This is a genomic window from Lentzea sp. NPDC058436 (genome assembly GCF_042721515.1).
Lineage (GTDB): Bacteria > Actinomycetota > Actinomycetes > Mycobacteriales > Pseudonocardiaceae > Lentzea.
The window spans coordinates 1-47521 of record NZ_JBHXLF010000035.1; the positions used below are offsets into that span (position 1 = coordinate 1).

Here is a 47521-nt window from a genome sequence, read left to right on the forward strand (position 1 = left end):
AGCCACGCCCCCGTACTGGTTGTACGGGGGCGTGGGGGCGGCACCACGAGACGTCCTGCTGAGCGTGAATTGACCGCCAAGATTCCGCGTCGCAGCACTCGGTGAGCCGGGAAGTCTGGTCGGCACGAGTATTCGTGTACCTCGACCGCCCTGGGAGCCTCGTGTCTCGCAAGATCGCTGACTTCGCCCGTTACCTGCGCACGGAGACCGTGGGCGGCATGGTGCTGCTCGGAGCCACCGCCGTCGCGCTGCTGTGGGCCAACTCGCCGGTCTCGGGCGTCTACTTCGGACTGCGGGACCTGCACCTCGGCCCGTTGAGCGTCGGCGACTGGGCCAAGGACGGGTTGCTGGCGGTCTTCTTCTTCGTCGCCGGTCTTGAGCTGAAGCGCGAGCTCGTCGTCGGCGAGCTGTCGAACTTCAAGGCCGCGGTCCTGCCGATCGTCGCGGCGATCGGCGGGATGATCGTGCCCGCACTGGTGGCGCTGGGCATCGGCTGGGGGCAGCCGGGCATCGAGAAGGCGTGGGCGATTCCTGTCGCGACGGACATCGCGTTCGCGTTGGGCGTGCTGGCGCTGACGGCGTCGGGGCTGCCGTCGAGTCTGCGGGTGTTCCTGCTCAGCCTGGCCGTGGTGGACGACCTCGGGGCGATCGTCGTGATCGCGATCCTGTTCACCGCCCAGTTCAACCTGCTGGCGGCGGGCGCGGTCGTGCTGCTGCTGGCGCTGTACTGGTTCCTGCAGCACAAGCGGATCACGTCGCCGTGGCTCTACGTGCCGATCGCACTCGCCACCTGGTGGTTCATGCACGAGTCGGGCATCCACGCCACGATCGCCGGTGTCGCGCTGGCGTTGCTGACGCGGGTGAAGCGCGACCCGTACGAGGCCGAGGCGCCGGCCGTGCGGCTGGAGCACCGGCTGCAGCCGTGGTCCGCCGGGCTGGCCGTGCCGGTGTTCGCGCTGTTCGCGGCGGGTGTGCCGGTGGGCGCGGAGGCGTTCGGGAAGCTCTTCTCGGACAAGATCGCGATCGGCGTGATGGTGGGGCTCGTGGTCGGCAAGGTGATCGGGATCGTGGGTGCCTCGGCGCTCGCGGTGTGGTTCAAGGCGGCGGTCTGGCCGTCCGGGGCCGGGCCGCGCGACATCGTGGCGGTGGCGACGCTCGGGGGCGTCGGGTTCACCGTCAGCCTGCTGATCGCGGACCTCTCCCTCGAAACCCCGGAGACCGCGAAAGCCGCTGTGTTGTTCGCCTCGATGATCGCGTCGCTGCTCGCGGCGGTGTTGCTCATTCGTCGCAGCCGCGCACATGGCACGATGTCCGGGTGACCACCAGGGAGCACATCGCGTCGATTCCGCTGACCGCAGACGACCCCACCGCCGAGGCCTCGATCGGCGGACTCGTCCGCGACGCGACCGCGCACGTGTCGACCCTGGTCAGAGCAGAGGTCGAGCTCGCCAAGGGCGAGATCACCAAGGAGATCAAGAAGGGCGTCAAGGGCAGCGTCTTCTTCATCGTCGCACTGACGATCCTGTGCTTCAGCCTGTTCTTCCTGTTCATGGCCCTCGGGTTCGGCTTCGCCGAGTGGTTCGGCTGGGGCTACTGGGCGGGCTTCGGCCTGGTGTTCGCCGTGATGCTGCTGACCGCCGTCGCGTTCGCCTTCCTCGGCTACCGCAAGGTCAAGAAGATCAGGGCGCCCGAGAAGTCGATCGCGGCCGCGAAGGACACGGTCGCGGCCCTCACGCGCAGGGGCGACGACAACTGAGCCGCAAACCCGACCCGTCGGTGGTGCGGGTCGCGGGTCCCTGGACGCACCGCGACGTCTCGGCCAACGGCATCCGACTGCACGTCGCCGAGCTCGGCGACGGCCCTCTCGTGCTGCTGCTGCACGGGTTCCCCGAGTTCTGGTGGTCGTGGCGGCACCAGCTGACCGCGCTGGCCGAGGCCGGCTACCGCGCGGTGGCCGTCGACCTCCGCGGCTACGGCGACTCGGACAAACCCCCGCGCGGCTACGACGGATTCACCCTCGCGGGTGACATCGCGGGACTGGTCAAGGCGCTCGGCGCCCAACGCGCACACCTGGTGGGTCATGCGTGGGGCGGCTCCACGGCGTGGACGGTCGGCGCCCTGCACCCGCGCGTCGTCTCGTCGATCTCCGTGCTGTCCGCACCGCACCCGCTGGTGACGCGCCGGACGTTCCGCAGACATCCGCGGATGAACTCGCACGTGCTGCGCTTCCAGCTGCCGATCCACCCGGAACGCTGGCTGACCGGCGAGAACGGCCTGCAGGTCGCCAAGCTGCTGTCCGCGTGGTCGGGCCCGAAGTGGCGGACGGCGCCGGAGTTCGACGAGGTCATCCGCCGCTGCCGGCAGGCGATGACGGTGCCGGGCGTCGCCCACAGCGCGCTGGAGTACTACCGCTGGGCGGTGCGCTCGCAGATCCGCAGCGACGGCCGCCGGTTCGCCGAGGCCGTCGACAAGCAGATGCAGGTGCCGGTGCTGCAGATCCACGGCGCGCTGGACCCGATCGTGCCGGAGGCGGCTGCCCGCGACTCGCTGCCGTGGCTCGGGCCGGAGTCGGAGTTCCGCTACCTGCCGGAGGTGGGGCACTTCCCCAACCAGGAGGCGTCCCACACCACGAGCAGGCTGATCACCGAGTTCCTGCAGAAGCAGAGCTGAACGCGGCCCTCAGGGCACCGGCCGGGTCGTCCGGCAGGTCGACAGACCGCCAGGCGACGTAGCCGTCCGGCCTGATCAGCGACGCCCCCTTGGCGGACAGGCCGAAGATCTCCAACTGCTCGACCCGTTCGCAGCGGACGGCCAGGTCCGACGCGGCCTCCTCCCACTGCGGGTGGTCGGCGACGAGCACCCAGCCGCGTTGGAACAGGTCCAAGGTGGACTTGCCGGGCTCGATCCACGCGTGCGGGGCGCGCGTGCCCGGCTGACCGTTCCACTGCTCGGGGAGTTGAGCGGGCGGAAGCTCCGGCCCCGCGCCGATGACCGCCGCCGAGCGGTAGAGGACGCCGAAGTGCATCGCGTTGTTGTCGAACAGCGGTGCGTCGTCGGGCTCGCCGTCGCGGTTGTGGCCGTCGTTGCGCGCGAAGATCTGCTGGTGGCAGAGGGTGGCCACCGGGCGGCGTTCCTCGTCGTAGGTGTCCAACAGGGACGGACGTGACTCGCCGTTCAGCACGGCCGCCAGCTTCCACGCGAGGTTGTGCGCGTCCTCGATGCCGACGTTCGCCCCGAACCCGCCGCGGCTCGGCGGCAGCGTGTGCGCGGCGTCGCCCGCCAGGAAGATCCGGCCGTCCGAGAACCGGTCGGCGACCGACGCGCTGATCGTCCAGCGGCCCGTCGTGATGATCTCGATCTCCACGTCGTCGAGGCCGATGGCCTGGAGGATCTTCTGCCGCAGCTCGGGCTCGGTGTACTCCTGCTCGTCGAGCATCAGGACCCAGCGGCCGTCGCCGTAGGTGGTCAGGAAGCCGACGTCGTCGATCACGAACTGGCCGATGCCGTCCTTGAGGTACTCCTGCAACGACGCGCGGAACAACACGCTGCGGGACGTGTGCATGTAGCCGCGGCCGGTGCGGGTGATGCCGAGCTGCTCACGAACCGGGCTGCGGTGGCCGTCGGCGGCGACCAGGTAGTCCGCGCGGATCTCGTACGGCTCGCCGTCGCCCTGCACGATCGCCGTGACGCCCTCGTCGTCCTGCGCGAACTCCAGCATCCGCGTGCTCATGCGGATGTCCGCGCCCAGCTCACGGGCCTTGTCGCGCAGGATCGGCTCCATCCGGTCCTGCGCCACGCCGACGCCCGTGGCAGGTGAGTACTCGACGTCCGAGAGCTGCGCCGGCGGCGTCCAGAAGGTCTCGTCGTACTTCTTCCCGACCAGGCTCTCCGCCCGCACCCGCCGCACGCCGAAGCCCTTGGACATCCGGCTCTTCGGCAGCTCGTCCTCCAGGCCGACCGCCCGCAGCAGCTCGCCCACCCGAGCGTTGAAACCGACCGCCCGCGGGTGCGGTGAGCTGCCGGGATGCTTCTCCACCAAGATCACGTCCACCCCGCGCCACGCCAGGAACAGCGCGGCCGACGTCCCCGCCAGTCCCCCACCGACCACCAACACCGAAGTCTTCATCGCATCCTCCCGATACGCCGTATCACTCAATACACTGTATCGCGATGAGACGCTGTATTGTCCAGGCCGATGTCGAACGAACCCGTGTGGGACCGCCCAGAGCCTCCCGGCAAGCCGTCACCCACCCCGTTGAGCAGGGACCTGATCGTGGGAGCCGCGATCAGGCTCGCCGACGAGGGCGGGCTCGACGAGGTGTCGTTCCGCAAGGTCGCCGCCGCTCTCGGCGCCGGACCTATGCGCCTCTACGGCTACGTCGAGACCAAAGACGAGCTGCTCGACCTGATGGTCGACGAGGTCTACGGCGAGATCACTCTGCCCACCCCCGGCACCGAGTGGCGGGCGGCGCTGACGCGGATCGCCCACGGCATGCGCGCGGCCGCCAGGCGGCACCCGTGGTTCGTCGACCTGCTCGGCGGCAGGCCGCACCGGGGCCCGAACTCGCTGGCGCACATCGAGGCGACCCTCGCCACGCTCGACGGCAGGCCCGAGTTCCCGACCATCGACCACGTGCTCGGCGCGGTCGGCACGGTGATGGCGTTCGTCCACGGCGCTGTGCGCAACGAGATCGCCGAGGCCCGCGACGAGCAGGTCAGCGGCCTGACCGAGGAGCAGTGGCAGGCCGCGTCCGGGCCCTACATGCAGCGGATGCTCGCCACCGGGCGGTTCCCGAGGCTCGCCAGGGTCATGTTCGAGGCCGAGCACACCAACGCCGCGGCGTGGTTCGACACGGGTCTGACCTACGTCCTCGACGGGATCGCTACGAGGCACACCCCTGCGTAGACGCCCGCTTCGTCAGCGTCGGCGCCTTCTGCACCATCGACTGCACCTGCTGGGCCGTGAGCACGAAGCCCGTCTCCGGGTCGTCGACGGCGGCGCCGAACACCACGCCCATCACCCGGCCGTTCGGGTCGACCAGCGGGCCGCCCGAGTTGCCGGAGCGGACCTCGGCACGAACCGTGTAGACGTCGCGCGTGACCGTCTGGGCGTCGTAGATGTCCGGGCCGCGCAGCAGCGGGATGCGCTCGCGGACGCGGGCGGGCGAGGCCTTGTACGGGCCGTCGAGCGGGTAGCCGAGCACGATGCCGTCCTCACCCGGCTGCACCTCGTCGCTGCGGAACTGCAGCGGCGTGGCCTCCAGGTCCGGCACCGCGAGCACGGCGATGTCCGTGCGCGGGTCGTAGGAGACGACCGTCGCGTCGAACTGGCCGCGGCCGACCTCGACCGTCACCTCGTTCGTGCCGGCGACGACGTGCGCGTTCGTCATGACCCGCTCGGGCGCGATGACGAAACCGGTGCCTTCGAGCGCTCGCGAGCACGACGGCGCACGGCCGCGCACCTTGAGCACCGAGGCCTTCAACCGTTGCGCGACAGGTGACTCCGCGAGCTGGTTGTTCGGCGGCTCGACTTCCTTGAGCGGCGTGCGGTTGAACGGGTCCATCGCCTGCGGGAAGCCCGAGACGTCGAAGAGCTTCTGCAGGTCGCCGGACAGGACGCGGGCCGCCTGCGGCATGGTCTGGTCGACCTTGCCGAGGATCACCGACTGCTTGAGCGACGACGTGAGGTCCGGCAGGCCGACGACCGAGGTCAGCGGCAGCGCGATCATCCAGGCGACGATGAACACGACCAGGCCCTGCACGATCGCGCCCAGCGCGTTGTCCGCGCCGCGCAACGGCGACGCGTTGACCCGTGCCTTGATCGTCCGGCCTATGTAGACGCCGATGGTCTCGCCCAGCGCCACGAGCAGCACGACGATGCCGACCGCGAACACGACCTTGGTGACGACGTTCTCGAACTGGGACACCAGCAGCGGCGCGATCTGAGTGCCCAGGACCAGGCCGACGAGCACACCGACGAACGCGGGCAGCGCGACGACCATGCCTTGCCTGGCCCCGGACACCGCGGCGATCGCGGCAAGGCCCAGCACGAGCAGGTCAACCCAGTTCAACCCGAAAACCTCCGCCTCACTGTGTAGCGCGCAACGCTAGTTCAAGGTCACGCACATCGGTCGCATCCCACGGCTGTTCCCAGCCGCCGAGTGCGATCAGGCCGTTGATCAACCCCGCGGTGAAGCCCCACACGAGCATGCCCGGCGCGGAGAAGGCCGCGCTGACGTAACCCGCGGGGTGACGCACGCGGAACCTGTTGGCCGGGTCCGCGAGGTGCGCCACGGGCACCCGCGCGACCGCGGCGGTCTCCGCCGGGTCGACCGGGGCGACGGGGCTCGGCTGTTCCCAGTAGGCGAGCACGGGCGTGACCACGAACCCGGACACCGGCACGTACAGCTCCGGCAGCAGAGCCAGTGGTCTCACTCCTGCCTCAAGTACACCGGTCTCCTCGTAAGCCTCGCGTAATGCCGTGCCCACCGGCCCGTCGTCCGTGTCGTCCTGCGCGCCACCGGGGAACGCGACCTGCCCCGGATGCGAGCCGAGCGTGTCCGAACGGCGCAGCAGCAACACGTCCGGCCCGTGCTGCTCGGACTCTCCGAACAGCATGAGCACCGCCGCCTTGCGGTAGGTCCTCGTCGGAGTGCGCGGGTCCCGCATGAACGTTCGCCCGTCGATCTCCTCGGTGGCCTTGGCCAGCCGCTGCATCCAGTCGGGTGGCTCTGCCGCCTCCGTCATCGAACCGCCTTCTCCACCTGGTCCGGAGCGGTGAAGTACGGCGGATCGGTGATCTGCCGGACCTCACCGTCCGCTGATACGTAATACGTGGCGGGAAGCGTCTTCGGCGCCTTGACCTTCTTGCGCAGCTCGTCGGCGCCGTCGTGCACCGACGGCAGCCGCACCCCGAGCCGGGCGAGCAGCTCCAGGCCGTCCGCCTCCCTGCTCTCCACAAGAACTGGGACGACCGGCACGGCGCCTGGTTGCTTCGCGTAGGAATCCAGCACTGGCAGCTCCTCCTGGCACGGCTGGCACCAGGTCGCCCAGAAGTTGATCAGGAGCGGGCCCTTCAGCGCGAGGGCCGTCCGGGTGCCGTCGCCGAGGCACGTCACGCCGACGCCGTCCTGCGCCCCCGGCACGCACGACCGGAGCTGGGCCTGCGCGCGCAACGCGGCGACGTCCTGCGTAGGGCGGGAGGGCGTGGGCGGCGGCGCCGGCGACTCGTCACGGGGCCACAGCGCCACGACACCCGCGACGCCGAGGACGAGCACCACGACGAGCCAGCGCGTGCGGTTGTTCACGCTCCTAGCTTCTCACCGGCCCGCACTCGCTCGGCGAGCTCGATCAGGTGGGGCTTCTCCTCGCCCTTCACGAGCTTGGCCGCCTTGTCGGGGTCCTCGGGGCCGAGGCCGTACGACGGGCAGTCCTTCATCAGCAGGCAGGCACCGCAGGCAGGGGTCTTGGCGTGGCAGACGCGGCGGCCGTGGAAGACGATCCAGTGCGAGGCCATGGTCCAGTCGCGCTTCTCGATCAGCTCGCCGATGGCGTGCTCGACCTTGACGGCGTCCTCGAGATCGGTCCAGCCCCAGCGGCGCACGAGGCGGCCGAAGTGGGTGTCGACTGTGAGCCCGGGCACATCGAACGCGTTCCCGAGAACCACGTTGGCCGTCTTGCGTCCTACACCGGGGAGCTTGACCAGCTCCTCCATGCTGCCCGGCACCTCACCGTCGTGCTGCTCCACAAGAGCGGCACCGAGACCCATCAGAGACGTCGCCTTGTTCCGGAAGAAACCGGTGGGGCGGAGCATCTCTTCGAGTTCCGTCCGGTCGGCGCCGGCGTAGTCGGCGGCCGTCGGATACTTCGCGAAGAGGGCGGGAGTGACCTCGTTGACCTTCTTGTCGGTGCACTGCGCGGACAGGATGACCGCCACGACGAGCTCGAGCGGCGTGGTGAAGTCCAGCTCGCAGTGCGCGTCGGGGTAACCCTCGGCAAGCACGCGCACCATCCGGCGGGCCCTGCGGGTCAGGCCGAGCTTGGTTTCCGGTTTCTTGGTTGCGGGCACTGATCCAGAGTAGTCAACACGCCGGAACCGACCCCTAGATCCGCACTCGAATCCCTCATGCGCCACACTTCGGAGCATCATGACTGCCTGGCTTGTGATCGTCGTTCCGATCGTGATCATGTTCTTCGCGCTCTTCATGGAGCGCGTGGAAGCGAAGCTCCGGCACGTTGCCGTGCAGGAGAACGAGGTCGAGGAGTTCCTGGAGTCCGCCAGGCCTGAAGAGGTCAAGGCGCTCTACGGACACGGCATCGGTCGCGCACTCGACATGTTCCGCCTCCGTCGTCGTGGCCGCGGTGGTGCTCGCAAGCGCGTGCGCTGATGGCCCCGCGCTAGGCGGCACCCGAATGGCGTAGACTGGCTCGTTGGGCTCTGGATCGAGTCAGTCTTGTTCTGCCTAGTAAGACGGCGAGCCGAGCGGCGATCCACAAGAGAGCCCTTAGACTGCAACGCAGTGATCGGCGGCACGGCGCTGACTCCACCAAAGATGGTGGTAGGCGTGCCGTCGCGTCGATTAGGAGGGACGAGGTGGACGAGACCCTGGCGCGAGCGGGCATCTTCCAGGGGGTTGATCCAGCTGCCGCAGAGGCGCTGGTACAAACCCTGGAGACGGTGGAGTTCCCGCGTGGCCACGTGATCTTCGCGGAGGGTGAGCCGGGCGATCGCCTGTACATCATCCAGTCCGGCAAGGTGAAGATCGGCCGCAAGTCGCCGGACGGCCGCGAGAACCTGTTGGGGATCTTCGGACCCTCCGACATGTTCGGCGAACTGTCCATTTTCGATCCTGGCCCCCGCACGTCGACCGCGACGACGGTGACCGAGGTGCGTGCGGTGTCGATGGACCGCTCCGCTCTGCGGCAGTGGATCACCAACCGCCCGGAGATCGCCGAGCAGCTGCTGCGCGCGGTGGCGCGGAGGCTGCGCCGGACGAACAACATGCTGGCCGACCTGATCTTCACGGACGTGCCCGGCCGCGTCGCCAAGGCGTTGTTGCAGCTCGCGCAGCGCTTCGGCTCGCAGGAGGCCGGTCTGCTCCGCGTCACGCACGACCTGACGCAGGAGGAGATCGCCCAGTTCGTCGGCGCGTCCCGCGAGACCGTGAACAAGGCCCTGGCCGACTTCGCGCACCGCGGCTGGCTGCGGCTCGAAGGCAAGAGCGTGCTGATCCTGGACCCGGAGCGCCTCGCGCGCCGCGCCCGCTAGCTCGAACCCGGCGAGCCCTCCGCGGGCTCAGTTCTCACACAAAGGACCGGGCGCCACCCCCGACGTGGCGCACCGGTCCTTTGTGGTGCACGGCCCATCCCCCGACGAACCGTGCCTTCCATCCCTCTGGCCGCAGGCCCCGACCCTCGTGCCAGAGGTTGGTCTCGATCGGTGAGTCAACTTTCGCACGTCAGCACCCCGGCGACTCAAGCCCTTTCACCCTCAAGGACCTTGGGTGTGGCCGATTCGTTGCATGTTTCACCCGGTCATCCCATTCCCGTGACCCAATCGCAACCATGGTGACTCCGGGCACCTGATCTGGTACATCCGTACCAACTTTGGCATACTGGTACACATGTCCCACTCTGCTCGCCTGTCCGACTACCGTGCTGCCCTGACGACCCCCGGCATGCGCGGCCCCGTGGTCGCGTCTCTGCTCGCCCGCCTGCCCATCGCGATGGTCGGGCTCTCGCTGCTGCTCTACGTGGAGCGCGCGACGGGATCGTTCGCCATCGCCGGCATGGTCTCGGCGGCGGCGCTGGTGGGCGTGGCTCTCGGTTCCGTCGTCCAAGGCCGGCTGATGGACCGCTTCGGCCCCACCCGCCCGCTGTTGTGGGTGACCGGGCTGTTCGCTCTCTTCGTCACCGTCTCCGTGCTCGCCGTCGAGGCGGGCGCGTCGGTGTTCGTGCTGGTCCCGCTGGCCCTCGGGGTCGGCGCGACGGAGCCGATGGTGGGCTCGGCGTCGCGGGCGCTGTGGGAGCGGATGGTGCCGGCGGGCCCGACGCGGATGGCCGGGTACGCCTACGAGGCGATCAGCATGGAGGTCTTCTTCATCCTCGGACCGGGTCTCGCCGGTCTGCTGCTGGCCGCGCCGTGGGCGGGCACCGGTGTCGTCGTCGGCGCGGTGCTGATGGTCGTGGGCGCGCTGTGGTTCGCGTTCAACCCGGTCGTGCGCGCCTGGGGCCCGGTGGAGCAGGCTCCGCGCCCGTTGCTCGGCGCGTTCGCCTACCCCGGCATGCGCACGGTGGCCCTGGCCGCGCTGGGCTTCGGTGTGACCATCGGCTTCGTCGAGGTGGCCGTGCCGGCGTTCGCGAAGGCCGCGGGCCACGCCTCGATGGGCGGCCTGATGCTGTCGCTGTGGTCGATCAGCTCGGTGGTCTTCGGCGTGCTCTACGGCATGCGGCCGTGGCCGCGCCCGATGCACCTGCGCCTGCCGGTGCTGCTGGGCGGCTTCGCGCTGCTGTCGTTCCTGCTGGCGATCCCGGCCACGCTGGTCGGCCTGGCCGTCGCGCTGTTCCTGGTCGGCACGCTGATCACGCCGCAGTCGACCGCGCACTCCGCGGCGATCGAGCAGGTCACGCCGAACGGCATGGCCGCGGAGGCGTTCGGCTGGGTGATCACCTCGGTGACCGTCGGCCTCGCCATCGGCCAGGGCATCTCCGGCCAGCTGATCGAGCACTTCGGCACGCGGCCGGCGTTCGTGGCGGCGGGCGTCGCCGGACTGTTGATCGCGGTGGCGGTGTGGCTGCTGCGCGGCACCGTCCAGCGCGGCGTGCCCGCCGAGGTGCCCGCGCGTTCCGAGATGGAGCTCGCCTCGCGCTAGGTCTTGAGGAAAGGCCGGTCCGGCTTCGGCCCGGCCTTTCGCGTGTCTAGGCCACCGAGCGCATCGGCACGACGAGGTACGTGAGCTCGACGCCGTCCTCGCCCGGAGTCGACGTCAGCACCGTGGAGCGCAGGCCGTCCTGGATCTTCAGCTCGATCCGGCGGCCCGCGAACGCCTTCAGCGCGTCCGCGAGGTAGCGGGCCTGGAACGTCTTGGTCAGCCGGTCGCCGTCGACCGTGGCCTTCACGAACTCCTCCGACTCGCCCTGCTGCGGGTCGCTGCCCTTGACCCGGATCTCCGAGTCCTCGACCTGGATGGTCACGGCCTGGTGCGGGCCGCCGTAGGGCGTGGCTCTGCGGACGGCGCGGGCCAACGCGTCCGCGTCCACGAGCACCGTGCTGTCGATGACTGCCTCCAGGAGTCGGCGGGCCCTGTCGTCCGGGAACGGCGCGGCCAAGAGAGCGGTGGAGATCGAGTTGGTGCCCCACGCGAGACCGATCCGGTCCTCGTTCGCGTGGAGGGCGACACTGCCTTCGGCCTGCCGGGCCGCTTCCACGAGGGCCTTCGCAGGTACCAACAGGTCTAGTTGACCATGTTGTTCCCAGGGAAACGTGGCGTACGCCATGCGGTAGCGGTCGGTCGCCATGACGTGCAGCCTGTCGGCGTCCGACTGGATCCGGATGCCGGTGAAGATCGGCAGCGCGTCGTCCTTGCTCGCCGCCCCCGCCACCGCCGCGACCGCCCTGAACCTCTCGGCGTCGACGTGCCCCCGCAACGCCGGCAGCGCCGGGACGCCGGGGTGGTGCGCGAGGTCGAGCAGCGGCAGCGCGAACCTCGACGTGGGCGTGCGCACCGCCAGCCGCTGCCCCTCGACCTTCAGCCTGACCTGCGGGTCGTCGAGCGCCTGGAGGGTCGCGGCCAGCGGCTTCGCCGGCACGAGCACCTCGCCCTCCGAGTGGACGGTGGCGTTCACGGTCAGGCGCACGCCGTGCTCCTGGTCGCTGCCCGCCACCTCGACGTCCGTGCCGGCCTTCAGGCGCAACCCGGCCAGCACCGGGTCGAGCACGCGGGTCGGCAGCAGGCGCGCGACCTCGGCGGCGGCACCGGCGAGGGCGGCTGTGGTGGCGGTGAGGTCCATGCCTCAGGACGCTAGCGGGCACCCCTGACAATTTTCGGAGGGTCAGGAGGGAGCGCTGTGGAGAGCGAGTGCTTGATCTGCGCGAAGCACCGCGGCGACAGGCAGCCGGCGGAGGCGTGGTGTTCGCCAGGCGGTCCGTCGCCCACTTCCACCAGCACGTGTTCGTCCGGCATCGGGGACGCCGGACGAACTGCCGTGGACCGAGGTCGAGTGGGCCGGAGCGCCCGCCGGTGACGCGGCCGAGCTGTGCGCTCGGCTCAGCTCGTACTTCCCGCCTTCCTGCGCGCCAGGTCGATGATCCGCTGCAGGTGCAGGCCGCGCCGCACGTCGCACTCGTGGGTGGTGGTGCCGCTGTGCACCATCGCCACGAAGTCGTCGAGCAGGTTCGTGAAGCACTCCGGCGCGGGCGTGTCCCTGTTGGTGAGGGTGCGGTGGCCGTGCTCGCCGAAGACGGTGAAGTCCGCGAACGCCGGTTGCACGGGCAGCGAGAGGCACAGCGAGACGGTGCTGGTGGCGCCGCCCTCGTGCTGCAGGATCAGCTGCCACAGGCCGGTGTCGGTCACGTTCGCGGCGAGCACGTCGGTGATCTCGCCGAGGGCTGCGTCGAGCAGGTCGAACGCGTGCGGGCCCACGTCGTCCAGTGCGCCCTTGTCGTGGCGCCACGGGGAGTCCGAGAACGGGCCGTCGAGCAGGGCGCCGGAGATCCAGCGGCTGTCGGCTCCGGTCCAGCCGCCGGTGCGGTGGAGCTGGGCCAGCATCTCCTTGGTCTCCGGGGCGTAGCGGCGGGTCAGGACGACCAGCGACGCCACACCCGCGTCGGAGACGGCCTGAGCGAGCTCCTCGGCCACCTCCGCGGTCTCCGCGATCGGCTTCTCCAGTACCAGGTGCTTGCCGGCGCGGGCGGCCTCGATCGCCATCGGACCCTGCACGCCCGGCGGCACGCAGAACGCGACCGCGTCCACAGTGGACAGCATCGCGGCGTAGTCCTCGAACGGCTCCGCGCCGAACGAGCTCGCGAGCTCCGCTGCTGCCTCCGGGCGGCGGGCCCACACGCCGGTCAGCGTGGTTCCGGGGTGGTTCGCGATACCGGGGGCGTGGATCATCCGAGCCCACGGTCCGGCGCCGACAAGTCCTACGCGCAGCTGTTCTTCCACTCGCCCATCCTGCCTCAGGAGTAACTGGCCTTGGGGACGAAGATCTCTCCCCCGTTGTCGAACTTCAGGCGCACGCCGCCGGAGGCGGACTCCCGCTGCGGGTCGTGGTCCCAGCCGTTGGGCACCGTCACCACGTGGCCGCGGTCCGGCGTCGGGCCGAGCCAGATCTCGTAGTAGGTGCCACCGACGAGCCGTGACACCTCCTTCACGTACACGCCCGGTGAGTCAGCCGTCGGATCGACGCTGATCACGGTCGTGCGGTCCGGCACGAACATCACCACGCCCGCCACCGCCGTGAGACCTGTGCCCAGCACGGCTCCCAGCAGGAACAGCAGGGTCTGCACCAGACAACCGGAGACCTTCGTCGCCATCACACCATCCTTGGGTTAGCGCGGTCGTACGCTCGGAGAATGCCCGACGACATGACCTTGCCGGGAAACCTGGTACCCGCGAAGCCCGTCTCCCAACCGGCAGAGCCTCGCGACGCCGTCACCGTGGTCCTGCTCCGCGACGGCACCGAGGGCCTGGAGGCCTTCCTGCTGCGCCGCGTGAAGGGCATGGCGTTCGCGGGCGGCATGTCGGTCTTCCCCGGTGGAGGCGTCGATCAACGGGACGCCGACACGTCCGTCGCGTGGGCGGGGCCGCCGCCGCGGTGGTGGGCCGAGGTCTTCAACGTCGACGACGGAACGGCGCGCGCGTTCGTGTGCGCGGCCGTGCGCGAGATGTTCGAAGAGTCCGGCGTCCTGCTCGCGGGTCCGGACGCCACCTCGGTCGTCGCCGACACCTCCACGTACGCGAAGGCCCGGCAGCAACTGGTCGACCGCGAGCTCTCCCTGGCCCAGTTCCTCGCCGCCGAAGGACTGGTCCTCCGCGCAGATCTCCTGCGGCCGTGGGCCAACTGGGTCACCCCGCCCGAGGAACCGCGCCGCTACGACACGCGCTTCTTCGTCGCCGCGCTGCCCGACGGCCAGAAGGCGGACGGCGAGACGACCGAGGCGTCCGACGCGGCCTGGCAGACCCCCGCGGACGCCGTCCAGGACGCCCAGGAGGGCCGCCGGATGCTCATGCCGCCCACCTGGCGCACCCTGGAGGAGGTCGGCGCGCTGGGCAGCGTCGAGAAGGTCATGGCCGAGGAGCGCAGCGTCCAGAAGATCATCCCCAAGCTGATCCGCGACGGCGACGTCATCCGGGTGGTGATCCCGTGAGCGGCTCCCCGCTGATCGGCGCCCGCGCCGCACATCCGCTGTACGGCGAGCTCCGCCAGATCACCCCGCACGCCGCAGTGCTGCTGGCCGACAACCCGTCGCCGATGACGCTCGACGGCACCAACACGTGGCTGCTCAAGGCACCGGACGCGGCGTCGTACGTGGTGGTCGACCCCGGCCCGCTCGACGACGCCCACCTCAAGCGCGTCGCGGCGGTCGGCCCGGTCTCCGAGATCCTGCTGACCCACGGCCACCCCGACCACTCCGACGGCGCCCGTGCGTTCAGCGAGTTGGTCAAGGCGCCGGTGCGCGCGCTCGACCCGACGTTCACCTACGGCTCTGAAGGCCTCACGGACGGGGACGTGGTCACGAGCTCGGGCCTGGAGCTCCGCGTCCTGGGCACGCCCGGCCACACCAGCGACTCGCTGTGCTTCGTGATCGACGGCGAGGCCGTGCTGACCGGCGACACGGTCCTGGGCCGCGGCACGACGATCGTGGCGCACCCGGACGGGAAGCTGGGCGACTACTTCGAGTCGCTCAAGCTGCTGGCCGAACTGCCGGAGAACACCGCGGTCCTGCCCGGCCACGGCCCTGAGCTGCAGGACGCCGGTGAGGTCGCGCGGAAGTACCTGGCCCACCGCACTCAGCGCCTGGAGCAGGTCCGCAGGGCGGTGGAGGCGCTGGGCGGCTCACCGACCCCGCGCCAGGTCGTCGAGATCGTCTACGCGGACGTGGACAGGGTGCTGTGGCCCGCCGCCGAGTGGTCGGTGCGGGCTCAGCTCGACTACCTGAGGACCGGTTACTGAGGCTGGTGGCCGTTGTTCGTCGCGCCGAATGCGGACTGGCGCGACGAGGACCTGTCGATCTGCCAGCGGCCGCTGTCGGTCGCGGGCGGGCCGGTCTGCTCCCGCTGCGCCAGCTCCTCGTGCAGCTGCTGCAACAGGGCCCGTTCGCGCTCGCTGAGGTTCGCGTCCACGGAGGACGGCTCGGCGGGCTCGGCCAGTGCGGCCTGCAGAGCGGCCAGTTCGTCGGCCTTCAGCTCGGTGGTCACCTCGGCCCGGTTGATCGGGACGGGCTCGGGCAGGGCCTCGATCTCGGGCTCCACCGTGGCCATCGGAATGCGCTTCACGGGCTTGGGCGGGAAGGGCTGCGACCCGTCCAGCACGGGTGTCGAACGAGTGCGTCGTGAGCCGGTCTCTTCGTGTTGCTCCGGCGCCGGTGTCGGCTCGGCCACCGGCGCCGGAGCGGGAAGCTCCTCGGCCGGCTGGTCGAACCACGCCTGCTGTTGCTGTGCGGCGTGGTGCTCGGCCAGCGGGACCGGTGATCCCGAGATCGGCACCGTGCGCGACGACGTCACGGCGGCGGCGTGGTACTCGCTGAGCTGCACCCCGGTCGTCAGGACCTCGACGGCGGCGCGGACGCCCGCCTTGCGCAGCACCGAGTCGACCCGGTAGGCGGTCGCGGGCGCGAAGCCCTGCGGACCGATGTCCACCAGCACCACGCGTTGGGGCAACGGCCCCGGTGTGGAGCCCGTCGGCGACGAACGCCAGACGCACCGCACCGAGCGGATGTCCGGCAGCACCGACACGGCGCGGCTCAGATCGGCGGCGATGTCCGAGGCCGGGTCGGTCTCGGAGGTGAAGCGGTGCCGTAAGAACGGCAGCATCTCGACCACCCGCAGGCGGTCGGTCAGCGACGCGTCCGAGCGGACCTCGTGGAGGATCCACGTGATGGCCGCGCGCTCGTCGGGCAGCACCGGGATGCCGCCCGCGAGGAGCGTGCCCACGAGCAGTTCGATCGATCGGTCCAGTTCTCCGACCGCGAGGAACTCGCGGGCCTGCGACAGAGCGGCGTCGTCCACGCGCCCGGCCATCGACAGCAGGAGATCGTGGAGACGGACCGGCAGGCCGACACCGTCGTTCGTCACGTCAACTCTCCTTAGCTGAGCACCAGGTGCTCTTCGGACTCGGCGCCGGCGCAGACCAGCTCCGATGCCGCCAGGGCCGCCCGGTGGTAGGGCGGCAGGTCCATGCCGGACGACACGACCTCGACGCAAGGGTCGTGCTCGCCCAACGCCCGCAGAACGCGCTGCAGCTCACCGGTCAGCCGGGCGTGGCCGGTCGTGGCCGCCACCAGCAGGACGCGGTTGACCCCGGAGGGACCGATGCGCCAGCAGGAGCGGACCTCGCCGACCCCGTTCCGGCCACGCAGCGTGGCACCGAGAACGACGGTCGCGGAATCCCCCATCGGCACCCGATCAGGTGATTCCGGGGAAAAGGTGTAGTCGGTGGGGGGCAGTTCGTCCAGTCCTTTGACCGAACTGACAGCTCCCGGTTCCGCCCCGTAGGGCACCAGCGCGTCCTGCAAAAGGCGCAGCTCGTGATCCGTCAGAGGGATGCGGCCGTGCAGGAGCGTGCGCGGCAGCGAGCGCGCGAGAACCGCGTACGCGTCCGAAGCCGCCCAGTCCCGGTACCGCCACAGCAGGTCGTCCGGGATGCGCCCGGCCAGCCTCAGCAGCAGTTCGTGGCACGTGTCCGACATGTCACACCTCGACGATCAGTTCGATCTCCACCGGAGCGCCGATCGGCAGCTCGGCCACGCCCACGGCGGACCGGGCGTGCTTGCCCTCGTCACCGAAGATCTCACCGAGCAGCTCCGAGGCGCCGTTGATGACGCCGGGCTGACCCGTGAAGCCCTCGGCGGAGGCCACGAACCCGACAACTTTCACGACTCGCTTGATCGAGTCAATCCCCACGAGCGCGTGCACGGCCGCGAGAGCGTTGAGGATGCACGTCGCGGCGTACTGCTTGGCCTCCTCCGGGGAGACCTCGGCGCCGACCTTGCCGGTGGCGGGGAGCTTGCCGTCGACGAACGGCAGCTGGCCCGACGTGAAGACCCACGGACCGCTCTGGGTGGCGGGCACGTAGGCGGCGAGCGGGGCGGCGACGCCGGGGAGCTCGATGCCGAGCTCCTTCAGGCGGGTGGTCCAGGTGCTCACGCCTTCACCCGCTTCAGGTACGCGACGTGCTGCTCACCGGTCGGGTTGGTCAGCACGGTGACCAGCTCCCAGCCGTCCTCGCCCCACTGGTCGAGGATCTGCTTCGTTGCGTGGATCAACAACGGCACGGTCGCGTACTCCCACTTCGTCATGCGGGGAGCCTAACTTGCCACCCGTTGGCCGCCTGCGGGGTTCGCGAGCTTCGGGCTACCTTGATCACATGGAGACCTGGCGGATCATCGCCACCAGCCTGTTCGCGGCCGGCGGGCTGGTGATGGTGCTCGTCGCCATGGCCCAGGTGCGCGACCGCAAGCACAGCCAGCGCGTCCAGGTCGTGCAGGCCGGGATCATCGGGCTGGTCGTGGTGGTCATCGTCACGGCGAGCATCGCGCTGTGGCTGCCGTCGGTCGTGGCCTGGGCGCTGGTGGCCGCGACCGCCATGGCCGTTCTCTTCCTCACCATGGTGGATTGACCGACCGATCCACCTTCGACCGAATTCACACCTAGTCTGGACGTGTGACGTCGTGGACCGAGGAGCTGACCCGAGCCCGTCTGCACGTGGTCTCCGGCAAGGGCGGCACGGGCAAGACGACGGTCGCGGCCGCGCTGGCGCTCGCGCTCGCCACCGGTGGCCGCCGGGTGCTGCTGGTCGAGGTCGAGGGCAGGCAGGGCATCGCCCAGCTCTTCGACAGGGCCCCGCTGCCCTACTCCGAGGAACGGATCGCGTCCGCGCCGGGCGGTGGTGAGGTGCACGCGCTCGCCGTCGACGCCGAGGCCGCGCTGCTGGAGTACCTGGCGATGTTCTACAACCTCGGCTTCGCGGGCCGCACGCTGCGCAAGATGGGCGCGATCGAGTTCGCGACCACGCTCGCGCCCGGCCTGCGCGACGTCCTGCTGACCGGCAAGGTCAAGGAGTGCGTGAACCGGACGGGGCCGGACGGCCGCCACCTCTACGACGCGGTCGTGCTGGACGCGCCGCCCACCGGGCGCGTGGTCAAGTTCCTCGACGTCACCAAGGCCATGGCCGACCTCGCGAAGGTCGGGCCGATCAAGGGGCAGAGCGAGGGCGTCGTGCGGCTGCTGCACTCCGGTGACACCGCGGTGCACCTGGTCGCATTGCTGGAGGAGATGCCGGTGCGCGAGACCCTTGACGCGGTGACCGAACTGGACGGCGCGGACCTGCGTCCCGGCGCGGTGTTCGTCAACCGGGTCCAGCCGGCGCGGCTGCCGGCGCGGTCGGTCCCGGTCGCCGCCGCGGGCAGGCTCGACGAGTCGCGCGTGCTCGCGGGGCTGAAGACCGCCGGGCTCGACCTCGACGAGTTCACCCTCGAAGGCCTGGTCGACGAGACCGTGGAGCACGCCATCCGGGTGCGGTCCCAGCAGGAGGCCAAGGAGCTGCTCGGCGAGTCGGACCTGCCGACGCTGGAGCTGCCGGACCTGACGGACGGGGTGGACGTGGCCGCGTTGTACGAGCTGGCCGAGGTGCTGGTCGCGGCAGGAGTCCGATGAACAAGCTCGAGTTCGACCCGCTGCTCGACGACCTGCAGACACGCGTCCTGGTGTGCTGCGGTTCCGGCGGCGTCGGCAAGACGACTACAGCGGCGGCGCTGGCGGTGCGCGCGGCCGAACGCGGCAGGCGCGTGGTCGTGCTGACGATCGACCCGGCGAGGCGCCTCGCGCAGTCGCTGGGCCTGCGGGAACTGGACAACCACCCGCGCGAGGTCGTCGTGGACGGCTTCGAGCCCAAGGGCGAGCTGTTCGCGATGATGCTCGACATGCGTCGCACGTTCGACGACATGGTCCTGACGCACGCGGGCCGCGACCGGGCCGACCAGATCCTGTCGAACCCCTTCTACCAGACCATTTCCTCGTCGTTCTCCGGCACGCAGGAGTACATGGCGATGGAGAAGCTGGGCCAGCTGGTGGCGCAGGACGAGTGGGACCTGATCATCGTCGACACCCCGCCGTCGCGGTCGGCGCTCGACTTCCTGGACGCGCCGCAGCGGCTCTCGACGGTGCTCGACGGCAGGTTCATCAGGATGCTCTCGGCGCCGGCACGGGCGAGCGGCCGCGGGTTGATGAAGATCGTCGGAACCGGTTTCAGCCTTTTCACGCGGGCCGTCTCGACGATCGTCGGCGGCCAGCTGTTGCAGGACGCTTCAACTTTTGTTCAGGCTTTCGACAGCATGTTCGGAGGATTCCGCGAGCGCGCGCAGCGCACGTACGAACTGCTCCGCTCTCCCGGAACCGGTTTCGTGGTGGTGGCGGCGGCAGAACCCGACGCGTTGCGCGAAGCGAGCTATTTCGTGGAACGGCTCAGCGCGGAGAACATGCCGTTGTGCGGGCTCGTCGCGAACAGGACGCATCCCGTGCTGGCGGCGGACCTGCCCGCGGCGAAGGCGCTGGCCGCAGCGGACGATCTCGACCGCTCCGGTGACGCGCCGCTCGCCGCGGCAGTGCTCCGGCTGCACGCGGACCGGGTGGCGGTCGCCGATCGAGAGAAGCGGCTGCTGGCCCGGTTCACGCGTGCTCACCCCGGCGTTTCGCTGGTCGGCGTGCCCGCATTGCCTGCTGACGTGCACGACCTCGACGGCCTGCGGGAGATAGGTCGCCGGCTCGCCGGCGAGTGACTATCCGACCTTCGTGTCCTCTGTGTGCTCTTGACGTGCGTTGTCGAGCAGTTCGAGCCACGAGTCCACGTCCGGGCGGCGGCGCAGCAGAGCACGGCGTTCGCGCTCGGTCATGCCGCCCCAGACACCGAATTCGATCTTGTTGTCGAGCGCTTCGGCCAGGCATTCCATGCGCACCGGGCATCCCAGGCACACGAGCTTCGCCTTGCGCTGCTCCGCACCTCGGACGAAGAGCTGATCCGGCTCTTCGTCACGGCACGAAGCGTTGATACGCCAATCCCCCTGGTTCATATCCCCCACTCCTCAGTGCTGTCCAAATGTGGAAATCCGCCACACCCCTGCCACGGATGCCGTAGCGTTCGAGCTACGGCTGCATTCCTTGGACGTTGACGGACTGTAGTGCCGTTCGGTTCCCACTCCAAGCCTGGGTCACCCGACTGTTACCTGTCTTGCGTATGTCTACTCATGCTGAGTAACGGCACTTACTGATCACCTTCACCCGTTCGTGTACGGCGTACGCTGGCCCGCGTGCGAGTCAGGAATGGCGTGCTCAAGATGCTCGGCCTGTGCCTGCTGGCTGGGGTTCTCCTCGCCGGCATGCTGTTCCCAGTCGTGGGTGCGACAGGCCTCGTCTCGAACCGGGCCAGCGACACCGTGGACAGCATCTCCGCCGACCTCGTGACGACGGATCCTCCGTTGATCACGACGGTCACCGACAAGGAGGGCGCGCCGATCGCCTACCTGTTCGACCAGTACAGAGTGCTGACACCGCCCGAGAAGATCTCGCCGACCATGAAGGCGGCGCTGATCTCGGTCGAGGACCGGCGGTTCTACGAGCACCAGGGCGTCGACTGGAAGGGCACGATCCGCGCGGGCCTGACGAACCAGGTCAGTGGCTCGGTCTCGCAGGGCGCGTCCACGCTGACCCAGCAGTACGTCAAGAACTACCTGGTCCACGTCGTGGCGCGGAACAACAAGCTGGAGCAGGCCAAGGCCCAGGAGCAGACCATCGCGCGCAAGATGCGCGAGGCCCGGATCTCGTTGCAGCTGGAGCGCAAGCTCGGCAAGGAGGAGATCCTCGCCAGGTACCTCAACGTCGTTCCATTCGGTTCGACGATTTACGGCATCGCGGCGGCCGCCCAGGCTTACTTCAACACGACTCCGGACAAGTTGACGGTTCCTCAGGCCGCGATGCTCGCGGGAATGGTGAACAGTCCGTCAGCACTCGACCCCGAAGCGTATCCGGACAAAGCTTTGGACCGGCGCAACAAAGTCATCGACCGCATGGTCGAGAACGACAAGCTGTCGCGCGACGCGGGTGAGGCGGCGAAGAAGGAAGGCCTCGGTCTCGCGACCCCGGTCCGCACTCCGCCGAACGGGTGCGTCGGCGCCGGTCCGGAGAACGGCTTCTTCTGCTCGTACGTCGTGAACTACCTGCAGCGCGCGGGGTTCAGCGAGGAGCAGCTGCGCACCGGCGGCTACACCATCCAGACCACTTTGGACAGGGCGGCCACCTCGCAGGCGAAGGCGGCGGCCGAGGCGGGCGTCGCCAAGACCACCGACGGCATCGCGAACACGATGGCGATCGTCAAGCCCGGCAAGGAGCGCCACGAGGTGCTGGCGTTGGTCGCGAACCGCGACTACGGCCTGAAGTCCGACCTTCGGCAGACGACGTACGACCTGCCGAGCGGCGTCGAGAACAAGTTCGGCGCGGGCTCGATCTACAAGGTCTTCACGGCCGCGGCGGCGCTGGAGAAGGGCCTCGGCATCGAGAACGTCATCCCGACGCCGACCTCGCACGTCTCGCGCGTGTTCAAGGGTGGCGCCCAGCGCTGCCCGAGCACCGGCGAGCCGGGCACCCGCTGGTACTGCCTGTCGAACTTCGACTCCAGCTACCCGTCGTCCATGTCACTGCAGCAGGCACTCGCGACGTCGCCGAACACCGGCTTCGTGATCCTGGAGGAGCAGACCGGCATGGACGCGGTCGTCGACATGGCCTCGCGGCTGGGCATGCGCGAGACGATGGCGACGAACCTGCAGGGCACCAGGCCCGACCCGAAGGCCAAGGACAAGCAGAACCGCATCTCGCAGACCGAGTTCTACAAGCAGAACGGCGGCAACGCGTCGTTCACGCTGTCCCCGGCGCCGGTGTCCACCCTGGAACTGGCGAACGTGGCCGCGACCATCGTGAGCGGCGGCAAGTGGTGCCCGCCCACGCCGATCGCGAAGGTGCTGGACCGCAACGGCAAGGGCGTCCCCGTCAACGAGGCGCCGTGCGAGCAGGTCGTCGCCGAGGGTCTCGCGAACGGTCTCGCCGTCGGCATGAGCAAGGACGACGTCGGCAACGGCACCGCGGCCCAGGCGGCCCGCAACGCCAAGTGGACCCGTCCGATGATCGCCAAGACGGGCACCACCGAGGAGTACAAGTCGGCGGCGTTCATCGGCGCGACCCCGGACTTCGCGGGCGCCGTGCAGACGTTCAACGACGGCACCTCACCGCGTCCGATCTGCCTGGGCGCCCAGCCCCGGTTGTGCGGCAACGGCAACATCTTCGGCGGCACGATCCCGGCCAAGACGTGGTTCGAGACGATGACGAAGATGCACGGGACCATGCCCGTGGCGCAGCTGCCGCAGGTGGAGCAGCGGTACCTCAAGGGCGGCCGCGAGATCCAGGTGCCGGACGTCGTGGGCAAGCAGATCAACGACGCCACGCGGATCCTGGAGCAGGCCGGCTACAAGGTGAGCCAGCAGTCGGTGAACTCCGAGAGGAACAAGGGCACCGTCGTCAGCCAGTCGCCGCGCGGCAACGCGTTGCGCGGCACGGTGATCAACCTGTCGGTGAGCTCGGGGTACGTGCCGCCGCCGGTGGCCACCGAACCGCCGACGCAGGAGCCTCCCAAGCCCGGCAACCCGAACGAGCCGCCACCGATCACGCTGCCGACCGAGCCGGAACCCCGTTAGCGGTCGAGCATCGCCTTGAGGCGCGCGACGCTGACGTCGACGTGCGCCCGGATCTCGGCGACCGCACCGTCGCGGTCGCCGAGCCGGATGGCGTCGAGGATGGCCCTGTGCTCGGCCACGACCTCGTCCGGCGTCTCGGTCCTGCTGAGGACCGTGAGGTAGAAGCGCAGCTCCTTGGTCAGCGCGGCGAAGAACTCGTCCAGCCGCGTGCTGTCGAGCAGCGCGACGATGGCCTGGTGGAACGCGAGGTCGCGGTCGACGATCGCGCCACCGGTCCTCGCCGCCTCGACCAGGTCGTCGAACGCCTTGGTGATCGCGTCCAGCTGCTCGGGGCGCGGGGTGCGGGCGAGCGCGGCCGTCTCCAGGCGTTCGCGGGCGGTGTAGAGCGCCTCGATCTTCTCCGGCGTCGGCGCGATGACGACGGCGCCGCGGTTGACCTCGTAGCGGACCAGGCCGGTCAGTTCGAGGATCCGGACAGCCTCGCGGATGGTGTTGCGCGCGACGCCGAGCTCCGCAGCGATCGCGCTCTCCCTGAGCCTGTCACCAGGGCCGAAGGCGCCGGCCATGATCCGTTCGGAGAGGCCGTCGGCCAGCTGCTGGGCCGTGGTGGTGCGGCGCACTTCGAGGCCGTCGAGGGCTGACATGCGGTCAGTTTAACCAGTTGCCCTACAGTTCAACTGTACTACAGTTTGTCGGCATGGACCTCACCGCGTTCAAGGCGCTCAGCTTCGACTGCTACGGCACGCTCATCGACTGGGAGGCGGGGATCGCCGCGGTGCTCTCGCCGTGGGCACTCGAACAGGGGCTCTCACTGTCCGACGAGGAGCTGTTGCTCGCGTACGCCTCTGCGGAAGCCGAGGTGGAGGCGGCGGAGTTCGCGCTGTACCCGGAGGTGCTGGCGTCCGCGTTCCGGCAGACCGGCGCGGCACTGGGACGCGAGGTGAGCGACGAGTGGGCTCGGCGGCTGGGTTCGTCCGTGCCGGACTGGCCGGCGTTCCCCGACTCCGCGGACGCGTTGGCACGCCTGGCCTCGCACTACCGGTTGATCATCCTGTCGAACGTGCACCGCGACGGGTTCGCCGGCAGCAACCGGCAGCTGCGCGGGGACTTCGCGGCGATCATCACCGCGGAGGACGTCGGCGCGTACAAGCCCGCCGAGAACCACTTCCGGGCGCTCGACTCCACGCTCGACTCGTTGGGGGTGGAGCGTTCCGAACTGCTGCACGTGGCGCAGAGCCTGTTCCACGACCACGTTCCGGCCAAACGCGAGGGCCTGCGGTCGGTGTGGATCAACCGGCGGCACGACAGGCCGGGCTGGGGCGCGACGCCGGAGCCGTCCGGCGAGTTCCGCTACGACCTGGAGTTCGGGTCGATGGGCGAGTTCGCGGACGCGGTCGACAAGGCGTTCTGAGACTCGGGGTGCCGCAGCGGACTGATCCGCTGCGGCACGTTCGTCAGCCTGCGAGCTTGGACTTCACCGCGGCGGCCACCCGGCCACCGTCGGCACGCCCGGCGACCTCGGCGTTGACGGCCTTCATGACCTGGCCCATCTGCTTCTGCCCCGGCGCCTCGCCGAGCTGCGCGGCGACGGCGTCGTACGCCTTGTCCACAATGGACGCCAGCTCCGCGTCGTCGAGCTGCTTCGGCAGGTAGTTCTCCAGCACGGCGAGCTCCTGGCGCTCCAGCTCGGCCTTCTCGGCACGGCCGGCACCGTCGAAGGCCTCCGCGGCCTCCTTGCGCTTCTTAGCCTCGCGCCCGAGGACCTTCAGGACCTCCGCGTCGGTCAGCTCACGGGCCTCCTTGCCGGAGACCTCCTCGTTCGTGACGGCCGTGAGCGCCATCCGCAGCGCACCGGCCGTCACGGACTCCCGGGCCTTCATCGCCACGGTCAGGTCGTTCTTCAGCCGCGTCTTCAACTCCGCCATGAGGCAGAACGGTACCGCCCGCCGGATGCCGCGCCGATCGAGTTAACGCCCTTCCGTACCCTTGACGCGTGAACAAGCTGGGCCGAGCCCTCCTCGCCACGACCGCAGTCGGCGCCGCGACCATCGCGTACGCGGCGGGAATCGAGAGGAGGCACTGGACCCTGCGCACCGCCACGGTGCCGGTCCTGTCTCCCGACGCCAAGCCGATCCGAGTGCTGCACATCTCGGACCTGCACATGACGCCGAACCAGGTGTCGAAGCAGCGCTGGGTCGCCGCGCTGGCCGACCTGAACCCGGACTTCGTGGTCAACACGGGCGACAACCTCGCGCACAAGGACGCCGTGCCCGGCACGTTGCGCGCGCTCGGCCCGTTGCTGGACAAGCCGGGCGTGTTCGTCTTCGGCAGCAACGACTACTACGCGCCGAGGCTCAAGAACCCGGTCCGCTACCTCCTGCCGTCCGCGAAGACCAAGCGCATCCACGGCGTGACGCTCCCGTGGCGCGACCTCCGCGCGGGCATGATCGAGCGGGGCTGGGAGGACCTCACGCACCTCCGCAAGACCATCAAGGTCGGCGACCAGGAGATCTTCTGCGCGGGCCTGGACGACCCGCACCTCAAGCGCGACCGCTACGCCGACATCGCGGGCACCCCCGACCCGTCCGCCGCGCTGCGCCTGGGCGTCACGCACTCCCCGGAACCGCGCGTGCTGGACCCGTTCGCCGCCGACGGCTACGACTTCGTGATGGCGGGCCACACCCACGGCGGCCAGCTCCGCATCCCGTTCTACGGCGCCGTCGTGACGAACTGCGAACTGGACCGCGGCCGCGCCCGCGGCGTTTCCCGCTGGGGCTCGCACATGTGGATGAACGTGTCCGCCGGCATGGGCACTTCGCCGTACGCGCCGGTGCGCTTCTGCTGCCCTCCGGAGGCTTCTCTGCTGACCCTCGTCCCGAGGCCCGTTACGCCTGGTCAGGGGCGAAATGAGGGGGTCCGATTCGGAGCTGGCGCGGACATGATGTAGAGTTCTACATGTTCCCAGCCGGGGTGTGGCGCAGCTTGGTAGCGCGCTTCGTTCGGGACGAAGAGGTCGCAGGTTCAAATCCTGTCACCCCGACTGAATAAAACAAATCAGCTCCTGTCCGCAGAAATGCGACAGGAGCTGATTTGTTTTGTTGCCTCTCAGCGAACAATCGGCCATTCGGTGCGGAAATCGCCCTCCAGCCACTCCACCACCGCGTCGAGCATCGCGTCGACATTCGCCCAGAGCGGTTCCTCGTCCGCGCCCTCCACCTCGTCGAACTGCATCACGCAGCCGTGCAGCGGCCCCTCGCGGAGGTCGGCGAACAGGTAGGTGCCGGACGCGTCGACCGCGACCGGGACGAACAGCGGCAGCCACAGGTCCCCGATGGGCGACCCGGCGGATTCGGCGAGCTTGCGTGCCTCGTGGGCGTCGACGTCCACGATCTCCGGGGCGACCGCGACGTCGCGGCGGATCTCCATCATCATCTCGCGGACCTCCAGCGCCTGAGCGACGCCGAGCGGGCTGTAGAACTCCGGGACGAGCGGGGTGTAGTCCCCGCTCTTCAGCCCGCCGCACTCCTTCCACCACGCCGCCAGGCCGGCGGGCAGCGGCGCGCCGACGACCTCCTGCGCCGCGGCCAGTTCAGCGGCCGTGGCGGGAGGCTGGAACTTGGCGTGCAGGGCGGGCGCGTTCGAACGGAGCCACGCGTCGGCTCGGGACCAGCTCATGCGTCAGATCTTCGCCGACACCGGCCGGACCGGGCGCGGTGGGAAGGACGACGCGAATTCCATTCAGTTGTGAATTCATCTCAGCTTTTGTGTCGACAAGTCGACCAGAAGGTCCTTGACCACACAGAGTCGAAGGTCCCTTCTGGACGTCGAAAAGGACATCAGCCTTCCCGATAAGCCACCCGATCGTGTGATGCGTCTCGACACGAGCAGCCGTAGACCGCACCGTGTTTACATGACATAGGGGCATCGTTCCGCATCAAACCATACGAGACGAACACGTAGCGTTAACCCTTACGAGTGAAGGTTGACGGTTCAACTCACGTTGCGTAACGGCCAACTTGATCCAAACGACGTAGGCAGTGGTTCAGCCCTCGTTGAATAAACCGGGAGATGTTCGTGATGGACTCCACCTCCGCCGTCAATCCGTCGAACAGGTCGCGAATCGTCATCGCGGCCAAGGCAATTGTGGTGCTGCAGTCCCTGGGGATCGTTTACATGCTCACTTCGATGTGGATGACGGTCGCGGTCGCCGCCGGATTCGCGGTGGTCTACTTCGCGGTCAGGTCGTTGTCGCGCGCGTCCAGGCAGGTCGACCGGATCTTCGAGGAGGAGCTGGAGCGGCAGTAGGCTCGGCGCCGTGCTGACGCGGGTGTCCGAGGCCTTGGTGAAGCCGGGCCGGGAGCAGGAGTTCGTGGCCGCGGTGCTGGATCTCGTGAGGACGTTCCCCGAGATCTACGACGGGCTGGTGGGGCACGAGGTGCTCGTCGACCTCGACGACCCGCAGCGCGTGCGCTACGTCAGCCGATGGCGTGACGAACAGGCTCTGGAGAACTACGCGGGTGCCGGGTGGCGCACCGACCCGGTGACGTTCCCCGGCGAGGACGAGTACCTGCAGCGGCCGTTGACCCTGCGGCACTTCCGCCACGTCAGCTGATGAAGCCCCGCGCGGGCAGGCCCTCCGGGAAGCGTTCCAGCGCCTCGCCGGCGGCGCGGGCGAGCGACTCCAGCGTCTCGGTCTCCTCGGGGGTCGCGGTGTGCGGGACCGCCCAGTAGCAGCCGATGGCGCCGAGTGGTTCCGGACGCAGGATCGGAGCCATCACGAGGCTCTTCACGAATGTCGGCCGATACGCTTCCTGGGGAATCCTGGAATCGAAGCGAATGTCCCTGATCGCGACGGTTTGACGATTGTTCATCGCCCAGCCGCTGATGCAGTTCACCGCCGGGAAGCGCTGGCCCTTCCACAGCGGACTCATCGAGTCCTCGTCCGCGTAGTAGCACTGGTCGCCGTCGAGCAGCACCAACGTCGCACCGTGCGCGGCCAGCGAGGACCTCGCCGTGGTGCGCACGATCCGTTGCACTTCCTCCAACGTGTCGGCCCCGGCGAGGCGCTCCATCGTTTCCAGCATGCCTCAACGTTAACTCCCACCGGCGCCCGCACCTAGATTTTCTGTTTCGATCAACGAATCGGCGCAACGATTCAGTGAGTTCGCAACAAAGATCTTCCGCACTTCGTGCGGGGCGGTCGTGTCGTGCGGACCCCCGGAACCTCGCCGCGGACTCTAGTGTTGAAGCGTGACAACGCACCCTTCTCCCGCCATTCCGGACCAGCTCTTCGAGGACTCCGCCGCCGAGACCCGGTGGCGCGAGCGGTTCACCGCCCCGAGGATGAGCCTGCCCGGCTGGGCCGACGACGCACCGGACCGCACGCTGTACGTCTCCAACGCGAGCGGCGTGTGGGAGATCTACTCCTGGGACCGCGCGACGGACGAGCACCGCAAGGTCACCGACCGCCCCAACGGCACGTCGCACGCGACGCTGAACCCGGACGGCACCGAGATCTGGTGGTTCGACGACCACGACGGCGACGAGTTCGGCGTGTGGGTGCGCGAGCCGTTCAAGGCCGACGGCAGCAAGGCGGAGCCCGCCGTCGCCGACGTGACGCCCGGCTACCCGGCCGGTCTGGAGATCGGCCGCACCGTCACGGCGGTGGCCGCGTCGACCGACGACGGCACCACCGTGTGGCTGTCCCGCGAGGGCAAGGCCGAGGTGCTCTACCAGCACGTCAACGACGCGGGCGTCACCGCGTTGTCGAAGGACGAGTCGCTCGTCGTGATCGCGCACTCCGAGCACGGCGACAACCGGCACATGGCCCTGCGCGCGTTGAACGCGGAGACCGGCGAGAAGGTCGCCGAGAAGTGGGACGGCAAGGGCAAGGGCCTCGACGCCATCTCGTTCAGCCCGGTGCGCGGCGACCAGCGGCTGCTGGTGCTGCACGAGCGCCGCGGCCGCGAGGAGCTGCTGATCTGGGACGTCGCCGCCGACACCGAGCGGGAGATCGTCCTCGACCTGCCGGGCGAGGTGTCCGCCGACTGGTACCCGGACGCGTCCGCGTTGCTGATCGTGCACACCCACCACGCCCGCAACACCGTGCACCGCTACGACCTCACGACCGGCGAACTGTCCACTCTGGACACCGCACCCGGCGTCGTCGGCAGCGCTGGAGTGCGCCCGGACGGCACGATCGAGTACTCGTGGTCGTCCGCCGAGAGGTCCACGGTCATCCGCGCGCTGGCCACCGACGGCACCGAGAGCGTGCTCGTCGAGCCCGCCGGTGCCAAGCCCGCGACGTCGTTCAAGCTGGAGGACGTGTTCGTCGGCGACGTGCACGCGCTGGTCTCGAAGCCTGACGGCGAGGGCCCGTTCCCGACCGTGTTCCTGATCCACGGCGGCCCGCACTCGTCCGACGAGGACCGCTTCTCCGCCTACCGCGCGGTCTGGCTCGACGCCGGCTTCGCCACGGTGCACGTGAACTACCGCGGCTCCAGCGGCTACGGCTCGAAGTGGCGCGACGCCATCGAGGGCAGGCCCGGCCTCACCGAACTGGAGGACATCGCCGCCGTGCAGGACTGGGCGATCGAGTCCGGCCTCACCGACCCGTCGCGCTCGGTGCTGAACGGCGCCTCGTGGGGCGGCTACCTGACCCTGCTCGGCATCGGCACCCAGCCGTCGCGCTGGGCGGTCGGCGTCGCGGGCGTCCCGGTCGCCGACTACTTCGCCGCCTACGAGGACGAGATGGAACCGCTGCGCGCCTTCGACCGCGCGCTGTTCGGCGGCTCCCCGGAAGACCTGCCCGACCTGTACCGCGAGTGCTCGCCGCTCACGTACGTAGACCAGGTCACCGCGCCGGTGCTGATCCTCGCGGGCGAGAACGACCCGCGCTGCCCGATCCGGCAGATCGACAACTACCTCGACGCCCTCGCTTCGCGGGGTCACACGTACGAGATGTACCGCTACGACGCGGGGCACGGCTCGCTGGTGGTCGCGGAGACGATCCGGCAGACGGCGGCCGAGGTGGACTTCGCGCGGAGGCACCTGGCGAAGTAGCTGGTTGTGCCGGCTGCTGGTTGTGCCGGCTGCTGGAGGGCTGGCGGCTGGCGCGCATGATCGCGAGTTGTCCACAGGCCGCCGAGGAGCTGACCTGCGGTTACCTGTCCTTCGGTAGCCTGTGGACAGAGCGGGAACCAAAACCGGGACCTGCGCGTTGCGTCATGAGGAATCACGCGGGGAGCGGTCGGCGGCCTCCCCGCGAACGGCGGTGACTGCGCCGATGCGTGGGACGGCTGCGGCTGTTGCAGCAGCTCTGATGCGTGAACGGCTGCAGCTCTGATGCGTGGAGCGGCTCCGATGCGCAGACGGGTTGCGCGGGGCTGCGACAGCGACGCTCCACCGGTCGCCCGAGGCGGATCCGATCGCGGGTCGCTGAAACCTCGCGGCAAGCGTGCGGCGGACGTAGCCTGGTAAGGGCGCTGCCGAGCGCCTCACCTCCTGATCGGTCACCCGCGCTGACCGGCGTCGCGGAGGCAAAGGGGACCCCTGTCCTCCCGGCGCCGGTCAGTCGCGTCAGGTGTGTGCACGAGACGTGTCAGGCGTGTGCACGAACGCAGCCCGGACGAGCAAGAGCAAGGCGCGGGGAACGGCTCCGGCGCGTCCGCGGAAGGCAAAGCCATGACCGAGCAGAGGTCGTTCAAGCGCCTGGTTCGCGCCCGGATGGAGCGCACCGGCGAGTCCTACACCACCGCCCGCAGGCACGTCCTCAAGGACGCGCGGCCCATCGGGCGGATGCACGACTCCTGGTTGTTGAGGGAGGTGCTCGACGACGAGTGGTCCGAGGCGATGCTGGCGGGGCTCGCGGGCGGCATCGGGTTCATGTACTTCGTGTTCGAGTACAAGGGACACGCGCCGATGATGACGATCGTGGCCCGGCACCACCCGGCGCCGTTCATCCCGACCGCGCTCCAGCACGCCGGCATCGCGCACGAGGTGACGTCCACGACGTCCGCGCGGAAGGCCGAGCAGCGGTTGCGCGCGGCCGACGGGCCGGTGATCTGCCTGCTGGGCAGGGAGAAGCACCCGGTCGGGGTGGTCGGAACAGACGGTGATCAGGTCACCGTGCTCGGCGGTGGGAGCAGCGTGCTCGGCGGTGGGGGCAGAGGCAGCGCGGGCACTGGACGCGGCACCCACGTCCGGCCCCTCGCCGAGTTCATGGCCGACTGGGCCGCGGCCAAGCACGAGCTGATCAGCATCGGCGAACGGACAGGAGAGTCGGACGTCGCGAAGGCCGTCCGGATGACCTGCGAACACCTCACCGGGCCCGTGCTGGGCAACAACTTCGACGTCAACTTCGGGTTCTCCGGCATGCGCAAGCTCGCGGAACAGCTCCGGGACAAGGGCAAGAAGGGCTGGACCCAGCGGTGGGCCGGCCACGAGAGCGTCGTGCGGCAGCGGCTGCACGACTGCCTGGAGGTCGAGTACACGGCGCCCGGAGCCACGCGGCCGCTCTACGCCGAGTTCCTCGACGAGGCCGGGCTGCCGGGGGCGCAGGAGTTCACGGAGTCCGGGAGGCTCTGGTCGGAGATCGCCGCCAACGGCGACTACGACGAGCTGGCCCGGAAAGTCGACGAGGCCCGTTCCGTCGAGGAACGGGCCATCCGCCGGCTGATGTCGAGCTGACGAGCTAGGCGGACTGCGCCTGCCACATCCAGTGGGCCTGCTCCAGGTCCTGCGTGATGCCGATCAGCAGGTCCTGGGTGACGAGGTCGGGCTTGTCCGTCTCGTCGATGCGGCCGCGCATGCGGGAGATCAGCGACGCCAGGGAGTTCGTGATCGACGTGACGACCTGGTCCTCCTTCAGCCAGCCGCTCTCGATCTCGGGCACGCCGGACGACGCGGCGATGGTCTTCGCCGTGCCGTTCGGCGTGACGCCGAGAGCGGCCGCTCGCTCGGCGACCTGGTCGGCGGCGTTGCGCGCCAGGACGACCAGTTCGTCCAGCTGGAGGTGGACGCTGCGGAAGTTCTTGCCGATCACGTTCCAGTGCGCCTGCTTCCCGATCAGGGACAGGTCGACCAGGTCGACGAGCGTCGCCTGCAGGATGGCGCCGACTGCATCGCGGTCGGCGTCGGCCAGCGGGCTGGTGATCGGGTTCTTGGCCATGTGAAACGCGCCTCCTCAGACGGTGACGGTGAGCGCCACCTCGATGTTGCCGCGCGTCGCGTTGGAGTACGGGCAGACCTGGTGGGCCTGCTCGACGAGCTTCTCCGCGACCGCCTGGTCGAGTCCGGGGATCTTCACCGCGAGTTCGACGGCCAGCTGGAAGCCGCCCGCGCCGTTGGATCCGATGCCCACCTTGGCGGTTACCTCGGAAGACGCAACTTGAATCTTCCCGGCGCGCGCGACGGCTGCGATAGCGGAGTTGAAGCACGCGGAGTAACCGGCTGCGAAGAGCTGCTCCGGGTTGGTCGCCTCGCCGCCGGGGCCGCCCATCTCCTTCGGGACCGACAGGATCTCGTCGATCACACCATCGGAGGAACGCACCTCGCCGTTGCGGCCTTCGCCGTAAGCAGTCGCCTCAGCCGTGTACAGCGCTTCCATTCCGCTCTCCCTTGAGTCAGTGGGCTCATTGCCTTTCACTCAGGGAGAACGCATCGTGCACGACTTAAATTCCGATCGTGACTCAGTTCACGTCGGAGATGGGCCTGCGGAGGGCGAACTCGGCGACCTGACGGCCGACGATGCGCAGGTTGCGGTCGACGTCGGCGTCCGAGCAGGAGCCGTCGCCGTCGAACTTGACCTGCGCGGAGTTGATCGCGGCACCCAACGGCGTGGGCCAGCCGCGCAGCGCGTGCACGATCGAGCGCACGGCGGTCAGCGTGTTCACCGCGGCCTGCCAGCCGTACGCGGCGGTGACGGTGCCGACGGCGCGGCCGTCGAGGTACGGGCGTTCGTCGTCGCGGAGGTCCTCGATGTAGTCGAGGGCGTTCTTGACCAGGCCGGACACGGTGCCGTGGTAGCCGGGCGACACCACGATCACGCCGTCGCACCGCCGCAGGTCCTCGACCATCCGCAGGGCGACGTCCGTGCGTTCGGGCACGGACGGGTCGTAGAACGGGAGCACCAGGTCGGGGCCGCTGTACTGGATCGTATTCGCACCGAGCTCGCGAGCACCCTCAAGCGCCACCCGCAGCGCCCGCTCGGACTGCGAGTCGGGCCTGATCGAGCCGCCGATGCCCACCACCGTCACCGTCATGCCATCGATCCTTCCACCTCCAGATAACTGGAGATCCAGCGCTACTCGCTAGTAACCTGCACCACATGTCGAACTTCCAGGCGGCCGTGCTGGCCGGTGCTCTGCGCTTCGCGTTCGGTCTTCCCGGCCCTGTGCGCCGCCTCATCGCCGGCAGCCCCATCCGCCTGGACGGCCAGGACCTGCACCCCGAGGCCCAGTTGCTGCTGAAGCTCCAGCAGCTGTCCGGGACGGAGTGGCGCACCAGGTCAGCATCCGAGAGCCGACTGGACCTGGAGTTGAGTTCGAAGCTCGTGGCGGGTCCGAAGATCACCGGGGTGGGTGCGAGAGAGCTCACGATCGGGGAGTTCGCCGGACGTCTCTACACGCCGCTGGGCCTCGCCACCGGCTCCCCGCTGTTGATCTTCTACCACGGTGGCGGCTGGGTGACCGGAAGCCTCGACAGCCACGACCAGCTCTGCCGGTTCCTCGCGAAGGAGGCCGGGGTCAGGGTGCTGGCGGCCGACTACCGGCTCGCCCCGGAGGCGCCGTTCCCCGCCGCGGCCGACGACGCCGCTGAGGTGCTGCGCTACGCCGTCGCGAAGGCCGAGGACCTGGGAATCGACCCGAAGCGGATCGCGCTCGGCGGCGACAGCGCGGGTGGCAACCTCGCCGCGGTCACGGCCCACGGCGCCGAGGTCGACCTGGCGTTCCTGCTGCTCCTCTACCCCGGCGTGGACGCGTCGGTGCGCCGCCGGTCGCGCGAGATCTTCGGCAACGGGTTCTTCCTCACCGACGAGAAGATGGACTGGTTCCTCGACCAGTACTCGAAGGGCGGCGAGCACCGCCACGACCCGCGCCTGTCGATCATGCTGGCCGAGGACCTCTCGAACCTGCCCCCGACGTACATCGCGACCGCGGGCTACGACCCGTTGCGCGACGAGGGCGAGGCGTTCGCGGAACGGCTGGCGGCCGAGGGCGTGCCGGTGGTGCTGCGCCGGCACGAGGGCCTCTTCCACGGCTTCGCGAACGTGCTCGGGGTCGGCGGGATCTTCCGCGAGGCCGTGTCCGAGGCCGTCGGCGCGCTGCGGACCGGCTTCGCGCTGGCCAACTCCGCTCAGGACGTGGCGGAGACCGCCTGACGCTGCCGCGACAGCACCCAGCCGACGCCGGCGACCAGCAGTCCGGCGAGGCCGGCGACGACGAAGCCGAGCGGGGGTCCGCTGTGGTCCACTGCGACCCCCGCGAGCGGCTGACCAGCGGCGACGCCGAACGTGAACGCGGAGCCCTGCAGTCCCAGGGCCAGCCCGCGAGCCGTCGGCGGGGCGTTCTTCGCGATCAGCTCGGACGAGGCCGTGATCGTCGGCGCGCACGCGAGGTTCATCGGGATCAACGCGAGCGCCAGCAGCCACACGTTGCCGTCGCCGAGGCCGACAGGGATCTCCAGCAACGCCATGCAGGCCAGGAGGACCACGCCGGTCGGCACCCGCTTCAGACTGCCGTAGACGAGCCCTCCCAGAGCAGACGCCGCGCACATCACGAAGAAGATCACCCCGAGCCAGCTCTGCTGTCCTGAGCGCTCCAGCGAGGCGATCGCCGAGATCTCCATGCCCGACAGCACCATCGTGGCGCCGAACGGGACGATCAGCGCGGCGATCATCGGCCCGCGCAGCCACTGCCGCACCGGAGGCGGCGGGCCTTCCACGACGTCGTCCTCGTGCAGCAGCACTGGGTTCACGGCGAACAGCACTGCGCTCGCAGTCAGGATCGCCACGCCGATCACGACCAGGGCCGTGCCGGTCGAGAACTTCGTCGCGATCAGCACACCGGCGGCGGGCCCGACCATGAACGACAGCTCGACCGAGATCGAGTCGAGCGAGAACGCGGGCCGGCGCTGGGGTTCCGGCACGATCGCGGTGAGCGCCTGCCGTCCGATCGACATCACCGGCACCGCCACGAGCCCGTTGGCGAACGCCAGCACGAGCAGCACGTAGTAGTCCATCAGCGGCGCCGTCACCCAGAACGCGCCTTCGAGCAGGCTCAGCGCGAGCACGAACCGCAGGCCGCGCGTGTCGACGAGCTTGCCCATCAACGGCGACCCGAGCCCGAGGCCGACCATCGTCGCGAACCCGACCGTACCGGCCGCCGCGTAGCCCTTGTCGAGCGTGGTGACGACGTGCAGCGTCACGGTGACGCCCGCCGCCGTCGGAGGGATCCTGGCGAACAGCATCAGCAGCATCAGGGGACGGACCCCCGGCAGCGCCAGGACCGACTTGAACGGGGCGAGGTTCACGAGGACATCGTCACCCGGCTGGCAACAGGTTTGCTCTGCCGGGCGAGCAGCCACGCGACGCCCGCGACCAGCAGCCCGATGACGCCGACGATCGCGAACCCGGCCGGTGCGCCGGCCCTGTCGATCGCGACGCCCGCGATCGGCGCGCCGATCGCGTTGCCGACGGTGAACGCCGACCCCTGCAGGCCGAGCGCCAGCCCGCGGGCGGTGGGCGGCGCGAGCCTGCTGATGTGCTCACCGGACGCCGCGATCAACGGCGCGCACATGAGGTTCATCGGCACGAGGAGCAGGCACAGCAGCAGCACGTTGCCGTCGCCCAGACCCACCGGAATCTCCAGGGCGGCCATGAGGACCAGCAGCACCAGCACGCTCGGCACCCGCTTCACGCCGCCGTAGACCACTCCGCCGACGATCGACGCGGCGCACATCGCGAAGAACACGGCGCCGAGGTAGCTCTGCTTGCCGATGTGCTCCAGCGACGCGATCGCCGAGACCTCCATGCCCGCGAGGCACACGGTCGCACCGACGCACACGACCAGCACGCCGACGATCCGTCCGCGCATCCACTCCAGCACGCGGGGCTTGGGCCCGTCGGCGACGACCTCGTCCTCGTGGATCATCGGCGGGTTCACCCAGTACAGCAGCACTCCGGCGACCAGGATCGAGCTGCCGATGAACAGCAGCGCGGCGTTCGTGGAGAACTTCGTCGCGACGAACACCCCGAGCGCCGGTCCGCCCATGAACGACAGCTCGACCGAGATCGAGTCGAGCGACAACGCGACCCGGCGCCTGCTCTCCGGCACCAGCGCGGTGATGGCCTGCCTGCCGATCGACATCATCGGCACGCCGAGCAGGCCGACGGCGAACGACGTCACCAGCAACGTCCAGTAGCCCATCAGCGGCGCCGTCAGCCAGAACGCCGCCGAGGCCGTGACGCTGATCGTGAGCATCGACCGCAGTCCTCGCTCGTCGATCAGCCTGCCCATCAGCGGGGCGCCCAGCCCCATGCCGATCGTGCCCGCCGCCCCGACCAGTCCCGCCGCGCCATAACCCCTGTCCAGCGTGACCGCGACGTGCAGCGTCAGGATCACGCCGGTCGCCGCGGGAGGCATCCGCGCGAAGAACATCAACAGTGCCAGCGGACGCACTTTGGGCAGCATCAGGACGTGTTTGAAGGGGGCGAGGTCCACACCGCCATCCTCACGCGGATGGCAAAAGGTTTTCTTTGCTAAAGATGTGATTCGCCGTACAGGTCTTCGAGCGCCCGGTAGGCCTTCACGACGAACGGCCGTGCGTTGGCGTATCTCTCGACGAGCCCCTCGTCCGGTGTGATCGTCTGGATCGGCTGCACGAGGTCGACGGTCAGCGACTCGATCTCGTCCAGCGCCCGCCACGCCAGCAGCGCCGCGCCCACGGCCGAGCCGCCGGTGTCCTCGGTGAGGTGCAACGGCATTCCGAGCGTGTTCGCCAGCGTCTGGGCCCAGATCGGGGCGCGGAACGCACCGCCGGTGATCCTCAGCGACTCGACGTTCGGCACCGCGTCCAGCACGAGCGCCAGCTGCTGACACACACCCTCGACCAGTGCCTTGGTGATCTGCGCGGGGGTGTGTTCGCGCCTGAGGCCGAGCAACGCGGCGTGCGCGGTCGGGTCCCACCACGGCGCACGCTCGCCCAGTAGATACGGCAGCGCCACGAGCCCATCGGAGTCGGCGCCGGCGGCCTGGGTCAGCAGCTCACCGACCGGGACGTTGAACGTCTCCGCGGCCCACTGGGCGACCACGCCACCGTTGCTGATCGCGCCGCCGCGGACCCAGAGGCCCTCGCCGATCGCGTAGCTGAACGTGCGGCCCTCCTCGTCGACACCGGGCCCTTGCTGAGCGACCCGCAACGCGCCCGACGTGCCGAGCGAGACCGCGCCCGCACCCGGTGTCGCCGCGCCGACGCCGAGGTTGCCGAGCGGTCCGTCACCTCCGCCGATGATCACGGGGATCCCCGGCTTGAGCCCCGGGATCACCGCCTTGAGAGGCGTCGAGTGAGTGGGCTCGACGAGTGGCGGCAGCTGGTCCGCGGTGACGCCCGCGAACTCCAGCGACGGCTCGTGCCACTGCAGGGTGTGGATGTTCATCAGGCCCGTGCCGGAGCCGGACGAGTGCTCGTTGAGCAGCTCGCCGGTCAGGTGCAGGTGCACGAAGTCCTTGATCTCGCACCACTTCGCGGCGCGCACGCCGTTCTCGTGGAACCAGGCGAGCTTCATCAGCGGCGTGAACGAGTGGATCGGCGCGCCGGTCTGCTGGTGCAGCTCACGGCCCTCCGCGGTGCCGCGCAGGCGTTCGGTCTGCTCGACCGCGCGGTTGTCGGCCCAGCTCAGGGCGTCCGTGACGGGTTCCAGCGACGCGTCCAGGCCCATGATCGAGTGCATGGCGCCGGTCAGCGAGATCGCGCGCACGTCCTCGGAGGCCAGCTCTCGCAACGCGTCGAACGCGGCGGCGAGCACCTGCTTCGGGTCGTGCGTGGCTTCGAGTCCGCTGGTGCGCATGGGGTAGGCGCGTTCGGTGGAGGCGACGACACGCGCCTGCGCGTCCACCGCGACGACCTTCGTGGCCGTGGTGCCGAGGTCTACCGCGAGAACGACCATGAACGTCACCCTACGACGGCGGATACCGGACGAACCACTCCTGCGTCACGGGTGCGGCGGCGCTGGTCTCCAGGTCCCAGTCCGCCACCATCCTGTCGACGAGGTCGCGGAACTGGACCCGCTCGACCCAGTCCTGGCGGATCTTCCCGACGCCGTGCAGCGCGCCGGCGAGGTTGCCGCACATGGAGGCCGTCGAGTCGTTGTCGCCGCCGTGGTTGACCGAGAGCAGCAACGCCTCGTTCGGGTCGTCGGTGACGAGCGTCGAGTACAGGGCGATGGCCAGCGCCGTGTCACCGACGCCGCCGCGCCCCAGTTCCTCGACCCGCGCGACGCCAGGGTCGCCCAGCGCGGCGAGTTCGACGGCGTGCTCGATGCCCGCGACGACCTCCTCGTGGTCCTTGCGGCGGACCAGTTCGTTCACGGAGACGTCCAGCGCTTCGAGCAAGTCCTTGCCGCGCAACAGCTGGTGCACCAGCACGGCGAACACGCCCGCCGACAGGTACCCGCTCGGGTGGCCGTGCGTCAGTGCCGCGTTGGCCGCCGCCAGCGCGAACACGACGGCAGGGTCGTCGTCGGTGAGGGCGACCGGCGCGACCCGCATGGCACCGCCGCAGCCCTTGGAGTTGTTGACGGGCTTGGTGATCGTGGCCTGCTCGCCGGTGCTCGCGTACTCCTGCAACGCGCTCGTGCACGTGAGTCCGGGCGCCCGCATCCGGAAGAGGTCCTCGTGCGTGACGAGCCAGCCGTCTGGTTCGTCCACAGTGGAGTGTGGGCCGCGTGCCTTGTCCCACGGTGTCTTCTGCGTATGCAGCCAGCGCTGGTAGGCGTTCTGGGTGACGGTGGTGATGTCGCGTTCGCCGGTGACGCGTTCCCGCACGTGCGCGCGGATGACCGCCTCGAAGGTGAACAGCGTCATCTGCGTGTCGTCGGTGATGTCCGGCTTCTCGGGCAGGTCCGTGATGCCGTCCGGGCCGTGGCGCTCGTGGACGACCTCCATCGGCAGGTTCTCCGTGTTCGCGCCGAGCGCGTCCCCGATGGCGCCACCGATCAGGCACCCGCGCAGCCGCGAGTCGTCGTGCGGCACCAGGAAGAACCGGCGGCCCTCGCCGTCGACCCACCGCGCCGCCTCCCGCGTGGCGGACGGCCGTTCGCCGCACCCGCAGATCCGCATGTGCTGCCCGGCGGCGTCGGCCAGTTCCACGAAGTCGAACTCGGCCTCGACCGGCCCGCCGGGGTTGACGTGCAGCTTCGGCTTGCTGGCCACGAGCCTGCTCAGGATCGTGTGCAGCGGCAGCCGGATCCACTGCTCGACGCCCGCGGGCAGCCGCGACTCGTCCGTGTAAACCTCAAGAACGTCGCGCTCGCCCATCAGGACCTCGCCGGGGATGAGCAGCTCACCGTGCGCGGCGTTCTGCCCGAAGCCGACCACGTCGTCCTCGTGCTCGTGCAGGAGCTGTTCCATCGGCGTCAGCGCTGTCACCACGTCCTCCGGTACAGCTCTTCGGCGACGTGCCGGACGTCGTGCTCGGGCCCGCCTTCGAGCGCGCCCGCGATGGCCCGCGCGACACCGCGTCCCTCACCGCGAACGGCCTGCGCCAGCGCACCCGCGGCGGTGAACGGGTCGGCCTCCGGCAGGTCGAGCTCCGCGGTGGTGAAGAGGTGCGAGGCCAGCGTGATCACGGCCTCGGCGGCCGGGGAGTCCTCGCCGTGGGTGAGGGCGACGAGCTCGCGGATCCGGTCCTCGTCGAGCCGTTGCACGGCGGCGGGCAGCGCCCAGATCAACGCACCGGGCCCCTGCGAGGTGATCTTGCCCCGGTAGGTGTTCTTGACCAGGTCACGGGCGCTCTGCCGGGACACCAGGTCGGGCTGCGCGCCCGGTCCCGCCGACCACTGCGCCAACGCCTGCGCCGGGTCCTCCGCCGAACACGCGGCCAGCTGGCCGACGAGTCCTGTTCGGACACCCGCGCCGAAAGCGAAACCCTGGTAGGCGGCCACGACCTGGTCGAGGCGGGGCGGCCTGATCCACTCAATGTCCCCCATCGCGATCCGACCCTACCGGGCGGCGGTGAACGCGCTCGGGCGCCACGAAGTCCAGCGCCTGATGCACGCGGCTCATGTACGTCGGGTCGCCGCCGACCGCTGCGGATCCGCTTGGCTACTTGAACCTAGTCGCAACTCGGCCAGGCACCTTCCGCAAGGCCCTGAACTGCATAAACACATCCTACGGGCCTGCTACTTGAAACCTACTTGCAAGCATCCGGTGCCTCCGAGCGAGCCATCGTTCTTCCGGGCTACTCGAAGAAGTTTAGAGTAGGACGGTGACGATCAACGAGGTCGAGACCGCGCTCGCAGCCGCGAAGAGCAACGTAGGAAGCCTCCTTCTGGCCGCTCCCGAAGATCAGTGGTTCGACCGGAAGAGCATCCTGCTCGAGCCTCGTGACCTGGCGCCGGCAATCGTCGCCTTCGCGAACGCCGAGGGCGGAACGATCGTCATCGGCCTGCACAACGGGAAAGTCCAAGGAGTTGCCGCACACAGGCGCAAGTTGAACGACTTCCGGCAGGTACCTGTTGACTTCACCTCACCACCAGTCAGAACAAGATTCGTAGAAGTTGAGTGCATCAACAGTGACGGCCACGTAGACCACCTCCTCGTCGTACGCATCGAGCCCAGCGAAGTTGTCCACGAGACACAAAAAGGAGACTGCTTCCTCCGCATCGGAGACGAATCGCGGAAGCTCAACTTCAACCAGCGACAGGAACTGCACTTCGACAAAGGACAAAGCCAGTACGACGGCTTCGAAGCCGAGGGCATAACGATGTCCGACCTCGACGCCAAGCTGCTCATCCAATACAAGCGAGTCACGGGAGCGTCGAGCACCCCGCAGAGCCTCCTTTCCGCGCGCAGCCTGCTGACCAGGAAGGGAAAGATCACAAATGCCGGATACCTGCTGTTCGGCAAAACTCCACAAATTTCCCACCCTCAGGCATACATACGCGTGATCCGGTACCTGACCACCGAGAGAGGCGCAGGGGCCACCCTGGCCGTCGAAGACGGTGCCGACGTGCGAACCGAAGGGCCGATCCCGCTCGCGATCCAGCAGGCGAGCAAGGCGATCGACAAGCTGATACCGAAGCGACGCTCTCTTGGAGAGTCGGGAACCTTCGAGTCTCACTCGATAGTTCCCCGTGACGCATGGCTGGAAGGTCTGGTCAACGCTGTCGTGCATCGGTCCTACAGCCTGGCCGGCGATCACATTCGGGTTGAGATCTTCCCCAACCGCGTCGAGATCGAAAGTCCTGGACGCTTCCCCGGCCTCGCCAATCCCCAACGACCGCTTGAAATCAGCAGGTTCGCGAGAAACCCTCGAATCGCCCGAGTCTGCGCCGACCTGCGCATCGGCCAGGAGCTCGGAGAGGGAATCAGGCGGATTTTCGCCGAGATGCGACGGGTAGGTCTCACAGATCCCGTCTACAAGCAGACCGCAGGGAGTGTGCGACTCATACTTGTCGACATGCAGCGGCTGGACCCGCGTATCGCCGCAAAGCTGCCTCAGGGAAGCCAGCGCGTGCTGGACGTCCTGCGCTCCGCAGGCAGCCCTCTGGGCACAGGAGAGATCGCAGAAGCTCTGGGATTGAGCCGACCTGCAACAAAAACTCGTCTCAAGGCACTTGAGGATCTCCGGCTCATTCGCTGGAACGGAAAGTCCCCGAACGACCCCCGCGCCGTCTGGTCGCTCCCTCAGGATGACCAGTTTCTTGAGCGCTGAAGGCCGAAGCCTGGTCATCACACGATGACCAGGCTTCGTGGCGACCGAACTCAGAGGCGGTTCGCGAGCTCTTCCGCGACCTCGTAGGTGTTCAGCGCCGCACCCTTGCGCAGGTTGTCACCGCACACGAAGAAGTCCAGCGTGTTCGGGAAGTCCAGCGCCTGGCGGACGCGGCCCACGTACGTCGGGTCCTCGCCCACGGTGTCGGCGGGCGTCGGGAACTTCTGCGCGGCCGGGTCGTCCACCAGCACGATCGTCGGCTGCGACTCGAAGATCTTGTGCGCGGCCTCGACCGTGATCTCGCGGGCGAACGTCGCGTGGACGGACAGCGAGTGTGTCGTGACCACCGGGACGCGCACGCACGTCGCGGAGACCTTCAGGTCCGGGATGCCGAGGATCTTGCGGGCCTCGTTGCGGACCTTCAGCTCCTCGGACGACCAGCCGCCGTCCTTCAGGGAACCGGCCCACGGCACCACGTTCAGCACCAGCGGGGCGGGGAACGGCGAGTCCTCCGCGGACAGACCGGCCGCGGCCAGCGCCTGCGCCACGTCGCCCGCCGACACACCGGCCTCCTTGCCCGCCAGCGCCGCGATCTCGGCGTACAGGCGGTCGATGCCGGACTGGCCGGCACCGGAAGCGGCCTGGTAGGAGGCCACGACGAGTTCCTTGAGCTCGAACTCGCGGTGCAGGGCGCCGAGCGACGCCATCATCGACAGCGTCGTGCAGTTCGGGTTCGAGATGATGCCGCGCGGGCGCTCGTTGATCTGGTCCGCGTTGACCTCGGGGACGACCAGCGGCACGTCGGCGTCCATGCGGAACGCGCCGGAGTTGTCGATCGCGACGGCACCGCGCTCGACCGCGATCGGCGCCCACTCGGCGCTGATCTCGTCCGGCACGTCGAACATCGCGATGTCGACGCCGTCGAACGCCTCGGGCGACAGCGCGACGACCGTGAGGTCCTGGCCGCGCACGTTGATCTTCTTGCCCGCCGAGCGCGCGGACGCGATCAGCCGGATCTCGCCCCACGGCACGGAGGAGCGGGTGTTCATGATGTCGATCATCACGGTGCCCACGGCACCGGTCGCGCCCACCAGCGCGAGAACGGGTGCGGTCATCGTCCAGTCCCTGCGTAAACGACGGCCTCTTCGTCGGTGCCCAGGTCGAACGCGTCGTGCAGGGCACGGACGGCGTCGTCGAGCTGGGTGTCGCGGCAGATGACCGAGATGCGGATCTCCGAGGTGGAGATGATGTCGATGTTGACGCCGGCCGTGGCCAGCGCCTCGCAGAACAGCGCCGTGACGCCGGGGTGCGAGCGCATGCCCGCGCCGATCAGCGACACCTTGCCGACGTGCTCGTCGTAGAGGACCTGGTCGAACCCGATCTCGCCGCGGGCCTTCTCCAACGCCGCCACGGCGCGCGGGCCGTCGTCCTTGGACAGCGTGAACGTGATGTCCGTGCGGCCGGACGCGGCCTGGGACACGTTCTGCACGACCATGTCGATGTCGAGCTCCGCCTGCGCGACGACGCGGAAGATCTTGGCCGCGATGCCGGGGTGGTCGGGAACTGCCGTCACGGTGATTTTGGCCTCGGACCGGTCGTGCGCGACGCCGGTGATCATCGCCTGTTCCACGGGAAGGTCCTCCACTGAACCGGACACGATGGTTCCGGTCTTGTTGCTGAACGAAGAGCGGACGTGCACGGGGACGTTGTAGCGCCGGGCGTACTCCACGCAGCGGAGCATCAGCACCTTGGCGCCGCAGGCGGCCATCTCGAGCATTTCCTCGTAGGTGATCGTGTCGAGCTTCTTCGCGTTCGGCACGATGCGCGGGTCGGCCGTGTAGACGCCGTCCACGTCGGTGTAGATCTCGCACACGTCGGCCTTCGTCGCGGCCGCGAGCGCCACCGCGGTGGTGTCGCTGCCGCCGCGGCCGAGCGTGGTGATCTCCTTGGAGTCCTGGGAGACGCCCTGGAAGCCGGCGACGATCACGATGGCCCCCTCGGCCATCGCGTCCTGGATCCGGCTCGGTGTCACGTCGATGATCCGCGCTTTGCCGTGTGCCGACGTCGTGATCACGCCGGCCTGCGAGCCCGTGTAGGAGCGCGCCTCGGCACCGAGCGAGTTGATCGCCATCGCGAGCAGCGACATCGAGATCCGCTCACCGGAGGTGAGGAGCATGTCGAGTTCGCGGGCGGGCGGCACCGGCGAGACCTGGCGGGCGAGATCGAGCAGCTCATCAGTCGTGTCACCCATGGCGGACACCACGACGACGACGTCGTTGCCCGCCTTCTTGGTCGCGACGATGCGCTCGGCCACGCGTTTGATCCGCTCGGCGCTTCCCACCGATGAACCGCCGTACTTCTGGACGACGAGCGCCACCGACCTGACCTCCTTCGCGCGACTAAAACCCCACGTCGAAGGCAGCCTACCCGGACCACCTGGTGAGACATTGGAGCCGTGATGCGCGTGACTACTCTGTCCGGGTGTCGTCGAGCGCCGATGTCGTGGAGGCCCCAGCAGCCGTGCATGAGAGCAATGCGCGCTCACGGATCGCCGACGCGCTCAGACACCCGGCGGCTCTCTGGACCGCTCCCGCGCTCATCTTCCTGATCGTCCGCCAGGTCGGTCTGTTCGTGCTGCAGCTCGTCGTCGAGTACCAGAACGGGCTCACCGGCAAGGCCGACACGTCGGTCGACAACCTCAAGTCGTGGGACGGCGACTGGTTCCTCGGCATCGCGGCGGGCGGCTACGACGGCGTGCCGTCACCCCCGTTCGACGCGTTCGGCCGCCGCACCGCCGAGACCCCGCTGGCGTTCTTCCCCGGCTACCCCGCGCTGATCAGGTGGGTCGACGGCCTGCCGGGCGTGGACGTGGTCGGCGCGGCGTTCGCGGTCAGCCTGATCAGCGGCATCTTCTGCGCGTACGGCCTGTTCGTCCTCGGCCGCGTGGTCCGCGACGGCTCGAACCGCGCGGGCCTGATCTTCGTGACGCTCTTCGCCGCGTCCCCGATGGCCGTCGTGCTGTCGATGACCTACTCGGAGGCGACGTTCTGCGCGTTCGCCGTGTGGGCGCTGGTCGGCGTGGTCAAGAAGCGCTGGATCCTCGCCGGCGTCTGCTGCGCGGCGGCGGGCCTGGTCCGCCCGACCGCGGCGGCGCTGATCGTCGCCGTCGGCGTGGCCGCGCTGGTGGCCGTGATCGCCGACAGGCAGGACTGGCGGGCCTGGGTAGGCGGCGCGATCGCCCCGCTCGGCCTGCTCGGCTACCTCGGCTGGGTGGCGGTGCGCACAGGCGACCTCATGGGGTGGTTCGGCGTGCAGCAACGGGGCTGGGGCTCGAAGTTCGACGGCGGCGCCGCCACCTGGGCGTTCGTCGGCGAACACCTCGGCAACCCGCGCTCGCTCCTCGAAACGGGCACCGTCTGGCTCCTGGCGTGCGCCGTCGTGCTGGTCTTCTACGCGTTCCAGCGCCGCCTGGAGTGGCCGCTGATCGCGTACGGCATCGGCGTCCTGGTCATGGACCTCGGCTCGAACGGCCTGATGAACTCGAAGGCACGCCTGCTGGTCCCGGCCTTCACCCTGCTGCTCCCCCTGGCGCTGGTCCTCGCCCGCCGCCGCCCGTCCACGGTCCTGACCGTCCTGGGCATGGCGACGCTGTTCAGCGCGTGGTTCGGCGCCTACTCCCTCGCCGTTTGGCAGTATGCGATCTGATGAACGAGCTGATCTCGAAGCGCTGGAGCCCTCGCGCCTTCTCCCCTGACGCAACGATTTCCGACTCCGACCTCCACGCCGTGCTGGAGGCGGGCCGCTGGGCCCCGTCGCACGGCAACAGCCAACCGGCCCGCTTCCTGGTGGGCGTGCGGGGCACCCCGACGTTCGACGCGATCTTCGAGGTCCTCACGCGCGGCAACAAGACCTGGGCGTTACGCGCCTCGGTGCTGCTCATCGGCTGCGTGATCACCGCCGACGACCGCGGCCACATCCCGAACGTCGAGTTCGGCCTGGGCCTCGCGATGGAGAACATGGCCCTGCAGGCGGTCGACCTCGGCCTGATCTCGCACATGATGGGCGGCTTCGACCGAGAAGCCGCCCACACCGCGTTCGCGATGCCGGAAGATGTCCGCCCGCTGGTCGCCATGGCACTGGGACGGCCAGGCTCCGTGACGGACCTCCCGGAGGACCTTCAGGCCCGCGAGCAACGCGAACGCAAGCGCCACCCGCTGAGCGAAACGGTCTTCACCGGAACCTGGGGCCAATCACTGCTCGGCTGAGAAGTACTGCTCCGCCACCTCGTCGTGCAACGGAAAGGCGAGCGGCACGCGTTCGAAGATGACCTTCCGCTCCGAAGCCTCGTCGTTGGGCACGAAGGGCGGGAGGTCCTCGACGTCGATCGCGGGCGCGGCAGCGAACATCAGCACGGTGCCACCGTCGGGCGTCGACACGAAGTGCAAGGGCCGCAAGCCTTCCGGCGCGATCCGCACGTTCGCTTCTTCCTCAAGCTCCCGCACGGCACTCTGCTGCCAAGACTCGCCGCGCTCCATGAACCCGCTGACGAACGCCAACTCCCCGACAGGCGGAATGGCCCGCCGAACGGTGAGCAGCCCGGTACGAGCCCCGTCCTTCACGGGCACCAGCAACACCACGACGGGCGAGGGATTGGCCCACACCATCACGCCGCAGTTGTCGCACCTGCGCGGGTACGCGGACGTGTCGCCGTACCCGGTACCGCAGTTGTTGCAGAAGTCGTCACGCGCCATGAACAAGAACCTAGTTCAGACGCCTCACGAGTTTGAGGACGATCGCTCGAACGGCCAGCCAGAACAACGCGGCCAGCCCGAAGTTGACAATGACCCGCAACTTGGCGTCCTCAGGACTGAACAGGTCCTTGAAGGCAAGCGCGAGCGGCTCGGCCAACTCCTTGACCGTGCTGGTGATGAGGTTGTCAGGATTGGCCCCGCCGACGGTGAGCACGACGTGAACGACGAGCACCACCGCCAGCGCGAGGCCGACCCAGCTGATGACTCCTGCGGCGATCCCGACCACTCGCGTTCGCATAGGTCAGGAATCTACTACTCCTCAGTAGCGTGACACCGCACGCGCGAGGAGACCGGTCACGACCAGCCAGAACACGGCGGCCAGACCGTAATTCAGGAACACGTCGAGGTTGTAGTTCCCGGTGTTGAACAGACCCGGGAAGAACAACGCGAGGGGCTCGGCGAGGGACTGGATGAACTTGAAGAACGCGTTGGCGGCGTTGGCGCCAAGCACGATCATCAGGATGTAGAGGACCTCGATGAAGGCGAAGAGGGCGCCGATGCCGCTGATCACGCGGGAAGCCGTGCCGCGGCCGCTGGAGGTACGTAATCTGGACATACATGAACGATTCCCGGGTACGCGCGCCACAAAACTTGCAAGGTGACCAGCTTCCCGAGTCGTTATACGAGCGGGGCCTGCGGATACGCCGATCGGCGGCACGGGCAGGGCAGTGCGGGTGAACAGACCGGCGCGAGGCCGAAGGCGAGCCGCACGATGGGTGCGATGCCGCAGGCGAGCCGTCTTTGACAAGAGGTACCGGCGGTGGGGTCCCGTCACGAGTCGCGCCATAGCTCTTGCTGCATGCTTGGTGCGACTCGTGAC

The 47521-nt window shown here is 69.1% G+C and carries 53 protein-coding genes and 1 tRNA gene; 24 read left to right on the forward strand and 30 right to left on the reverse strand.

Going from position 1 to position 47521, the window contains the following annotated elements; genetic code table 11:
* Positions 1–161: 161 nt before the first annotated feature.
* From nhaA to ACFWN2_RS44740, 3 genes are read left to right on the forward strand one after another with little or no spacing between them, the layout of a single operon-like run.
* The gene (nhaA, locus tag ACFWN2_RS44730; protein ID WP_382436807.1) at positions 162–1319 is read left to right on the forward strand and encodes a Na+/H+ antiporter NhaA; all 1158 of its coding nucleotides are present in this window, start codon (positions 162–164) and stop codon (positions 1317–1319) included.
* Positions 1316–1756 carry a phage holin family protein gene (locus ACFWN2_RS44735; protein WP_382436808.1) on the forward strand — a complete coding sequence of 147 codons (441 nt, stop codon included), beginning with the start codon at positions 1316–1318 and terminating at the stop codon, positions 1754–1756. Before nhaA ends, ACFWN2_RS44735 begins: the two co-directional genes overlap by 4 nt.
* On the forward strand, positions 1753–2670 hold the full coding sequence (locus ACFWN2_RS44740) for an alpha/beta fold hydrolase (RefSeq protein WP_382436866.1): 918 nt from the start codon (positions 1753–1755) through the stop codon (positions 2668–2670). Before ACFWN2_RS44735 ends, ACFWN2_RS44740 begins: the two co-directional genes overlap by 4 nt.
* Here the strand turns inward: ACFWN2_RS44740 and ACFWN2_RS44745 are convergent.
* Positions 2642–4126, reverse strand: coding sequence for an FAD-dependent oxidoreductase (locus tag ACFWN2_RS44745; RefSeq protein ID WP_382436809.1), 1485 nt, complete (start codon positions 4124–4126; stop codon positions 2642–2644). The two genes, ACFWN2_RS44740 and ACFWN2_RS44745, sit on opposite strands and share 29 nt — an antisense overlap.
* A gap of 69 nt (positions 4127–4195) precedes the next feature.
* Here ACFWN2_RS44745 and ACFWN2_RS44750 point away from each other — a divergent pair, with 69 nt between their 5' ends.
* A complete protein-coding gene (locus ACFWN2_RS44750) occupies positions 4196–4906 on the forward strand; it encodes a TetR/AcrR family transcriptional regulator C-terminal domain-containing protein (RefSeq protein WP_382436810.1) in 711 nt (236 codons plus the stop codon).
* Here ACFWN2_RS44750 and ACFWN2_RS44755 read toward each other — a convergent pair.
* From ACFWN2_RS44755 to nth, 4 genes are read right to left on the reverse strand one after another with little or no spacing between them, the layout of a single operon-like run.
* Entirely contained in the window at positions 4884–6071 is a 1188-nt protein-coding gene (locus ACFWN2_RS44755) for a MarP family serine protease (RefSeq protein WP_382436811.1), read from the reverse strand. The genes ACFWN2_RS44750 and ACFWN2_RS44755 overlap by 23 nt on opposite strands.
* 16 nt (positions 6072–6087) lie before the next feature.
* Positions 6088–6747 carry an NUDIX hydrolase gene (locus tag ACFWN2_RS44760; RefSeq protein WP_382436813.1) on the reverse strand — a complete coding sequence of 220 codons (660 nt, stop codon included), beginning with the start codon at positions 6745–6747 and terminating at the stop codon, positions 6088–6090.
* Positions 6744–7307, reverse strand: coding sequence for a TlpA family protein disulfide reductase (locus ACFWN2_RS44765; RefSeq protein WP_382436814.1), 564 nt, complete (start codon positions 7305–7307; stop codon positions 6744–6746). Before ACFWN2_RS44765 ends, ACFWN2_RS44760 begins: the two co-directional genes overlap by 4 nt.
* The gene (gene nth / locus ACFWN2_RS44770) at positions 7304–8011 is read right to left on the reverse strand and encodes an endonuclease III (RefSeq protein WP_382436867.1); all 708 of its coding nucleotides are present in this window, start codon (positions 8009–8011) and stop codon (positions 7304–7306) included. Before nth ends, ACFWN2_RS44765 begins: the two co-directional genes overlap by 4 nt.
* A 136-nt stretch (positions 8012–8147) precedes the next feature.
* Between nth and ACFWN2_RS44775 the strand changes: the two genes are divergently transcribed.
* The 3 genes from ACFWN2_RS44775 (at position 8148) to ACFWN2_RS44785 (ending at position 10871) form a co-directional block, all read left to right on the forward strand.
* Complete coding sequence (locus tag ACFWN2_RS44775; protein WP_030477588.1) at positions 8148–8387, forward strand: hypothetical protein; 240 nt, start codon at positions 8148–8150, stop codon at positions 8385–8387.
* 206 nt (positions 8388–8593) lie between these two features.
* Positions 8594–9268, forward strand: a complete 675-nt coding sequence (locus ACFWN2_RS44780) for a Crp/Fnr family transcriptional regulator (RefSeq protein WP_382436816.1) — start codon at positions 8594–8596, stop codon at positions 9266–9268.
* A 355-nt stretch (positions 9269–9623) separates the two neighbouring features.
* Entirely contained in the window at positions 9624–10871 is a 1248-nt protein-coding gene (locus ACFWN2_RS44785) for an MFS transporter (protein WP_382436818.1), read from the forward strand.
* A gap of 46 nt (positions 10872–10917) precedes the next feature.
* On the opposite strand, the gene dnaN is transcribed toward ACFWN2_RS44785, so the two are convergent.
* The 3 genes from dnaN to ACFWN2_RS44800 form a co-directional block, all read right to left on the reverse strand.
* Positions 10918–12009 carry a DNA polymerase III subunit beta gene (gene dnaN / locus ACFWN2_RS44790; protein WP_382436820.1) on the reverse strand — a complete coding sequence of 364 codons (1092 nt, stop codon included), beginning with the start codon at positions 12007–12009 and terminating at the stop codon, positions 10918–10920.
* A 257-nt stretch (positions 12010–12266) separates the two neighbouring features.
* Entirely contained in the window at positions 12267–13163 is an 897-nt protein-coding gene (locus ACFWN2_RS44795) for a Gfo/Idh/MocA family protein (RefSeq protein ID WP_382436822.1), read from the reverse strand.
* A gap of 14 nt (positions 13164–13177) precedes the next feature.
* On the reverse strand, positions 13178–13534 hold the full coding sequence (locus ACFWN2_RS44800) for a hypothetical protein (protein WP_382436823.1): 357 nt from the start codon (positions 13532–13534) through the stop codon (positions 13178–13180).
* A gap of 39 nt (positions 13535–13573) precedes the next feature.
* Between ACFWN2_RS44800 and ACFWN2_RS44805 the strand changes: the two genes are divergently transcribed.
* Both ACFWN2_RS44805 and ACFWN2_RS44810 read left to right on the forward strand, forming a co-directional pair.
* On the forward strand, positions 13574–14368 hold the full coding sequence (locus ACFWN2_RS44805; RefSeq protein ID WP_382436824.1) for an NUDIX hydrolase: 795 nt from the start codon (positions 13574–13576) through the stop codon (positions 14366–14368).
* Positions 14365–15174 (forward strand): MBL fold metallo-hydrolase, encoded by an 810-nt coding sequence (locus ACFWN2_RS44810; protein WP_382436825.1) that lies wholly within the window; start codon positions 14365–14367, stop codon positions 15172–15174. The genes ACFWN2_RS44805 and ACFWN2_RS44810 overlap by 4 nt, the downstream gene beginning before the upstream one ends.
* Here ACFWN2_RS44810 and ACFWN2_RS44815 read toward each other — a convergent pair.
* Genes ACFWN2_RS44815 through ACFWN2_RS44830 form a run of 4 tightly spaced genes read right to left on the reverse strand, consistent with a single transcriptional unit; the run spans position 15168 to position 17518 of the window.
* Complete coding sequence (locus tag ACFWN2_RS44815) at positions 15168–16295, reverse strand: hypothetical protein (protein WP_382436826.1); 1128 nt, start codon at positions 16293–16295, stop codon at positions 15168–15170. The genes ACFWN2_RS44810 and ACFWN2_RS44815 overlap by 7 nt on opposite strands.
* An 11-nt stretch (positions 16296–16306) precedes the next feature.
* On the reverse strand, positions 16307–16909 hold the full coding sequence (locus ACFWN2_RS44820) for a hypothetical protein (RefSeq protein WP_382436827.1): 603 nt from the start codon (positions 16907–16909) through the stop codon (positions 16307–16309).
* A gap of 1 nt (position 16910) precedes the next feature.
* Positions 16911–17366 (reverse strand): RidA family protein, encoded by a 456-nt coding sequence (locus ACFWN2_RS44825; RefSeq protein ID WP_382436828.1) that lies wholly within the window; start codon positions 17364–17366, stop codon positions 16911–16913.
* Positions 17363–17518: a DUF4177 domain-containing protein gene (locus tag ACFWN2_RS44830; protein WP_086668176.1), complete on the reverse strand. Its 156-nt coding sequence runs from the start codon at positions 17516–17518 to the stop codon at positions 17363–17365. The genes ACFWN2_RS44825 and ACFWN2_RS44830 overlap by 4 nt, the downstream gene beginning before the upstream one ends.
* A 68-nt stretch (positions 17519–17586) precedes the next feature.
* On the opposite strand from ACFWN2_RS44830, the gene ACFWN2_RS44835 reads away from it, so the two are divergent.
* The 3 genes from ACFWN2_RS44835 to ACFWN2_RS44845 are packed head-to-tail and all read left to right on the forward strand — an operon-like array spanning position 17587 to position 19996.
* The gene (locus ACFWN2_RS44835; RefSeq protein ID WP_382436829.1) at positions 17587–17838 is read left to right on the forward strand and encodes a hypothetical protein; all 252 of its coding nucleotides are present in this window, start codon (positions 17587–17589) and stop codon (positions 17836–17838) included.
* A gap of 44 nt (positions 17839–17882) precedes the next feature.
* Entirely contained in the window at positions 17883–18875 is a 993-nt protein-coding gene (locus ACFWN2_RS44840; protein WP_382436830.1) for an ArsA-related P-loop ATPase, read from the forward strand.
* Positions 18872–19996: an ArsA family ATPase gene (locus ACFWN2_RS44845; RefSeq protein WP_382436831.1), complete on the forward strand. Its 1125-nt coding sequence runs from the start codon at positions 18872–18874 to the stop codon at positions 19994–19996. Before ACFWN2_RS44840 ends, ACFWN2_RS44845 begins: the two co-directional genes overlap by 4 nt.
* On the opposite strand, the gene ACFWN2_RS44850 is transcribed toward ACFWN2_RS44845, so the two are convergent.
* Positions 19997–20287, reverse strand: a complete 291-nt coding sequence (locus ACFWN2_RS44850) for a WhiB family transcriptional regulator (protein WP_382436832.1) — start codon at positions 20285–20287, stop codon at positions 19997–19999. It abuts the gene before it with no gap.
* Positions 20288–20524: 237 nt separating this feature from the next.
* On the opposite strand from ACFWN2_RS44850, the gene ACFWN2_RS44855 reads away from it, so the two are divergent.
* Entirely contained in the window at positions 20525–22957 is a 2433-nt protein-coding gene (locus tag ACFWN2_RS44855; protein ID WP_382436834.1) for a transglycosylase domain-containing protein, read from the forward strand.
* On the opposite strand, the gene ACFWN2_RS44860 is transcribed toward ACFWN2_RS44855, so the two are convergent.
* Positions 22954–23601, reverse strand: a complete 648-nt coding sequence (locus ACFWN2_RS44860) for a GntR family transcriptional regulator (RefSeq protein ID WP_382436835.1) — start codon at positions 23599–23601, stop codon at positions 22954–22956. The genes ACFWN2_RS44855 and ACFWN2_RS44860 overlap by 4 nt on opposite strands.
* Positions 23602–23654: 53 nt before the next feature.
* Here ACFWN2_RS44860 and ACFWN2_RS44865 point away from each other — a divergent pair, with 53 nt between their 5' ends.
* Positions 23655–24368, forward strand: coding sequence for a haloacid dehalogenase type II (locus ACFWN2_RS44865; protein ID WP_382436837.1), 714 nt, complete (start codon positions 23655–23657; stop codon positions 24366–24368).
* A gap of 43 nt (positions 24369–24411) precedes the next feature.
* On the opposite strand, the gene ACFWN2_RS44870 is transcribed toward ACFWN2_RS44865, so the two are convergent.
* Positions 24412–24882 (reverse strand): GatB/YqeY domain-containing protein, encoded by a 471-nt coding sequence (locus ACFWN2_RS44870; protein WP_382436838.1) that lies wholly within the window; start codon positions 24880–24882, stop codon positions 24412–24414.
* A gap of 68 nt (positions 24883–24950) precedes the next feature.
* Between ACFWN2_RS44870 and ACFWN2_RS44875 the strand changes: the two genes are divergently transcribed.
* Positions 24951–25904 carry a metallophosphoesterase gene (locus ACFWN2_RS44875; protein ID WP_382436839.1) on the forward strand — a complete coding sequence of 318 codons (954 nt, stop codon included), beginning with the start codon at positions 24951–24953 and terminating at the stop codon, positions 25902–25904.
* A gap of 19 nt (positions 25905–25923) precedes the next feature.
* Positions 25924–25997, forward strand: a tRNA-Pro gene (locus ACFWN2_RS44880).
* A 65-nt stretch (positions 25998–26062) separates the two neighbouring features.
* Here the strand turns inward: ACFWN2_RS44880 and ACFWN2_RS44885 are convergent.
* Positions 26063–26632, reverse strand: a complete 570-nt coding sequence (locus ACFWN2_RS44885; RefSeq protein ID WP_382436840.1) for an SMI1/KNR4 family protein — start codon at positions 26630–26632, stop codon at positions 26063–26065.
* A gap of 402 nt (positions 26633–27034) precedes the next feature.
* Here ACFWN2_RS44885 and ACFWN2_RS44890 point away from each other — a divergent pair, with 402 nt between their 5' ends.
* Both ACFWN2_RS44890 and ACFWN2_RS44895 read left to right on the forward strand, forming a co-directional pair.
* Positions 27035–27262, forward strand: a complete 228-nt coding sequence (locus ACFWN2_RS44890; RefSeq protein WP_382436841.1) for a hypothetical protein — start codon at positions 27035–27037, stop codon at positions 27260–27262.
* Positions 27263–27272: 10 nt separating this feature from the next.
* Positions 27273–27569 (forward strand): putative quinol monooxygenase, encoded by a 297-nt coding sequence (locus ACFWN2_RS44895; protein WP_382436842.1) that lies wholly within the window; start codon positions 27273–27275, stop codon positions 27567–27569.
* Here ACFWN2_RS44895 and ACFWN2_RS44900 read toward each other — a convergent pair.
* Entirely contained in the window at positions 27562–28041 is a 480-nt protein-coding gene (locus ACFWN2_RS44900; protein ID WP_382436843.1) for a GAF domain-containing protein, read from the reverse strand. The two genes, ACFWN2_RS44895 and ACFWN2_RS44900, sit on opposite strands and share 8 nt — an antisense overlap.
* 166 nt (positions 28042–28207) lie before the next feature.
* On the opposite strand from ACFWN2_RS44900, the gene ACFWN2_RS44905 reads away from it, so the two are divergent.
* Positions 28208–30019 (forward strand): prolyl oligopeptidase family serine peptidase, encoded by a 1812-nt coding sequence (locus ACFWN2_RS44905; protein ID WP_382436845.1) that lies wholly within the window; start codon positions 28208–28210, stop codon positions 30017–30019.
* A 621-nt stretch (positions 30020–30640) separates the two neighbouring features.
* The gene (locus ACFWN2_RS44910; RefSeq protein ID WP_382436846.1) at positions 30641–31645 is read left to right on the forward strand and encodes a BtrH N-terminal domain-containing protein; all 1005 of its coding nucleotides are present in this window, start codon (positions 30641–30643) and stop codon (positions 31643–31645) included.
* A 4-nt stretch (positions 31646–31649) separates the two neighbouring features.
* Here ACFWN2_RS44910 and ACFWN2_RS44915 read toward each other — a convergent pair whose 3' ends face one another.
* From ACFWN2_RS44915 to ACFWN2_RS44925, 3 genes are all read right to left on the reverse strand, one after another.
* Complete coding sequence (locus ACFWN2_RS44915) at positions 31650–32126, reverse strand: Dps family protein (protein WP_382436848.1); 477 nt, start codon at positions 32124–32126, stop codon at positions 31650–31652.
* Positions 32127–32141: 15 nt separating this feature from the next.
* Entirely contained in the window at positions 32142–32564 is a 423-nt protein-coding gene (locus ACFWN2_RS44920; RefSeq protein ID WP_089908046.1) for an organic hydroperoxide resistance protein, read from the reverse strand.
* A gap of 82 nt (positions 32565–32646) precedes the next feature.
* Complete coding sequence (locus ACFWN2_RS44925) at positions 32647–33219, reverse strand: NADPH-dependent FMN reductase (protein ID WP_382436849.1); 573 nt, start codon at positions 33217–33219, stop codon at positions 32647–32649.
* A 65-nt stretch (positions 33220–33284) separates the two neighbouring features.
* Between ACFWN2_RS44925 and ACFWN2_RS44930 the strand changes: the two genes are divergently transcribed.
* Complete coding sequence (locus ACFWN2_RS44930; protein WP_382436850.1) at positions 33285–34337, forward strand: alpha/beta hydrolase; 1053 nt, start codon at positions 33285–33287, stop codon at positions 34335–34337.
* On the opposite strand, the gene ACFWN2_RS44935 is transcribed toward ACFWN2_RS44930, so the two are convergent.
* Genes ACFWN2_RS44935 through ACFWN2_RS44955 form a run of 5 tightly spaced genes read right to left on the reverse strand, consistent with a single transcriptional unit; the run spans position 34313 to position 40163 of the window.
* Entirely contained in the window at positions 34313–35488 is a 1176-nt protein-coding gene (locus ACFWN2_RS44935) for an MFS transporter (protein ID WP_382436851.1), read from the reverse strand. The genes ACFWN2_RS44930 and ACFWN2_RS44935 overlap by 25 nt on opposite strands.
* Complete coding sequence (locus ACFWN2_RS44940) at positions 35485–36678, reverse strand: MFS transporter (RefSeq protein WP_382436852.1); 1194 nt, start codon at positions 36676–36678, stop codon at positions 35485–35487. Before ACFWN2_RS44940 ends, ACFWN2_RS44935 begins: the two co-directional genes overlap by 4 nt.
* A gap of 38 nt (positions 36679–36716) precedes the next feature.
* Positions 36717–38123: a gluconokinase gene (locus ACFWN2_RS44945; RefSeq protein WP_382436853.1), complete on the reverse strand. Its 1407-nt coding sequence runs from the start codon at positions 38121–38123 to the stop codon at positions 36717–36719.
* A gap of 10 nt (positions 38124–38133) precedes the next feature.
* Entirely contained in the window at positions 38134–39603 is a 1470-nt protein-coding gene (locus ACFWN2_RS44950) for an ADP-ribosylglycohydrolase family protein (RefSeq protein WP_382436855.1), read from the reverse strand.
* Complete coding sequence (locus ACFWN2_RS44955; protein ID WP_382436856.1) at positions 39600–40163, reverse strand: hypothetical protein; 564 nt, start codon at positions 40161–40163, stop codon at positions 39600–39602. Before ACFWN2_RS44955 ends, ACFWN2_RS44950 begins: the two co-directional genes overlap by 4 nt.
* Before the next feature lie 278 nt (positions 40164–40441).
* Here ACFWN2_RS44955 and ACFWN2_RS44960 point away from each other — a divergent pair, with 278 nt between their 5' ends.
* Positions 40442–41890, forward strand: a complete 1449-nt coding sequence (locus ACFWN2_RS44960) for an ATP-binding protein (RefSeq protein WP_382436857.1) — start codon at positions 40442–40444, stop codon at positions 41888–41890.
* Between the two features lie 50 nt (positions 41891–41940).
* Here the strand turns inward: ACFWN2_RS44960 and ACFWN2_RS44965 are convergent, their stop codons facing one another.
* Together ACFWN2_RS44965 and ACFWN2_RS44970 are read right to left on the reverse strand one after the other, a co-directional pair.
* Positions 41941–43005: an aspartate-semialdehyde dehydrogenase gene (locus tag ACFWN2_RS44965; RefSeq protein ID WP_382436858.1), complete on the reverse strand. Its 1065-nt coding sequence runs from the start codon at positions 43003–43005 to the stop codon at positions 41941–41943.
* Positions 43002–44267, reverse strand: a complete 1266-nt coding sequence (locus ACFWN2_RS44970) for an aspartate kinase (RefSeq protein WP_382436859.1) — start codon at positions 44265–44267, stop codon at positions 43002–43004. Before ACFWN2_RS44970 ends, ACFWN2_RS44965 begins: the two co-directional genes overlap by 4 nt.
* A 143-nt stretch (positions 44268–44410) precedes the next feature.
* Here ACFWN2_RS44970 and ACFWN2_RS44975 point away from each other — a divergent pair, with 143 nt between their 5' ends.
* On the forward strand, positions 44411–45595 hold the full coding sequence (locus ACFWN2_RS44975; RefSeq protein ID WP_382436860.1) for a hypothetical protein: 1185 nt from the start codon (positions 44411–44413) through the stop codon (positions 45593–45595).
* On the forward strand, positions 45595–46155 hold the full coding sequence (locus tag ACFWN2_RS44980) for a nitroreductase family protein (RefSeq protein WP_382436862.1): 561 nt from the start codon (positions 45595–45597) through the stop codon (positions 46153–46155). Before ACFWN2_RS44975 ends, ACFWN2_RS44980 begins: the two co-directional genes overlap by 1 nt.
* On the opposite strand, the gene ACFWN2_RS44985 is transcribed toward ACFWN2_RS44980, so the two are convergent.
* Genes ACFWN2_RS44985 through ACFWN2_RS44995 form a run of 3 tightly spaced genes read right to left on the reverse strand, consistent with a single transcriptional unit; the run spans position 46141 to position 47257 of the window.
* The gene (locus ACFWN2_RS44985; protein WP_382436863.1) at positions 46141–46641 is read right to left on the reverse strand and encodes an NUDIX domain-containing protein; all 501 of its coding nucleotides are present in this window, start codon (positions 46639–46641) and stop codon (positions 46141–46143) included. The genes ACFWN2_RS44980 and ACFWN2_RS44985 overlap by 15 nt on opposite strands.
* 10 nt (positions 46642–46651) lie before the next feature.
* Positions 46652–46927 carry a hypothetical protein gene (locus tag ACFWN2_RS44990; protein WP_382436864.1) on the reverse strand — a complete coding sequence of 92 codons (276 nt, stop codon included), beginning with the start codon at positions 46925–46927 and terminating at the stop codon, positions 46652–46654.
* A 33-nt stretch (positions 46928–46960) separates the two neighbouring features.
* The gene (locus ACFWN2_RS44995) at positions 46961–47257 is read right to left on the reverse strand and encodes a hypothetical protein (RefSeq protein WP_382436865.1); all 297 of its coding nucleotides are present in this window, start codon (positions 47255–47257) and stop codon (positions 46961–46963) included.
* Positions 47258–47521: the final 264 nt, after the last annotated feature.

What these genes read in the sequence shown, in the direction of transcription:
- ACFWN2_RS44775 (WP_030477588.1), top strand. Translation starts at nt 8,148, where the DNA reads ATGACTGCCTGGCTTGTGATCGTCGTTCCGATCGTGATCATGTTCTTC.
- ACFWN2_RS44965 (WP_382436858.1), bottom strand. Translation starts at nt 43,005, where the DNA reads ATGACCGCACCCGTTCTCGCGCTGGTGGGCGCGACCGGTGCCGTGGGC.
- ACFWN2_RS44915 (WP_382436848.1), bottom strand. Translation starts at nt 32,126, where the DNA reads ATGGCCAAGAACCCGATCACCAGCCCGCTGGCCGACGCCGACCGCGAT.
- ACFWN2_RS44805 (WP_382436824.1), top strand. Translation starts at nt 13,574, where the DNA reads ATGCCCGACGACATGACCTTGCCGGGAAACCTGGTACCCGCGAAGCCC.
- ACFWN2_RS44955 (WP_382436856.1), bottom strand. Translation starts at nt 40,163, where the DNA reads ATGGGGGACATTGAGTGGATCAGGCCGCCCCGCCTCGACCAGGTCGTG.
- ACFWN2_RS44885 (WP_382436840.1), bottom strand. Translation starts at nt 26,632, where the DNA reads ATGAGCTGGTCCCGAGCCGACGCGTGGCTCCGTTCGAACGCGCCCGCC.
- ACFWN2_RS44820 (WP_382436827.1), bottom strand. Translation starts at nt 16,909, where the DNA reads ATGTCGGACACGTGCCACGAACTGCTGCTGAGGCTGGCCGGGCGCATC.
- ACFWN2_RS44930 (WP_382436850.1), top strand. Translation starts at nt 33,285, where the DNA reads ATGTCGAACTTCCAGGCGGCCGTGCTGGCCGGTGCTCTGCGCTTCGCG.
- ACFWN2_RS44980 (WP_382436862.1), top strand. Translation starts at nt 45,595, where the DNA reads ATGAACGAGCTGATCTCGAAGCGCTGGAGCCCTCGCGCCTTCTCCCCT.
- ACFWN2_RS44845 (WP_382436831.1), top strand. Translation starts at nt 18,872, where the DNA reads ATGAACAAGCTCGAGTTCGACCCGCTGCTCGACGACCTGCAGACACGC.
- ACFWN2_RS44900 (WP_382436843.1), bottom strand. Translation starts at nt 28,041, where the DNA reads ATGCTGGAAACGATGGAGCGCCTCGCCGGGGCCGACACGTTGGAGGAA.
- ACFWN2_RS44995 (WP_382436865.1), bottom strand. Translation starts at nt 47,257, where the DNA reads ATGTCCAGATTACGTACCTCCAGCGGCCGCGGCACGGCTTCCCGCGTG.
- ACFWN2_RS44860 (WP_382436835.1), bottom strand. Translation starts at nt 23,601, where the DNA reads ATGTCAGCCCTCGACGGCCTCGAAGTGCGCCGCACCACCACGGCCCAG.
- ACFWN2_RS44865 (WP_382436837.1), top strand. Translation starts at nt 23,655, where the DNA reads ATGGACCTCACCGCGTTCAAGGCGCTCAGCTTCGACTGCTACGGCACG.
- ACFWN2_RS44850 (WP_382436832.1), bottom strand. Translation starts at nt 20,287, where the DNA reads ATGAACCAGGGGGATTGGCGTATCAACGCTTCGTGCCGTGACGAAGAG.
- ACFWN2_RS44745 (WP_382436809.1), bottom strand. Translation starts at nt 4,126, where the DNA reads ATGAAGACTTCGGTGTTGGTGGTCGGTGGGGGACTGGCGGGGACGTCG.
- ACFWN2_RS44985 (WP_382436863.1), bottom strand. Translation starts at nt 46,641, where the DNA reads ATGGCGCGTGACGACTTCTGCAACAACTGCGGTACCGGGTACGGCGAC.
- ACFWN2_RS44920 (WP_089908046.1), bottom strand. Translation starts at nt 32,564, where the DNA reads ATGGAAGCGCTGTACACGGCTGAGGCGACTGCTTACGGCGAAGGCCGC.
- ACFWN2_RS44750 (WP_382436810.1), top strand. Translation starts at nt 4,196, where the DNA reads ATGTCGAACGAACCCGTGTGGGACCGCCCAGAGCCTCCCGGCAAGCCG.
- dnaN (WP_382436820.1), bottom strand. Translation starts at nt 12,009, where the DNA reads ATGGACCTCACCGCCACCACAGCCGCCCTCGCCGGTGCCGCCGCCGAG.
- ACFWN2_RS44800 (WP_382436823.1), bottom strand. Translation starts at nt 13,534, where the DNA reads ATGGCGACGAAGGTCTCCGGTTGTCTGGTGCAGACCCTGCTGTTCCTG.
- nth (WP_382436867.1), bottom strand. Translation starts at nt 8,011, where the DNA reads ATGGTGCGCGTGCTTGCCGAGGGTTACCCCGACGCGCACTGCGAGCTG.
- ACFWN2_RS44870 (WP_382436838.1), bottom strand. Translation starts at nt 24,882, where the DNA reads ATGGCGGAGTTGAAGACGCGGCTGAAGAACGACCTGACCGTGGCGATG.
- ACFWN2_RS44785 (WP_382436818.1), top strand. Translation starts at nt 9,624, where the DNA reads ATGTCCCACTCTGCTCGCCTGTCCGACTACCGTGCTGCCCTGACGACC.
- ACFWN2_RS44910 (WP_382436846.1), top strand. Translation starts at nt 30,641, where the DNA reads ATGACCGAGCAGAGGTCGTTCAAGCGCCTGGTTCGCGCCCGGATGGAG.
- ACFWN2_RS44925 (WP_382436849.1), bottom strand. Translation starts at nt 33,219, where the DNA reads ATGACGGTGACGGTGGTGGGCATCGGCGGCTCGATCAGGCCCGACTCG.
- ACFWN2_RS44890 (WP_382436841.1), top strand. Translation starts at nt 27,035, where the DNA reads ATGGACTCCACCTCCGCCGTCAATCCGTCGAACAGGTCGCGAATCGTC.
- ACFWN2_RS44945 (WP_382436853.1), bottom strand. Translation starts at nt 38,123, where the DNA reads ATGGTCGTTCTCGCGGTAGACCTCGGCACCACGGCCACGAAGGTCGTC.
- ACFWN2_RS44830 (WP_086668176.1), bottom strand. Translation starts at nt 17,518, where the DNA reads ATGACGAAGTGGGAGTACGCGACCGTGCCGTTGTTGATCCACGCAACG.
- ACFWN2_RS44760 (WP_382436813.1), bottom strand. Translation starts at nt 6,747, where the DNA reads ATGACGGAGGCGGCAGAGCCACCCGACTGGATGCAGCGGCTGGCCAAG.
- ACFWN2_RS44835 (WP_382436829.1), top strand. Translation starts at nt 17,587, where the DNA reads ATGGAGACCTGGCGGATCATCGCCACCAGCCTGTTCGCGGCCGGCGGG.